At 48.3% G+C, this 57406-nt stretch carries 58 protein-coding genes, 2 tRNA genes and 2 pseudogenes (1 of these 62 cut by a window edge); 34 read left to right on the plus strand and 28 right to left on the minus strand.

The features are described 5' to 3' along the window. Together ACFPVS_RS04320 and ACFPVS_RS04325 are read left to right on the plus strand one after the other, a co-directional pair. Positions 1 to 85: pseudogene (locus ACFPVS_RS04320) on the plus strand (IS1595 family transposase); the annotation flags it as partial. A gap of 236 nt (positions 86 to 321) precedes the next feature. Next, positions 322 to 693: a Spy/CpxP family protein refolding chaperone gene (locus ACFPVS_RS04325; protein ID WP_096294999.1), complete on the plus strand. Its 372-nt coding sequence runs from the start codon at positions 322 to 324 to the stop codon at positions 691 to 693. 46 nt (positions 694 to 739) lie between these two features. On the opposite strand, the gene ACFPVS_RS04330 is transcribed toward ACFPVS_RS04325, so the two are convergent. From ACFPVS_RS04330 to lon, 4 genes are all read right to left on the minus strand, one after another. After that, the gene (locus tag ACFPVS_RS04330) at positions 740 to 1606 is read right to left on the minus strand and encodes an ATP-binding protein (protein ID WP_096294998.1); all 867 of its coding nucleotides are present in this window, start codon (positions 1604 to 1606) and stop codon (positions 740 to 742) included. A 25-nt stretch (positions 1607 to 1631) separates the two neighbouring features. Next, the gene (locus ACFPVS_RS04335; RefSeq protein WP_378595439.1) at positions 1632 to 2243 is read right to left on the minus strand and encodes a riboflavin synthase subunit alpha; all 612 of its coding nucleotides are present in this window, start codon (positions 2241 to 2243) and stop codon (positions 1632 to 1634) included. A 295-nt stretch (positions 2244 to 2538) separates the two neighbouring features. Continuing rightward, positions 2539 to 2808, minus strand: a complete 270-nt coding sequence (locus ACFPVS_RS04340; RefSeq protein WP_066078839.1) for an HU family DNA-binding protein — start codon at positions 2806 to 2808, stop codon at positions 2539 to 2541. 186 nt (positions 2809 to 2994) lie between these two features. After that, positions 2995 to 5448: an endopeptidase La gene (gene lon, locus ACFPVS_RS04345; RefSeq protein ID WP_378595440.1), complete on the minus strand. Its 2454-nt coding sequence runs from the start codon at positions 5446 to 5448 to the stop codon at positions 2995 to 2997. 234 nt (positions 5449 to 5682) lie between these two features. On the opposite strand from lon, the gene ACFPVS_RS04350 reads away from it, so the two are divergent. From ACFPVS_RS04350 to recA, 4 genes are all read left to right on the plus strand, one after another. Continuing rightward, positions 5683 to 5970: a YbeD family protein gene (locus tag ACFPVS_RS04350; RefSeq protein ID WP_123803896.1), complete on the plus strand. Its 288-nt coding sequence runs from the start codon at positions 5683 to 5685 to the stop codon at positions 5968 to 5970. Position 5971: 1 nt separating this feature from the next. After that, a complete protein-coding gene (gene lipB, locus ACFPVS_RS04355; RefSeq protein WP_096294997.1) occupies positions 5972 to 6586 on the plus strand; it encodes a lipoyl(octanoyl) transferase LipB in 615 nt (204 codons plus the stop codon). Beyond that, positions 6586 to 7569 carry a lipoyl synthase gene (gene lipA, locus ACFPVS_RS04360; protein WP_096294996.1) on the plus strand — a complete coding sequence of 328 codons (984 nt, stop codon included), beginning with the start codon at positions 6586 to 6588 and terminating at the stop codon, positions 7567 to 7569. Before lipB ends, lipA begins: the two co-directional genes overlap by 1 nt. A gap of 301 nt (positions 7570 to 7870) precedes the next feature. Next, complete coding sequence (gene recA / locus ACFPVS_RS04365) at positions 7871 to 8917, plus strand: recombinase RecA (protein WP_378595441.1); 1047 nt, start codon at positions 7871 to 7873, stop codon at positions 8915 to 8917. Between the two features lie 120 nt (positions 8918 to 9037). Here the strand turns inward: recA and ACFPVS_RS04370 are convergent. Further along, positions 9038 to 10255, minus strand: a pseudogene (locus ACFPVS_RS04370) (MFS transporter). Positions 10256 to 10329: 74 nt separating this feature from the next. Then, positions 10330 to 11370, minus strand: coding sequence for a Gfo/Idh/MocA family oxidoreductase (locus ACFPVS_RS04375; RefSeq protein ID WP_096294995.1), 1041 nt, complete (start codon positions 11368 to 11370; stop codon positions 10330 to 10332). A 130-nt stretch (positions 11371 to 11500) separates the two neighbouring features. Between ACFPVS_RS04375 and rbfA the strand changes: the two genes are divergently transcribed. Both rbfA and truB read left to right on the plus strand, forming a co-directional pair. Next, on the plus strand, positions 11501 to 11872 hold the full coding sequence (rbfA, locus tag ACFPVS_RS04380; RefSeq protein ID WP_096296097.1) for a 30S ribosome-binding factor RbfA: 372 nt from the start codon (positions 11501 to 11503) through the stop codon (positions 11870 to 11872). A 71-nt stretch (positions 11873 to 11943) separates the two neighbouring features. Further along, a complete protein-coding gene (truB, locus tag ACFPVS_RS04385; protein ID WP_096294994.1) occupies positions 11944 to 12864 on the plus strand; it encodes a tRNA pseudouridine(55) synthase TruB in 921 nt (306 codons plus the stop codon). 77 nt (positions 12865 to 12941) lie between these two features. On the opposite strand, the gene ACFPVS_RS04390 is transcribed toward truB, so the two are convergent. Both ACFPVS_RS04390 and ACFPVS_RS04395 read right to left on the minus strand, forming a co-directional pair. Next, positions 12942 to 13367, minus strand: coding sequence for a DUF4124 domain-containing protein (locus ACFPVS_RS04390; RefSeq protein ID WP_096294993.1), 426 nt, complete (start codon positions 13365 to 13367; stop codon positions 12942 to 12944). Positions 13368 to 13452: 85 nt separating this feature from the next. Continuing rightward, complete coding sequence (locus ACFPVS_RS04395) at positions 13453 to 13650, minus strand: hypothetical protein (RefSeq protein WP_096294992.1); 198 nt, start codon at positions 13648 to 13650, stop codon at positions 13453 to 13455. A gap of 85 nt (positions 13651 to 13735) precedes the next feature. Between ACFPVS_RS04395 and ACFPVS_RS04400 the strand changes: the two genes are divergently transcribed. Both ACFPVS_RS04400 and rep read left to right on the plus strand, forming a co-directional pair. Beyond that, positions 13736 to 15364 carry an ABC-F family ATPase gene (locus ACFPVS_RS04400; protein ID WP_123803901.1) on the plus strand — a complete coding sequence of 543 codons (1629 nt, stop codon included), beginning with the start codon at positions 13736 to 13738 and terminating at the stop codon, positions 15362 to 15364. 121 nt (positions 15365 to 15485) lie between these two features. Then, a complete protein-coding gene (rep, locus tag ACFPVS_RS04405) occupies positions 15486 to 17492 on the plus strand; it encodes a DNA helicase Rep (protein ID WP_123803902.1) in 2007 nt (668 codons plus the stop codon). A 282-nt stretch (positions 17493 to 17774) separates the two neighbouring features. Here rep and ACFPVS_RS04410 read toward each other — a convergent pair whose 3' ends face one another. Then, complete coding sequence (locus ACFPVS_RS04410; protein WP_096294991.1) at positions 17775 to 18158, minus strand: DUF2459 domain-containing protein; 384 nt, start codon at positions 18156 to 18158, stop codon at positions 17775 to 17777. A gap of 118 nt (positions 18159 to 18276) precedes the next feature. Next, positions 18277 to 20307 carry an excinuclease ABC subunit UvrB gene (uvrB, locus tag ACFPVS_RS04415; protein WP_123803940.1) on the minus strand — a complete coding sequence of 677 codons (2031 nt, stop codon included), beginning with the start codon at positions 20305 to 20307 and terminating at the stop codon, positions 18277 to 18279. Positions 20308 to 20666: 359 nt separating this feature from the next. Here uvrB and ACFPVS_RS04420 point away from each other — a divergent pair, with 359 nt between their 5' ends. Further along, positions 20667 to 21005, plus strand: a complete 339-nt coding sequence (locus ACFPVS_RS04420; RefSeq protein WP_096294989.1) for a general secretion pathway protein GspG — start codon at positions 20667 to 20669, stop codon at positions 21003 to 21005. Then, positions 21005 to 21430, plus strand: a complete 426-nt coding sequence (locus ACFPVS_RS04425; protein WP_198345342.1) for an NF038104 family lipoprotein — start codon at positions 21005 to 21007, stop codon at positions 21428 to 21430. The genes ACFPVS_RS04420 and ACFPVS_RS04425 overlap by 1 nt, the downstream gene beginning before the upstream one ends. Before the next feature lie 202 nt (positions 21431 to 21632). Here the strand turns inward: ACFPVS_RS04425 and ACFPVS_RS04430 are convergent, their stop codons facing one another. Beyond that, the gene (locus tag ACFPVS_RS04430; protein WP_096294988.1) at positions 21633 to 22214 is read right to left on the minus strand and encodes a superoxide dismutase; all 582 of its coding nucleotides are present in this window, start codon (positions 22212 to 22214) and stop codon (positions 21633 to 21635) included. A 169-nt stretch (positions 22215 to 22383) separates the two neighbouring features. On the opposite strand from ACFPVS_RS04430, the gene dnaB reads away from it, so the two are divergent. The 6 genes from dnaB to ACFPVS_RS04460 all read left to right on the plus strand — a co-directional run bounded on the left by dnaB (position 22384) and on the right by ACFPVS_RS04460 (position 27178). Beyond that, complete coding sequence (dnaB, locus tag ACFPVS_RS04435) at positions 22384 to 23790, plus strand: replicative DNA helicase (protein ID WP_096294987.1); 1407 nt, start codon at positions 22384 to 22386, stop codon at positions 23788 to 23790. 165 nt (positions 23791 to 23955) lie between these two features. Next, the gene (locus tag ACFPVS_RS04440) at positions 23956 to 24618 is read left to right on the plus strand and encodes a GspH/FimT family pseudopilin (RefSeq protein ID WP_096294986.1); all 663 of its coding nucleotides are present in this window, start codon (positions 23956 to 23958) and stop codon (positions 24616 to 24618) included. A 2-nt stretch (positions 24619 to 24620) separates the two neighbouring features. Further along, on the plus strand, positions 24621 to 25253 hold the full coding sequence (gene pilV / locus ACFPVS_RS04445; RefSeq protein WP_378595442.1) for a type IV pilus modification protein PilV: 633 nt from the start codon (positions 24621 to 24623) through the stop codon (positions 25251 to 25253). A gap of 2 nt (positions 25254 to 25255) precedes the next feature. After that, positions 25256 to 26170: a PilW family protein gene (locus tag ACFPVS_RS04450; RefSeq protein WP_198345341.1), complete on the plus strand. Its 915-nt coding sequence runs from the start codon at positions 25256 to 25258 to the stop codon at positions 26168 to 26170. Beyond that, the gene (locus tag ACFPVS_RS04455) at positions 26149 to 26739 is read left to right on the plus strand and encodes a pilus assembly PilX family protein (protein WP_096294985.1); all 591 of its coding nucleotides are present in this window, start codon (positions 26149 to 26151) and stop codon (positions 26737 to 26739) included. Before ACFPVS_RS04450 ends, ACFPVS_RS04455 begins: the two co-directional genes overlap by 22 nt. 1 nt (position 26740) lies before the next feature. Continuing rightward, the gene (locus tag ACFPVS_RS04460) at positions 26741 to 27178 is read left to right on the plus strand and encodes a type IV pilin protein (protein WP_158608754.1); all 438 of its coding nucleotides are present in this window, start codon (positions 26741 to 26743) and stop codon (positions 27176 to 27178) included. Positions 27179 to 27381: 203 nt separating this feature from the next. On the opposite strand, the gene ACFPVS_RS04465 is transcribed toward ACFPVS_RS04460, so the two are convergent. The 7 genes from ACFPVS_RS04465 to ACFPVS_RS04495 all read right to left on the minus strand — a co-directional run bounded on the left by ACFPVS_RS04465 (position 27382) and on the right by ACFPVS_RS04495 (position 32752). Then, positions 27382 to 27954 carry a 50S ribosomal protein L25/general stress protein Ctc gene (locus ACFPVS_RS04465; RefSeq protein ID WP_096294983.1) on the minus strand — a complete coding sequence of 191 codons (573 nt, stop codon included), beginning with the start codon at positions 27952 to 27954 and terminating at the stop codon, positions 27382 to 27384. A gap of 65 nt (positions 27955 to 28019) precedes the next feature. Further along, positions 28020 to 29009 carry a ribose-phosphate pyrophosphokinase gene (locus ACFPVS_RS04470; protein ID WP_096296094.1) on the minus strand — a complete coding sequence of 330 codons (990 nt, stop codon included), beginning with the start codon at positions 29007 to 29009 and terminating at the stop codon, positions 28020 to 28022. Between the two features lie 185 nt (positions 29010 to 29194). Continuing rightward, positions 29195 to 29270, minus strand: a tRNA-Gln gene (locus ACFPVS_RS04475). 12 nt (positions 29271 to 29282) lie between these two features. Continuing rightward, positions 29283 to 29358: transfer RNA gene (locus tag ACFPVS_RS04480), tRNA-Gln, on the minus strand. Next, the gene (gene ispE, locus ACFPVS_RS04485) at positions 29337 to 30215 is read right to left on the minus strand and encodes a 4-(cytidine 5'-diphospho)-2-C-methyl-D-erythritol kinase (protein ID WP_378595443.1); all 879 of its coding nucleotides are present in this window, start codon (positions 30213 to 30215) and stop codon (positions 29337 to 29339) included. The genes ACFPVS_RS04480 and ispE overlap by 22 nt, the downstream gene beginning before the upstream one ends. A 9-nt stretch (positions 30216 to 30224) precedes the next feature. Next, positions 30225 to 30809, minus strand: coding sequence for a lipoprotein insertase outer membrane protein LolB (lolB, locus tag ACFPVS_RS04490; protein WP_096294982.1), 585 nt, complete (start codon positions 30807 to 30809; stop codon positions 30225 to 30227). A 65-nt stretch (positions 30810 to 30874) separates the two neighbouring features. Further along, a complete protein-coding gene (locus ACFPVS_RS04495; RefSeq protein WP_096294981.1) occupies positions 30875 to 32752 on the minus strand; it encodes a tetratricopeptide repeat protein in 1878 nt (625 codons plus the stop codon). Between the two features lie 141 nt (positions 32753 to 32893). Here ACFPVS_RS04495 and ACFPVS_RS04500 point away from each other — a divergent pair, with 141 nt between their 5' ends. After that, positions 32894 to 33493 carry an NUDIX hydrolase gene (locus tag ACFPVS_RS04500; protein ID WP_096294980.1) on the plus strand — a complete coding sequence of 200 codons (600 nt, stop codon included), beginning with the start codon at positions 32894 to 32896 and terminating at the stop codon, positions 33491 to 33493. Positions 33494 to 33526: 33 nt separating this feature from the next. Here the strand turns inward: ACFPVS_RS04500 and ACFPVS_RS04505 are convergent, their stop codons facing one another. Then, positions 33527 to 34345, minus strand: a complete 819-nt coding sequence (locus ACFPVS_RS04505) for a GIY-YIG nuclease family protein (RefSeq protein ID WP_096294979.1) — start codon at positions 34343 to 34345, stop codon at positions 33527 to 33529. A 56-nt stretch (positions 34346 to 34401) separates the two neighbouring features. On the opposite strand from ACFPVS_RS04505, the gene ACFPVS_RS04510 reads away from it, so the two are divergent. Beyond that, positions 34402 to 34548, plus strand: coding sequence for a lipoprotein signal peptidase (locus tag ACFPVS_RS04510; protein ID WP_096294978.1), 147 nt, complete (start codon positions 34402 to 34404; stop codon positions 34546 to 34548). 53 nt (positions 34549 to 34601) lie between these two features. Here the strand turns inward: ACFPVS_RS04510 and gyrA are convergent, their stop codons facing one another. Beyond that, positions 34602 to 37388: a DNA gyrase subunit A gene (gyrA, locus tag ACFPVS_RS04515; RefSeq protein ID WP_096294977.1), complete on the minus strand. Its 2787-nt coding sequence runs from the start codon at positions 37386 to 37388 to the stop codon at positions 34602 to 34604. 345 nt (positions 37389 to 37733) lie between these two features. Between gyrA and leuC the strand changes: the two genes are divergently transcribed. From leuC to ACFPVS_RS04565, 10 genes are all read left to right on the plus strand, one after another. Continuing rightward, complete coding sequence (leuC, locus tag ACFPVS_RS04520; RefSeq protein ID WP_096294976.1) at positions 37734 to 39140, plus strand: 3-isopropylmalate dehydratase large subunit; 1407 nt, start codon at positions 37734 to 37736, stop codon at positions 39138 to 39140. A 143-nt stretch (positions 39141 to 39283) separates the two neighbouring features. Then, a complete protein-coding gene (locus ACFPVS_RS04525) occupies positions 39284 to 39421 on the plus strand; it encodes an entericidin A/B family lipoprotein (RefSeq protein ID WP_095503413.1) in 138 nt (45 codons plus the stop codon). 34 nt (positions 39422 to 39455) lie between these two features. Continuing rightward, positions 39456 to 39593 carry an entericidin A/B family lipoprotein gene (locus tag ACFPVS_RS04530; protein ID WP_095503412.1) on the plus strand — a complete coding sequence of 46 codons (138 nt, stop codon included), beginning with the start codon at positions 39456 to 39458 and terminating at the stop codon, positions 39591 to 39593. 75 nt (positions 39594 to 39668) lie between these two features. Then, a complete protein-coding gene (gene leuD, locus ACFPVS_RS04535; protein WP_096294975.1) occupies positions 39669 to 40307 on the plus strand; it encodes a 3-isopropylmalate dehydratase small subunit in 639 nt (212 codons plus the stop codon). Between the two features lie 136 nt (positions 40308 to 40443). Then, complete coding sequence (locus tag ACFPVS_RS04540; protein WP_096294974.1) at positions 40444 to 41244, plus strand: cation efflux transmembrane domain-containing protein; 801 nt, start codon at positions 40444 to 40446, stop codon at positions 41242 to 41244. A 49-nt stretch (positions 41245 to 41293) separates the two neighbouring features. Continuing rightward, on the plus strand, positions 41294 to 41758 hold the full coding sequence (locus tag ACFPVS_RS04545; RefSeq protein ID WP_096294973.1) for a NanQ anomerase/TabA/YiaL family protein: 465 nt from the start codon (positions 41294 to 41296) through the stop codon (positions 41756 to 41758). Positions 41759 to 41795: 37 nt separating this feature from the next. Then, the gene (locus ACFPVS_RS04550) at positions 41796 to 42101 is read left to right on the plus strand and encodes a hypothetical protein (protein ID WP_096294972.1); all 306 of its coding nucleotides are present in this window, start codon (positions 41796 to 41798) and stop codon (positions 42099 to 42101) included. Between the two features lie 63 nt (positions 42102 to 42164). Continuing rightward, the gene (leuB, locus tag ACFPVS_RS04555) at positions 42165 to 43235 is read left to right on the plus strand and encodes a 3-isopropylmalate dehydrogenase (protein ID WP_096294971.1); all 1071 of its coding nucleotides are present in this window, start codon (positions 42165 to 42167) and stop codon (positions 43233 to 43235) included. 349 nt (positions 43236 to 43584) lie between these two features. Next, positions 43585 to 44148 (plus strand): YceI family protein, encoded by a 564-nt coding sequence (locus ACFPVS_RS04560; protein WP_096294970.1) that lies wholly within the window; start codon positions 43585 to 43587, stop codon positions 44146 to 44148. A 148-nt stretch (positions 44149 to 44296) separates the two neighbouring features. Beyond that, a complete protein-coding gene (locus ACFPVS_RS04565) occupies positions 44297 to 44863 on the plus strand; it encodes a peptidylprolyl isomerase (RefSeq protein WP_096294969.1) in 567 nt (188 codons plus the stop codon). 50 nt (positions 44864 to 44913) lie between these two features. Here ACFPVS_RS04565 and ACFPVS_RS04570 read toward each other — a convergent pair whose 3' ends face one another. Genes ACFPVS_RS04570 through ACFPVS_RS04585 form a run of 4 tightly spaced genes read right to left on the minus strand, consistent with a single transcriptional unit; the run spans position 44914 to position 47402 of the window. Then, positions 44914 to 46113, minus strand: coding sequence for a molybdopterin molybdotransferase MoeA (locus tag ACFPVS_RS04570; RefSeq protein ID WP_378595444.1), 1200 nt, complete (start codon positions 46111 to 46113; stop codon positions 44914 to 44916). Continuing rightward, entirely contained in the window at positions 46113 to 46691 is a 579-nt protein-coding gene (gene mobA / locus ACFPVS_RS04575) for a molybdenum cofactor guanylyltransferase MobA (RefSeq protein ID WP_096294968.1), read from the minus strand. Before mobA ends, ACFPVS_RS04570 begins: the two co-directional genes overlap by 1 nt. After that, complete coding sequence (locus ACFPVS_RS04580; protein WP_096294967.1) at positions 46688 to 47152, minus strand: molybdenum cofactor biosynthesis protein MoaE; 465 nt, start codon at positions 47150 to 47152, stop codon at positions 46688 to 46690. The genes mobA and ACFPVS_RS04580 overlap by 4 nt, the downstream gene beginning before the upstream one ends. A 1-nt stretch (position 47153) precedes the next feature. After that, the gene (locus ACFPVS_RS04585) at positions 47154 to 47402 is read right to left on the minus strand and encodes a MoaD/ThiS family protein (RefSeq protein ID WP_096294966.1); all 249 of its coding nucleotides are present in this window, start codon (positions 47400 to 47402) and stop codon (positions 47154 to 47156) included. 214 nt (positions 47403 to 47616) lie between these two features. Here ACFPVS_RS04585 and ACFPVS_RS04590 point away from each other — a divergent pair, with 214 nt between their 5' ends. Continuing rightward, complete coding sequence (locus ACFPVS_RS04590) at positions 47617 to 49503, plus strand: histidine kinase (protein ID WP_096294965.1); 1887 nt, start codon at positions 47617 to 47619, stop codon at positions 49501 to 49503. Beyond that, positions 49500 to 50156, plus strand: a complete 657-nt coding sequence (locus tag ACFPVS_RS04595) for a response regulator (RefSeq protein WP_096294964.1) — start codon at positions 49500 to 49502, stop codon at positions 50154 to 50156. The genes ACFPVS_RS04590 and ACFPVS_RS04595 overlap by 4 nt, the downstream gene beginning before the upstream one ends. A gap of 63 nt (positions 50157 to 50219) precedes the next feature. Here ACFPVS_RS04595 and pflA read toward each other — a convergent pair whose 3' ends face one another. The 4 genes from pflA to ACFPVS_RS04615 all read right to left on the minus strand — a co-directional run bounded on the left by pflA (position 50220) and on the right by ACFPVS_RS04615 (position 56198). Continuing rightward, positions 50220 to 51062: a pyruvate formate lyase 1-activating protein gene (gene pflA / locus ACFPVS_RS04600; protein WP_378595454.1), complete on the minus strand. Its 843-nt coding sequence runs from the start codon at positions 51060 to 51062 to the stop codon at positions 50220 to 50222. Positions 51063 to 51168: 106 nt separating this feature from the next. Further along, complete coding sequence (gene pflB / locus ACFPVS_RS04605) at positions 51169 to 53454, minus strand: formate C-acetyltransferase (protein ID WP_096294962.1); 2286 nt, start codon at positions 53452 to 53454, stop codon at positions 51169 to 51171. A 267-nt stretch (positions 53455 to 53721) separates the two neighbouring features. Further along, on the minus strand, positions 53722 to 55020 hold the full coding sequence (locus tag ACFPVS_RS04610; RefSeq protein ID WP_096294961.1) for an adenylosuccinate synthase: 1299 nt from the start codon (positions 55018 to 55020) through the stop codon (positions 53722 to 53724). A 23-nt stretch (positions 55021 to 55043) separates the two neighbouring features. After that, on the minus strand, positions 55044 to 56198 hold the full coding sequence (locus ACFPVS_RS04615; RefSeq protein WP_096296093.1) for an ATP phosphoribosyltransferase regulatory subunit: 1155 nt from the start codon (positions 56196 to 56198) through the stop codon (positions 55044 to 55046). A gap of 359 nt (positions 56199 to 56557) precedes the next feature. Here ACFPVS_RS04615 and iscR point away from each other — a divergent pair, with 359 nt between their 5' ends. Together iscR and ACFPVS_RS04625 are read left to right on the plus strand one after the other, a co-directional pair. Beyond that, on the plus strand, positions 56558 to 57004 hold the full coding sequence (iscR, locus tag ACFPVS_RS04620) for a Fe-S cluster assembly transcriptional regulator IscR (protein ID WP_378595445.1): 447 nt from the start codon (positions 56558 to 56560) through the stop codon (positions 57002 to 57004). A gap of 96 nt (positions 57005 to 57100) precedes the next feature. Then, on the plus strand, positions 57101 to 57406 hold the 5' end (the start) of the coding sequence (locus ACFPVS_RS04625; RefSeq protein WP_096294959.1) for an IscS subfamily cysteine desulfurase. 909 nt of this gene lie beyond the right edge of the window; only the first 306 of its 1215 coding nucleotides appear in the window; the start codon lies at positions 57101 to 57103; its stop codon lies off the right edge, out of view.

The following is a 57406-nucleotide window of genomic DNA, read 5'->3' on the forward strand; positions in this document are numbered from 1 at the left end:
AGGAATGTGAATGGCGTTTTAACCACAGTGAGATAAAGTCTCTTGTTCTATTTTAAAACAATTAGTAAAGCAGAATTTATTCTAGTTATCTAGTACAGCCCCAAAAATAATTACATGATTTATAACTTACTGAAAATAAAGCATACATTGATGTTTGTTAATTTATAATTAGCCATAATCCAACCAAAATTAACATGTATAAACCGCCTTTGACATGCATCTCCGTTATATTGCATATGTATTCAAAATTAGGAAAATGCTGTGTGTGTTGTGTTGAAATCCTCTCTTGTATTTCAGGTTTTATCGTTTGCAGCCTTATTAATGTGGAGCAATGTCATTTATGCCGCACCCCATTCTTCACAATTGGATGATTTCCATCCCAATTGCAATTTCCGCCAATTAAATCTGACCCAAGAGCAACACTCTGCGCTGCGCCGTATTCGTTCCGATTATAAAGTCGCTGCCGACAAAGCCTATAAAAAAGAACAGCGTACCGACCGCACACGCCGCCGTAATATTATGAAGATTTTGATCAATCCTAATTTTGATCAAAATAATGCACGTGATTATGTTGAAAGCCGCTATCTGTCGCGTATGGATTTTGCTGTTGACGAATTGGCAATCCAACACCGAATTTATCATCTGCTAAGTCCGGTCCAACGTGAAGTTTGGATGAATACCTGTTTACGTTAATATTGTTTCGCACCCAATCAAAAGGTACTTTTTCAAGTGTCTTTTGTTAATCGATTACACGCTGTTCAGGCAAGCGCCCTGCCCAATCGCAGGCAAACTGCCATGCCGATCGGCCTGAGCGGTTGCTGCGCATTTGCGCCCACAATAAAGCGGCTTTTCTAGCTGTTTCATCGTATGGCACGCCAAAGTTGCCCAACCAATTTTCCACCGCCTGCAAATAATCATTTTGGTCAAACGGATAAAAGCTCAACCACAAACCGAAGCGATCCGATAAAGAGACTTTTTCTTCTACAGCTTCTTTTTGATGGATTTCACCGCGAATGCCGGTGGTACCGCCGTTTTCATCCATGTATTCGGGCATTAAATGGCGACGGTTAGACGTGGCGTATACCAACACATTACTACAACGTTGCGACAAGCCACCGTCTAAGGTGGTTTTTAATGCTTTGTAGGTTTCATCACCAGTTTCAAACGACAAATCGTCACAGAAAATAATGAATTTTTCATCATGTCCGGCCAAAAGCGGCAACAATGCCGGCAACGTTATCAAATCACTTTTATCCACCTCAACCAAACGTAAGCCTTGATCGGCGTATTCATGCAGCAACGCCTTTACCAACGATGATTTACCCGTGCCACGCGAACCGGTCAGCAACACATTATTCGCCGGACGGCCTGCTAAAAACTGTTCGGTATTGCGAATCAAACGCTCGGTTTGCGAGCCGACTGCTGCCAAGCGACTAAGCGGGAAAGTGTGCGGATTGGGCAGACTTTCCAAAACACCTTTGCGCCCCACACTTTGCCAACGATAAGCCAATGCGTTCCAATCAATAGCAGCTTGCTCTGACGGTAAAATCAAATCCAATCGGCTTAATACCGCATCGGCTTTTTTTAAAAATTCAGCTAGTTCCATAGTGTTTTTCTTTTCAGACGGCCTGTCATTTATTTTGCGCCATCACACGTAAAACGGTATCGACAATGGCTTGTGTTTGCGGATCGATTTCAATATTGATTTCATCACCGACTTGGCGGGCACCGAATAAAGTGCGCTGTAAGGTTTCGGGAATCAGGTGTACATTGAATTCATCATCGGTCACTTCACCAATGGTGAGGCTGCAACCATCCAAGCCGACAAAGCCTTTAGTTAGGATGTAAGGCTTCAAATCCGCAGGAAGGCGAAACCAAAGCGTGCGGTTGAATTCGTTTTCTTCAATACGCGTAATCGTGGTGGTGGCCATCACATGGCCACTCATCACATGACCGCCTATCTCGTCGCCAAATTTAGCAGCCCGCTCCAAATTGACCCAATCCCCTGCTTCCAGACGGTCTAAATTGGTTTTGGCTAAGGTTTCGTTCATCAAATCAAAGCTGACTTGATTGGTATCAATTCCGCTAATGGTCAAGCAGCAGCCATTGTTGGCAACGGATGCGCCGATTTGCAGATTATCAGCCATACCGGGCGGCAGCTCGACAATATGGGTACGGAAATCGGGCGATAGTTGGTTCACGGCAACAATGCGCCCCATGCCTTGTACAATACCTGTAAACATTTTAATGCCTTGTCTTTTTGATTAATAGAATTGTAACGCAAAATTCAATAGGCCGTCTGAAAGCATGTGTATTTTTCAGACGGCCTGAGACCTCTGCAAAACCTCTTTAAAAGCCCACGCATACAAAATCAACGTTATTCCCGCGCAGACGGGAATGACGGCCTGTAGGGTTTATTGGTGTTCATGAGTTTTGCGAAGGTCTCTATTTTTCAGACGGCTCGTGACTGGATCATATTTATCCAAACAAAAAACCGAATCATCTGATTCGGTTTTTATCACTAGGCCGGGTGAAGGATTACAGTGCGTCTTTCAATGCTTTACCGGCACGGAATTTAGGAGTTTTAGCAGCAGCAATGGTCAAAGGCTCACCAGTTTTAGGGTTGCGGCCTTGACGCTCGGCACGTTCGCCAACGTAGAAAGTACCAAAACCTACTAAAGTGACAGTGTCACCTTTTTTCAGCGCTTCGGTTACGGCATTAGTAGTCGCATCCAATGCTTTTTGGGCAGCCGCTTTTGAAATACCAGCTTCTTGAGCAATCGCTTCGATTAATTCAGACTTGTTCACAATCAGTCCCTTCCTATCGTTGAAAATAATGGAGAACCCGATGATTCGGGCTTTTCGTACTTTTGAGTACCTGTGTGCTTTATAGCAATTCTGAAATTACCATGTCAAGCGAAAAGATACGGAATTGCTTTATTTTTCAGGCTTTGCAAGCAAACCCGTATCCTTTTACAACACATTTACACCAAATCAGTGTTTTGTCGCTTTGGCTCTTGACGGCTTGATTTTCGGGCTTTCGGCCAAGGTTTCCACGCTTTCCAACGGTGCTTGCCAAGGCTGCGGCTGATATTCCAAACCTAAAGCCAATACTTCGTCAATCCATTTCACAGGATGGATTTCCAAACCGGTTTTCACATTTTCCGGAATTTCTTCCAAGCCTTTAACGTTGTCTTTCGGAATCAACACATGCTTGATACCGCCGCGCAATGCCGCCAGCAGTTTCTCTTTCAAACCGCCAATCGGCAATACTTCGCCGCGCAAGGTAATCTCGCCCGTCATCGCCACATCAGCGCGCACCGGAATGCCGGTAAACGCAGAAACCATCGCCAAAGTCATGGCAATACCTGCGCTCGGGCCGTCTTTCGGCGTAGCACCTTCCGGTACATGCACGTGCATATCTTGCTTCTCGTAGAAGTTCGGCGCCAAACCGACTGATTCGGCACGTGAACGCAATACCGACCAAGCCGCAGTCACCGACTCCTTCATCACATCGCCCAATTGGCCGGTCGATTGAATGTTGCCTTTACCCGGCAAAGCCACGGCTTCTACGGTCAATAATTCGCCGCCAACTTCCGTCCACGCCAAACCGGTTACCTGACCCACACGGTTTTCATTCTCAGCCACACCGAAATCAAAGCGACGCACACCCAGATAATCATGCAGATTATCGGCATTTACCACAATCGCTTTCAGTTTGGTTTTGCGGGTTTTGGCTTTTTGTGCATCTTCTTTCAGTTGCACCGCCATCACCACTTTGCGGCAGATTTTAGCAATTTCGCGGTCAAGCGAGCGCACACCGGCCTCACGTGTGTAATAACGCACGATATCGCGTACGGCAGATTCTTCAATCACCATTTCACCATCACGCACGCCGTTGCGTTCCATTTGCTTCGGCACCAAATACTGCATTGCGATGCTGACTTTTTCATCTTCGGTGTAACCTGACAGGCGGATGATTTCCATGCGGTCGAGCAAGGCCGGTGGAATATTCATGCTGTTGGAGGTGGCGATAAACAGAACATCGCTCAAATCGTAATCCACTTCGACGAAGTGATCAGAAAACGCGTTGTTTTGCTCCGGATCGAGTACTTCCAACAAAGCCGAAGCCGGATCACCGCGGAAATCATTGCCCAATTTGTCGATTTCATCAAGCAAGAACAACGGATTTTTCACTTCTGCTTTAATCATGCTTTGAATGATTTTTCCCGGCATCGAACCGATATAGGTACGGCGGTGGCCACGGATTTCGCTTTCATCTTTCACGCCACCCAAAGCCATGCGCACATATTTGCGGCCTGTGGCTTTGGCAATCGATTGGCCCAACGAAGTTTTACCTACGCCCGGCGGACCGACCAAACACAGAATCGGCCCCTTCAGTTTGTCGCTGCGTTTTTGCACCGCTAAGTATTCCAAAATACGCTCTTTAACTTTTTCCAAACCGAAATGGTCGGCATTCAATACCAAATCTGCTTTGGCAATATCTTTGATTACGCGCGTTTTTTTCTTCCACGGCAAATCCAGCAACGTATCGATGTAATTGCGTACCACAGTCGATTCGGCCGACATTGGCGGCATCATTTTCAGCTTTTTCAATTCGCTCAAAGCTTTTTCTTGCGCTTCTTTGCTCATGCCGGCTGCTTTGATTTTGGCTTCCAGCGCATCCAGTTCGCCGCGCTCGTCTTCTTCACCCAATTCTTTCTGAATGGCTTTGACTTGCTCATTCAGATAATACTCACGCTGCGATTTTTCCATTTGGCGCTTCACACGGCCACGGATACGCTTCTCAACCTGCATGATGTCGAGTTCGGCTTCTAATTGACCCAGCAAAAATTCCATGCGGCCAACAATGCTGGCAGTTTCCAAGATTTCTTGACGTTGCTCCAGCTTCAATTGCAAATGCGCGGCAATGGTGTCTACCAAGCGGCTGTTTTCACTGATGCCGTTAATGGTATTCACCACTTCGGCCGGAATTTTTTTGTTCAATTTGGCGTATTGCTCAAATTGTGACAATAAAGTACGGCGCAGCGCTTCCATATCAGGATTGGCTTCGTCTTCATTTTCATTCACGGCTTCAACGTGCGACAAGAATAAATCGCCTTTGTCTTCCACGGTCAGGGCACGGGTACGGCGCACGCCCTCTACCAATACTTTGACCGTGCCATCCGGCAGTTTCAATACCTGCAACACTTGGGCAACCGTACCCATGCGGTGCAAATCTTTGGCAGAGGGCTCTTCGATATTCGGATCCAATTGCGCCAGCAAAAACACCGGATCATCGTTGCTCATCGCCATTTCCAGCGCAGCAATCGATTTGGGGCGGCCGACAAACAGCGGCAGCACCATATGCGGATAAACCACGACATCACGCAGCGGCAAAGTGGCCAGCGTGCTGTATTCCTCAAAATATTTGTTGTCTTCTGACATATGTGTATCTCTTGCGGTTTTGAATCAAGTTGTCTCATAAGTTGGGCTGAAAGATTGGATTTCAAGACTTGAAAATCGGCTTAATGCGCATATTTGCCCGATAACTATTTTAAATGCAAGGACAAGTCAGGTTAACAAGGCTTGGCGTTTGCATTAAAATATGCCTGAACACAAAATCAGGCCGTCTGAACAGCATTGATCGGCTTTCAGACGGCCTTAACTAAGGAATACCTCATGTCTGATCAAACCCATACCCCCGAGCAAGCCGAAACCCTGCTTGAGTTTCCGTGTATCTTCCCGTTAAAAGTGATGGGCATTACCCATCCTGAATTTGTCAGCTCTATTTTGACTGCGATTCAGGAACATGCTCCAAATACCACCGAAGCGCATGTAACCACCCGCCCAAGCAGCAAAGGCAACTACACCGGCGCCACTATAAAAATTGAAGCCACCAGCAAAGCGCAGCTTGACAATATCTACCGCATCCTGACTTCGCACGAAATGGTGAAAGTGGTTTACTAAGATGAAAATCGTGCAGAAAGGCTTGGTAGAATATCAGCCGACATTCGAAGCGATGAAAGCCTTCAATGCCAATCGCGACGAACATACTGAAGACGAATTATGGGTGGTGGAGCATCCTCCGGTGTTTACCCAAGGTTTGGCCGGCAAGCCCGAGCATTTGCTGATTCGCGACAATATTCCCGTAGTTCAAATCGACCGCGGCGGCCAAATCACTTATCACGGCCCCGGCCAATTGGTGATTTACACCATGATTGACTTCAAGCGCCGCAAAACCAGCGTGCGCCGCATCATTTCTGCACTCGAAAACAGCATCATCGCCACATTGGCCGAATACAGCATTGAAGCCGCTGCCGACCCGAAACGCCCCGGCGTATATGTTGGCACACGTAAAATCGCCTCGCTCGGCCTGCGCATCAAAAACGGATCGGTGTATCACGGCTTGGCTTTGAATGTAAATATGGACTTAAGCCCGTTTAGCCACATCAATCCTTGCGGCTATGCCGGTATGGAAATGACCCAAATCGCGGATTTCATCAATCCGTGTCCAACGCTTGCGCAAGTGGCCGATAAGCTGACCGGCCATCTGAATACGCAACTGAACTCGAAAGAATCATGATGAGCGAAATTAAAATTGACCACCCCAAACGCGGCGTAAAATTGCGCGGTGCCGACAAAACCGCCCGCATTCCGATTAAAGTGGTACCGCTACAGGAAAAATTGAAAAAGCCGGAATGGATTCGTGCCAAATTACCTTCTAAAAAATTCTTTGAAATCAAAGATATTTTGCGTGAACAAAAAATGCACACGGTGTGTGAGGAAGCATCTTGCCCGAACATCGGCGAATGCTTCAGCAAAGGCACGGCCACCTTCATGATTATGGGGGATATTTGTACCCGCCGCTGCCCGTTTTGCGACGTGGGTCACGGCCGTCCCAACATGTTAGATCCAGATGAACCGCAAAATCTCGCCGAATCTGTTGCCGCGATGAACTTACGTTATGTGGTGATTACTTCCGTTGACCGCGATGATCTGCGTGACGGCGGTGCGCAACACTTTGCCGATTGTATTAAAGCCATCCGCGAGCGCAGCCCGAACACCAAAATCGAAATCCTTGTGCCTGACTTCCGCGGCCGCTTGGACATTGCCCTAAAAATTTTGGCTGAAACCCCTCCGGATGTGATGAACCACAATTTGGAAACCCATCCGAGCCTGTATAAAAAAGCCCGCCCGGGCGCCAACTACCAACACTCATTGGATTTATTGCGCCGTTATAAAGAAATGATGCCGCACATTCCGACCAAATCCGGCATCATGGTCGGCTTAGGCGAAACCGATGAAGACGTGCGCGAAATCATGCGCGATATGCGTGCCCACAACATCGAGATGATTACCATCGGCCAATATCTGCAACCTTCAGACGGCCATTTGCCGGTATTACGCTATGTCACGCCTGAACAATTCAAAATCTTTGAAAAAGAAGCGTATGAATTGGGCTTTAGCAACGCTGCTATCGGCGCGATGGTTCGCTCCAGCTACCATGCCGACGAACAAGCTGCCGAAGCGCTACGCGAAAGCCACGGAAGTGGTTGCAGCCACTAAGTCAAACACTTTTGTCATGCCGTCTGAACTTTTCAGACGGCATGATTTTTCATTTTCTATTATTGGTCGATAAAGCTTTAAAAAGCTTTTATGCTATACTTCAAGCAAAATATGCATAAAAGTGCCATATACTTTATTTTCCTAACAACCTGTTTTAATAGGAAGTAATGGCACATTTCAAACATCATTCAGACCTTTTGAAAATTAAAACAAAATAAAACTATACTTTTTCTTAATTTATGCGATAATAGCTAAATAAATTCTTAGAAAATCCGTGACAACACTTACAGAAAGCACCATTATGTCAGATGAAAAAAGCAAAGCCCTTGCCGCTGCCTTAGCCCAAATCGAAAAAAACTTCGGTAAGGGCTCCATCATGAAGATGGACGGCAGTCATCAGGAAGAAAACTTAGAAGTAATCTCAACCGGCTCGCTCGGCTTGGACTTGGCTTTGGGGGTAGGCGGTTTGCCGCGCGGGCGCGTGGTCGAAATCTTCGGCCCGGAATCATCAGGTAAAACCACTTTATGTTTGGAAGCAATTGCGCAATGCCAAAAATCAGGTGGTGTGTGCGCGTTCATCGATGCCGAGCATGCATTCGACCCGATTTATGCGCGCAAATTGGGAGTGAAAGTAGAAGAGTTGTACCTTTCCCAACCGGATACCGGCGAACAGGCCTTGGAAATCTGTGACACCTTGGTACGCTCCGGCGGTGTGGACATGGTAGTGGTTGACTCGGTAGCCGCATTGGTGCCGAAAGCCGAAATCGAAGGCGAAATGGGCGACAGCCATGTTGGTTTACAAGCGCGCTTAATGAGCCAAGCTTTGCGTAAACTGACCGGCCACATCAAACGCACCAACACTTTAGTGGTATTCATTAACCAAATCCGCATGAAAATCGGCGTGATGTTCGGCAGCCCGGAAACCACCACCGGCGGTAACGCACTGAAATTCTATGCTTCCGTCCGCTTGGATATCCGCCGTACCGGCCAAATCAAAAAAGGCGACGATGTGATTGGTAACGAAACCAAAGTCAAAGTGATTAAAAACAAAGTGGCCCCCCCATTCCGTCAAGCCGAATTTGATATTCTGTATGGCGAAGGCGTGAGCTGGGAAGGTGAATTGATCGATATCGGCGTGAAATACGACATCGTTGAAAAATCCGGCGCATGGTACAGCTACAACGGTGCGAAAATCGGCCAAGGCAAAGACAACGTACGCCTGTGGCTGAAAGAAAATCTGGAGGTCGCCAACGAAATCGATGCCAAAATCCGCGCAGCAGTCGGCATCAACATCGACATCACCGAAGGTAAAATCGACGATACCGATGGCGAACGCCCTGAAGAGTAAAACCGTAACAACAACGTAGGCTTAATGCCTCATTAAAAAAAGAGCAGGTTTGACACCTGCTCTTTTTATTTTGGTTGGCTTTTGGATACCAATGCCATCTCAAAATAAATATCCTCCAGCTTAAAGCTTGGGCATTTTCTCCTCACGAATTGGTAAATTCAACAGAGCAGCCACAGCGGCAAACGCCACATCAGCGTACCACATCCAGCTGTAATCACCCAAAGCCGTAAACGCAACCCCACCCAAATACACGCCCAGAAAACCACCAATTTGATGGGACAACAAAGTTAAACCGAATAAAGTAGCCAAATAACGCAAACCGAACAATTTACCGGTAATCGCGGCAGTCGGCGGCACAGTGGCTAACCGCGTCAAACCCAGTCCGAAGGCGAATAGGTAAAACGTCCAGTCGGTGCGCGGCAGCATCAAGTAAACCAAAATCAGCAATGCACGCGAACCATACATCCAAAATAAAATATATTTACTGCGGAATTTGCCCACACACCAGCCTGCTGCCAAGCAAATTGGCGAGGCCGATAATCGCCAGCGACCACGAAGCCACCGTCGGCGGCAAACCACAAAGCCACTTCAGTCGGCAAATGCATCACAAAAAAAGCAATGTGAAAGCCGCAGGTAAAAAAGCCCAGATGCAACAAAATATAGCTGCGGTCTTTAAATGCCTGGGAAACGGCTTGTTTTAAAGTCTGTTCAGATGGCACATTCGAGGCCGTCTGAACAGCCACCACTCCCGATTCCCTGCGTGTCAGCCAACGTGCAATCGGAATAATTAGCAAACTCACCAGCGCCGAAACATACATGGCACCGCGCCAACCGATGGCAGGTAAAAAAATCAGTCCTTGCAACACCGGCGAAAACAAAAATTAGCCGAACGAACCGCCTGCATTGACCACGCCCGAAGCCGTACCGCGCATTGATGGCGGCAGCTTATTGGAAACTTGGCTCATCAAAATCGAATGGCTGCCCGCACCGGCACCCATCGCCAACATTATGCCCATGTTTAAAGGTCAAACCCCAAGTGGTGGTAAGCGACGGTATTAGCACACAGCCAATAGCCAGAATAACCGTCCCCCGCAACAACACCGGCCACGCACCGAAACGATCCGCCAATACGCCCGACAGCGGCTGCATCACGCCCCACATCAATTGGCACATCGCCATCGCAAAACTGATACCGGCAATACTCAACGTCGTGGAATTTACCATCGGCTGCACAAACAAACCGAGCGACATCCTGATGCCCATGGTAATCATCAGCACCGCCGCCGCTGCAAACGCAATCAGCCACAATAATTTCGTTTGATGAGTCTCTGTCTGCATATTTTCTTTTAATGGGTAGTAATACATAAACAAAGCCGTCTGAAACCAATATTCAGACGGTATTCATGACTTCATTAAACCTTAATCCGTCTGCCTGTCTGAGCGCTTTCATAAGCTTTTTCAATCAAGCCCAACACCTGCGCCACTTGCCGTACATTGACTGCCAAAGGCCCGCCTTCAGTGAAGGCAGCATAAAGATTCCGATAAAACGCACCATAATCGCCGCGTTCGCCCGGTATGGTTTGGCGCATGACTTGGCCGTCAATTTCCGTGTGCAACACGCCCCATTCTTGCGGTGTTTCCACATTCCAATCACCCTCAGGCAACATACCGCTGACCAGCAAGGCTTCCTGATTGTCCGCATCCTGTTTGATGTACGAACCTTTTTTACCGTGCAGCGTCATAAACGGCAACGGCTCGCGGGCATATTTGGTGCCGATAAGCGAAACTTTCAGGCCGTCTGAATAATACAGCGCGATGTCGAAATTATCGTCGCTCAACGCGCCCTCGTGCTGATGGCGGATATCTGCATAAATTTCAGACGGCATACCCAATAAATCCACCGCCATATCCAATAAATGCGAGCCCAAATCATACACCAAGCCCACGCCTGCGCCGCCCGTTTCCTTCCAGCGTTTTTTATTTAAACCTACCGCATAACGTTCAAAACGAAATTCCGCATCGACAATCTCGCCCAACAGGCCGTCTGAAAGCAGCTTTTTCGCCGTAAGCGGCGCACTGTCCCAACGCCGGTTTTGATAAACCGTCAACAACACGCCCTGCTTATCAGCCAAATCGGCCAAGATTAACGCTTCTTCCGCCGTGGCACACAGCGGCTTTTCCACCACCACATGCTTACCCGCCGATAAGGCTGCTTTGCCCAACTCAAAATGCGTTTGGTTTGGCGTGGTAATCACGATTAAATCCACGTCGTCAGTAAGCAAACTATCAAAACTGCGCACAATTTCCGCTTCCGGCAACACACTTTTCGCCTTGTCGCTGCTGCGTTCAAATACCTTCACCACCTCAAAACGACCGTCCGCACGCCAAAACGGCAGATGAAACACTTGTGCCGACATACCGAATCCGGCCAAGCCGATGTTGATTTTTTTCATTCGATTTCCTTTTCAGACGGCCTAATCACAGAATATCCGCTATAATAGCGCATTAATGAAACAGGCTATATGCTTGATTGACAAGATCCATGCCCAAGCCAGCTCAGACGGCCATCAGAAAGGACACATTATGCGAAAACCACAACGCGGCTATGCCCGCCAAGACCGGGTTCGTGAACAAATCATGCGCGAACTGGCCGAACTCGTCCGCACCGATTTGAAAGACCCGCGCGCCGGTTTCATCACCATCAACGAAGTCGAAGTCACCCGCGATTACAGCCACGCTACCGTGTTTTACACCGTATTGGACGACAGCACCCGCGAAATCACCGAAGAAGCGCTCGAGCATGCCAAAGGCCATTTGCGCAGCGAATTGGCCAAGCGCATCAAGCTCTTCAAAATTCCCGAGCTGCATTTCAAATACGACGAATCTTTAGAACGCGGCATGAGCATTTCCAGCCTGATTGACCAAGTGGCGGCGGAAAAGCCGGTAGAAGATTAAACCATCCATAATAAAGGCCGTCTGAAAAGCATTTAACCGGCTTTCAGACGGTCTTTTACAGTTAAAATCCCATGAATACCAAACCCAGCAAACGCCCTGTTAACGGCGTTTTATTACTCGACAAACCCGAAGGCTTGAGCAGCAACACCGCCCTGCAAAAAGCGCGCCGTCTATACCGCGCCGAAAAAGCCGGCCACACCGGTGTGCTCGACCCCTTAGCCACCGGCCTTTTGCCCGTGTGCTTCGGCGAAGCGGCCAAGTTCGCGCAATATCTGCTTGATGCCGATAAAGCCTACACCGCCACCCTGAAACTGGGCGAAGCCAGCACCACCGGCGATGCCGAAGGCGAAATCATCGACACCGCCCGCGCTGATATTTCCCTACAAGAATTTCAGACGGCCTGTACCGCGCTGACCGGCCCTATCCGCCAAGTACCGCCGATGTTTTCCGCTTTGAAACACGAAGGCAAACCGCTTTACGAATACGCGCGCAAAGGCATTGTGATTGAGCGCAAACCGCGCGACATCACCATTTACTCGATTGACATTCAAGAATTTGCCGCACCCAAAGCCGTGATTGACGTACGTTGCAGCAAAGGCACTTACATCCGTACCCTCAGCGAAGACATCGCCAAACACATCGGCACTTTCGCCCACCTGACCGCCCTGCGCCGCACCGAAACCGCCGGTTTCACCATCGCACAAAGCCACACGCTGGAACAATTGGCAGACTTAAGCGAAGCCGAACGCGACGCGCTCTTACTGCCTTGCGATGTGCTGGTGCAGCATTTGCCGAAGATCACACTCAATGACCACGCCGTAGAAATGTTGAAATTCGGCCAACGCCCGCAGTTCACCGAAAACATTGCGCATGAACAACCGATTCGTGTGTACAGCCAACAAGGCGAATTTATCGGTTTGGTTGAGTATCAACAAGACATAGGCCGTCTGAAAGCCTTGCGTTTGATGAATACGGCGAATACAAGCGAATAAAAACACAAAAGGCCGTCTGAAAAAATTTTTTCAGACGGCCTTTTTTCTATTCAATCAAATTTTCTATTCAATCAAAATCAACGCAATAATTGTTGCGATTCCCCACGCTCGGCGGCGTGAACCTTGTCTTGCGCGGCTTTGACATTGTTTTCCAAGCCCTGCACGCGCTCTAAATATTTGGCGTAATTGCGTTCATTGCCCAAGCGCACTTTCTTGCCTTCTTCCAAAGCGTGCTGCGCCTGCTGCAATTCGCGTTGCGCCGCTTCCAAATCGGCAGATGTGTTTGCTTGCGGCGTGCTTTCGCTGATGGCGACCGGCGCCGCAGTTTGATAAACGGGTGCCGAAGTATACACCGATGGGCGGCCGATATTGCTGGCTTTGCAGTTTTTGCCGCCGTCTTGGCTATAGACCTTGCGGCCTGAGCGGTCGGAGCATTCGTAAATGGTTGCGGCTTGGGCGGTCGAAACGAGCAAGGCCAAGGCGAGTAAAACGGTTTTTTTCATGTGATTCATCCGGTTTCAATCAATTCAAGCTATTGTAATGGATTCGCGTCAGGGTAAAACGCCGGTTTGCGTAAAAATAACTTGGCTAAAACCACTTCCACCAAATAAACACCAGCGCGGCAATCATGATCAGATTGGCGATGATAATCGGCGTCCAGCGTTGCGGCTGCTGGCGCACTTCGGTGGCATTGCGCGTGCGGCGGATATAGAAAAACGGGCTGAGCAGCATCGATGCCGCGCAAATCAGAATAATCACGGCGTAATAGATTTTTTCGGTTTCCAACGCGCTTCCTTTTCAGACGGCCTCTATAAAATATGCTACAATTTCGCCCGATTATAACACTCTATTTATAAAGGTTTTACAAAGAATGATTTCTACCAACGGCATTACCATGCAGTTTGGCGCAAAGCCGCTGTTTGAAAACGTGTCTGTCAAATTCGGCGAAGGCAACCGCTACGGTTTGATCGGCGCCAACGGCTCGGGCAAATCCACGTTTATGAAAATTCTGGGCGGCGATTTGGAGCAGACTGCCGGTGAAGTGGCGATTGAAAACGGCGTGCGCTTGGGTAAGCTGAAACAAGACCAGTTTGCTTACGAAGATATGCGCGTGTTGGATGTGGTGTTGATGGGACACACCGAAATGTGGGCGGCCATGACCGAACGCGACTTGATTTACGCCAACATGGATGCCACCGAAGACGATTACATGCGCGCGGCCGATTTGGAAGCCAAGTTTGCCGAATACGACGGCTACACCGCCGAAGCACGCGCCGCCGAATTGTTGAGCGGCGTGGGCATTTCTGAAGATTTGCACAATGCGCAAATGAGCGAAGTTGCTCCGGGCTTCAAATTGCGCGTGTTGCTGGCGCAGGCATTGTTTTCCAAGCCCGACGTGTTGCTGCTTGACGAGCCGACCAACAACTTGGACATCAACACCATCCGCTGGTTGGAAGGCGTATTGAACGAATACGATTCGACCATGATCATCATCTCGCATGACCGTCACTTTTTGAACGAAGTGTGCACCCACATGGCCGACTTGGACTACAACACCATCACCATCTATCCGGGCAACTACGACGATTACATGCTCGCTTCGGCACAATCCCGCGAGCGCGCGCTGAAAGACAACGCCAAAGCCAAAGAAAAACTGCAGGAACTGCAAGAATTCGTGGCGCGTTTCTCGGCCAACAAATCCAAAGCCCGCCAAGCCACCAGCCGCTTGAAACAGGCCGACAAAATCAAATCGGAAATGGTCGAAGTCAAACCTTCTACCCGCCAAAACCCGTATATCCGTTTTGAAGCCGACGAAAAAGCCAAGCTGCACCGTCAGGCCGTGGAAGTGGAAAAACTGGCCAAGCGCTTTGAAACCCAGTTGTTCAAAAACCTCAACTTCATCTTGGAGGCCGGCCAGCGCCTGGCGATTATCGGCCCGAACGGTGCCGGTAAATCCACTTTGCTGAAATTATTGGCCGGTGCCTACAATGCTGAATATTCAGACGGCCTCACACCGGATGAAGGCACCATCAAATGGGCGGAAAAAGCCCACGTCGGCTACTATCCGCAAGACCATGAAAACGACTTCGGCGTCGATATGGACTTGAGCGAATGGATGCGGCAATGGGGTCAGGAAGGCGACGACGAGCAAGTCATCCGCGGCACCCTCGGCCGCCTGCTCTTCGGCAGCAACGATGTGGTGAAAAAAGTCAAAGTATTGTCCGGCGGAGAGAAAGGCCGCATGTTCTACGGCAAATTATTGCTGTTGAAACCGAACGTGCTGGTGATGGACGAACCGACCAACCACATGGACATGGAAAGCATTGAATCGCTCAACATGGCGCTGGAAAAATACAACGGCACGCTGATTTTCGTTTCGCACGACCGTCAGTTTGTTTCGTCGCTCGCCACCCAAATCATCGAGCTCGACGGCAAAGGCGGCTACGAACATTACTTGGGCGACTACGAAAGCTATTTGGAGAAAAAAGGCTTGGTTTGATTTTCCATTAAATGAAGCTGAAACTGAAACAGGCCGTCTGAAAAGTGAATCTGCTTTTCAGACGGCCTTACCCTTTGCCGAATGTTATAATCCTGTTCCAACACATTTCCCCTATCGCCTTATGAAACTCAATCCCCAACAACAAGCCGCTGTAAATTATTTGGGCGGGCCGCTTTTGGTTCTGGCCGGTGCAGGCAGCGGCAAAACCGGTGTGATTACGCAAAAAATCAAGCACTTGCTGGTTAACATCGGTTATGCCGGCCACCAGGTGGCAGCGATTACCTTTACCAACAAGGCGGCGAAGGAAATGCAGGAACGCGTGGCGAAAATGCTGCCCAAATCGAAAACGCGCGGGCTGACGATTTGTACCTTTCACTCTTTAGGCATGCGGATTTTGCGTGAAGAAGCGGCGCAAATCGGTTACAAGAAAAACTTTTCCATCTTGGACGGTACCGACAGTGCCAAAATCATCGGGGAGCTTTTGGGCGGAACGGGCAAAGAAGCCGTATTCAAAGCGCAACACCAAATCTCGCTGTGGAAAAACAACCTGCAAACGCCTGAAATCGCTTTTCAGACGGCCTCAAACGAATGGGAAAAGCAGACCGCGCAAATTTATGCCGGTTATCAAGCCACTTTTGAAAGCTATCAGGCCGTGGATTTTGACGACCTGATCCGCCTGCCCGCGCTTTTATTGCAGCAAAACAGCGAAGTGCGCCAAAAATGGCAGCTGCGTTTGCGTTATTTGTTGGTCGATGAATGCCAAGACACCAACACCTGCCAATTCACGCTGATGAAGCTGCTCACCGGCGCGGAAGGCATGTTCACCGCCGTGGGCGACGACGACCAGTCGATTTACGCCTGGCGCGGCGCCAACATGGAAAACCTGCGCCAAATGCAGCAGGATTATCCGCAAATGAAGGTGATCAAGCTTGAGCAAAATTACCGCTCCACCGCACGGATTTTGAAAATCGCCAACAAAGTGATTGAAAACAATCCGAAATTGTTCCAAAAAACCTTATGGTCGCAATTCGGCATGGGCGAAGTGGTGAAAGTGGTGGCGTGTCAAAACGAGCAGCATGAAGCCGAATGGGTGGTCAGCCAAATCGTGAAGCAAAAAGTGGTGGCGGGCGACAAAGCCAAATATGCCGATTTTGCCGTGCTTTATCGCGGCAACCATCAGGCACGTGTGTTTGAAGAAGCCCTACGCAGCGCGCGCGTGCCCTACCAGCTTTCCGGCGGACAAAGCTTTTTCGACAAAGCCGAGATTAAAGACGTATTGGCCTACATCCGCCTGATTGCCAATCCGGCCGACGACCCTGCATTTTTACGCGCCGTAACCACGCCCAAACGCGGCATCGGTGACGTGACGCTGGGCAAACTCAATACCTACGCTCACGAACACGAGTGCAGCCTATACGAAGCCGCCCAAACCGAAGCAGCCTTAGCCCTGCTCAACACCGCCAACCGCGAGCATTTGCAAGCATTTATGCACATGATGGAAGCCTACCGCAACCGTGCCGAAGTAGCCGAAGCCGGCGAACTCATCACCAGCCTGCTGGAAGAAATCGGCTATGAAAACCATCTGCTGCTTAGCGAAGAAGGCAAAGCCGGTGAAATCAAATGGCGCAACGTTAACGATTTGACTTCATGGCTGCAGCGCAAAGGCGATGAAGACGGCAAAAACATCATCGAAATCGCGCAAACCATCACGCTGATGACGCTTTTGGAAGGTAAAGGCGAAGAAGAAAACGACACAGTCAAACTCTCTACCCTGCACGCTTCCAAAGGCTTGGAATATCCTTATGTATTTTTGGTCGGATGCGAAGAGGGTATTTTGCCACACGCCGACAGCATCGAAGAAAGCAATGTCGAAGAAGAACGCCGCCTGATGTATGTCGGCATCACCCGCGCCAAACGCCAACTGACCCTAACCCACTGCATCAAGCGTAAACGGCAAGGCACATGGCAATTTCCCGAGCCGAGCCGGTTTATCGGCGAAATGCCGCAGGAAGATTTGAAAATTTTAGGCCGTCAAGGCGGCGAACCGATTGTCAGTAAAGAAGAAGGCAAAAGCCATTTGGCCAATTTGCGTGCGATGATTGCCGCAAAAAATAAGGGCGAACTTTGAGGCCGTCTGAAAATCTATTTTCAGAAGGCCTGAGACCTTTGCAAAACTCCCTGAAAAGCCACTGTACAAAGAACCGACGTCATTCCTGCGCAGGCGGGAATCCATCTTAAAATTTTAGAAACTTATTTTATTCAATAGCTTACCATGATCGAAAATGGACTCCCGCTTATGCGGAAATGACGGTTGTTTTGGTTTTTATGGGTGATTTATGAGGTTTTGCAAAGGTCTCGGCCTTTAAATATAAGGGTGTGTGGCGATAGCCGCGCACGCGGTAGCAAAAATTCAAATAACGCGTGCGTGCCCAAGGGCACACACATCTTTAAAATCCTTCTGAATATTATTAACCAATTGGATATATTGCCACCTATTGATTTTTAGTCGAATTAGGTCTTTTCTCTCTTCAACTTCTCCTATAGATAAAATTTTTACATTTAAGAAAGAAGTTTCATGCCAAAGAGAAGGGCGAGAAATAAGCCTATGTCTATAATCTCCCCAACCAATACTCAAATAAGAGTCTAAACTATAGTTTTGGCAATAGCTTTTATATTCTAAAAATCCATTCCAATCATATACATAATTTTTTATTGGAACCAATATATCTGAATGCCAACCATCACTTGAAATAATAATTTCATTATTTTGATTATTATGCTGTTCAGCTTCAATTTTTTATTATCAAATATAGTAATAAGATTTTCATAACTACCGGAAAATGGCCTGAACATAAACCAAGACAAAATTACCAACATTATCAATACTATTTTTTGTTTACGTTTTCTTAAACTCACTCCGCCCCAAACAACAACCCTTCCTTAATCCCCCGAATCTTATCCCTTAACACCGCCGCTTCTTCAAACTGCAAATCCCTCGCCGCCTGCTGCATTTGTTTCTCCAACCGCGCGATTTCTTTAATTGCGTCTTCTTCGGTGTGGATTTCGCCCACTTTCACTTTGCCCTTGCCTTTCAGACGGCCTTTGCCGCTGCCTGCGTCGTCGTGGTACACGCCGTCGATAATGTCTTTTACTTTTTTATTGATCTGCTGCGGCACGATGCCGTGTTCTTGGTTGAATTTCATCTGTTTTTCGCGGCGGCGTTCGGTTTCGTCGATGGCGGCTTTCATCGAATCGGTGATTTTGTCGGCGTAGAGTATGGCGACGCCGTTTACGTTGCGGGCGGCGCGGCCTATGGTTTGGATCAGGCTTCGGTGGCTGCGCAGAAAGCCTTCTTTGTCGGCATCGAGTATGGCCACCAGCGATACTTCGGGGATATCCAAACCTTCGCGCAGAAGGTTGATGCCGACGAGTACGTCAAAGAGGCCGAGGCGCAAATCGCGGATGATTTCGACGCGCTCGACGGTGTCGATGTCGCTGTGCAGATAGCGTACTTTTACGCCCAGTTCGCTGTAATAATCGGTGAGCTGTTCAGCCATGTGTTTGGTGAGCGTGGTAACGAGCACGCGCTCGCCTTTGCCGATGCGCTCGTTGATTTCGCTTAATAAATCGTCCACTTGGGTGGCGACGGGGCGGATGATGATTTGCGGGTCGACCAAGCCGGTGGGGCGGACGACTTGCTCGACCACTTGGCCGGCGTGCTCTTCTTCGTATTTGGCGGGGGTGGCGGAAACGAAGATGGTTTGCGGCATGATTTTTTCAAATTCGTGGAATTTGAGCGGGCGGTTGTCGCGCGCGGAAGGCAGGCGGAAGCCGTAGTCGACCAGGTTTTGTTTGCGGCTGGCGTCGCCTTTATACATACCGCCGATTTGGGTAACGGTAACGTGGCTTTCGTCGATAAACATGATGGCGTTATCGGGCAGGTAATCCATCAGGGTAGGCGGCGGTTCGCCTTCTTTTTTGCCGGAAAAGTGGCGCGAGTAGTTTTCGATGCCTTTGCAGAAGCCCATTTCATAAAGCATTTCGAGGTCGAAGCGGGTGCGCTGCTCGATGCGTTGGGTTTCTACGGGGCGGTTTTCTTGGGTGAAAAAAGCGATACGTTCGCGCAGTTCTTCTTTAATCGATTCGCAGGCGCGCAAAACGGTGTCGCGCGGGGTAACGTAGTGGCTGCTGGGGAACACGGTGTAGCGGCCGACGCGTTGCAGGCTGCCGCCGGTGAGCGGGTCGAAGAGGTCGAGGCGGTCGATTTCGTCGTCAAACAGGCTGATGCGCAGGGCGTTGTCGGAGCTTTCAGCGGGGTAAACGTCGATTACGTCGCCGCGCACGCGGAACGAGCCGCGCTTGAAATCCATTTCGCCGCGCTCGTATTGCATGGAAACGAGGGTGGAAATGATGTCGCGCTGGCTAAGCGTGTCGCCTTCTTTTACCGACAGCACCATTTGTTGGTATTCGGTGGGGTCGCCGATGCCGTAAATGGCGGAAACGGTGGCAACGATAATCACGTCGTTGCGCGTCATCAGGTTTTTGGTGGCGGAAAGCCGCATCTGCTCGATGTGTTCGTTAATCGCCGAATCTTTTTCGATAAACAGATCGCGGCTGGGCACATAGGCCTCGGGCTGGTAGTAGTCGTAGTAAGACACGAAATATTCCACCGCGTTTTCGGGGAAAAACTCGCGCATCTCGGCATAAAGCTGCGCCGCCAGCGTTTTGTTGTGCGCCATGATGATGGCGGGTCGGCCGCTCTGCGCAATCACGTTGGCCATGGTATAGGTTTTGCCGGAGCCGGTTACGCCAAGCAGGGTTTGGTAAGATAAGCCGTCTTCCAAACCTTCGAGCAGGGCGGCGATGGCGGTGGGCTGGTCGCCGGCGGGCGGGAAGGGCTGGTGCAGTTTGAAAGGGGAATTTTCGTATTGGATGACTTGCATTTCAGACGGCCTCGGCATATTTTGAGAACGCATCATTATAGCAAAAAGGCCGTCTGAATAATGCTCGAAATTAAGGACAAAAGGCAACGGATATTAATCAATTAACCATAAAATTCCCTTATTGTTTGCCAAGTGATTGGCGCGGTTGCAGCAGCCGGCGTATTGTATTGCATCGCTTCAGGCAAAGCAGGTTTTGACGCGGCGGCTTCAGGCTTCGTATTATCGAACGACGAAGAATAATTTTAACGGGGCGATGCCCGTGGTTATCACCCATACAGCCGCATGAAAGTGCGGCTGTATTTTTTTCAGACGGCCTATTACAATAGCGGCTGATATTCTCCGATAAACAGAAAGCAGATATGCAAACCTTATCCTTCCAAGCAAACATCGCCGAGCGCATGCTCATCGGCACTGAAAACGAAACCATCCACCCTGATGCGCAATTTATCGAAACGGCCAACGGCTATTGGATTGCTTGGCACGAAGGCCTCGCCGCCCTCTTAGCGCCCGATACCCCGCCCGATATTCCGTGTTTCTGGGTAGAAGGTGCCGACAGCTTGGACGAACTGGTGGCTTTGGTCGAAAACGGTGAATTTAACGAAGTGGAAGAATTTGACGGCGACGACGATGCTTGGCACGAGGCAGTGGTCGGTTACGGCAGCCATGACCACGATGACCATTGCGGGTGCCCAAAGTGATGAAACTCAATACCCTGATTTTGCCGCTCATCGTATCGTTTGCCTTGAGCGGTTGCGTAGTAGGTGCGGCTGCCGATTTAGCAGCCACTACTGTTCTGACAGCTGGAAAATTGGCAGTCAAAGGCACTGGCGCATTGATTGACGCGGCCATCCCCGATGGTGATGACGACGATAAAAAAGAACAGAAAAAATCGCGCAAAGAAAAGCGGAAAGAAAAAGTTGCCGAGCAGCCGGCTTATCGCCAGCCGCAAAGCAGCCCTTATCCTTATCAGTCGAATACACCGACTGTTTACCAAACAAACCATCCGGCACAAACCGCACCACAGCCACGCTACATCACCATTGATGAATACGGCAATACCCGCGAAACAACGGCACCTTATGCTATTCAGCAGCCAAGCTATACGGTTGAGCAGGAATATTAATTCGCGATAATTGAGATAGGCAAGCTTTCGAGCAGCGCACAGCAAAGAAATGTGCCCCAAATAGGGATTTTGCAAAGGCCTCAGCCTTTTGATTTTATAGATAAACGCGTTCCATCTTATAACATAATATTCTGATTATCATATAAAAAAGCCGCCTGAAATCAGTTTCAGACAGCCTTGGTTGATCATCTATCAATCAGCATTAAGCGGCAAAGCGTTTCGCCACTTCATCCCAATTTACGATTTCCCAGAAACCTTTCAGGTAGTTAGGACGGCTGTTGCGGTAGTCGATGTAGTAAGCATGTTCCCAAACGTCGCAAGTCAGTAATGGGGTGTTTTCAGTGGTCAGCGGCGTAGCTGCGTTAGAAGTCGATACCAAATCCAACTCACCCGCAGGGGTTTTCACCAACCAAGCCCAGCCCGAACCAAACGTACCGGCTGCGCAAGCGTTGAATGCCTCTTGGAATGCTTCAAAGCTGCCCCACTTGGCATCAATGGCCGCAGCCAATTCGCCTACAGGCTTTTGTCGGCCTTTAGGTGTGAAGCCCAGCCAGTAGAAAGTGTGGTTCCAAGTTTGGGCTGCGTTGTTAAACACGCCGCCTGAAGATTTTTTCACGATTTCTTCCAAAGGCATTTCTTCAAATTCAGTGCCTTTGATTTGGTTGTTCAGATTGGTGATGTAGGTTTGATGGTGTTTGCCGTAGTGGTATTCCAGCGTTTCTTTAGACAAATGTGGCTCCAGAGCGTCCAAAGCGTATGGCAATTCAGGCAGTTTGTGTTCCATATTGATACTCCTATTTATTGATATATGAATTATCTTTTGGTCGTGTGTATTACCCTTTACAAGGTAACGTCCCTTATTCTACCCGTCTCGGCTTTAAAAAACCAATTAAACTTATACTACGATATAATAGCAGTCTCTTATTCAAAGCACTTTTTGGGGATAAAACGCCATGAACGATTATCTTGACATGCCGTCTGAAGACCGCGAAGTCACGGCTTTGGCCTTGCCGCCGCATTCGATGGAAGCCGAGCAATCGGTTTTGGGCGGCCTGCTGTTGGAAAACGCAGCATGGGACAGAATCGCAGATGTTGTCACCGGCGAAGACTTCTATCGTCACGAGCACCGCCTGATTTTCCGCGCCATCGCCATGCTGGTGAACGAAAGCCGCCCGGCCGACGTCATTACCGTGCAGGAAGCCTTAGAACGCAATGACGAACTGGAAGCAGCAGGCGGCTTCAATTACCTGATTACTTTGGCGCAAAACACCCCTTCTGCCGCCAATATCCGCCGCTACGCCGAAATCGTGCGCGAACGCTCCATCATGCGCCAATTGGCCGAAGTAGGTACCGAAATCGCCCGCAGCGCTTATAATCCCCAAGGCCGTACCGCCGACCAGCTTTTAGACGAAGCTGAAAACAAAGTGTTCCAAATCGCTGAAAGCACCGCCAAATCCAAGCAAGGCTTTTTAAGTATGCCTGATGTGTTGGACGAAGTGGTTGCCAAAATCGACATGCTCTATTCGCGTGAGAATCCCGAAGAAGTTACCGGCATTTCCACCGGTTTTATCGATTTGGACAAAAAAACTTCCGGCCTGCAACCGGGCGATCTGATTATCGTCGCCGGCCGCCCGTCTATGGGTAAAACCGCATTTTCCATCAATATTGCCGAACACGTTGCCGTGGAAGCACAATTACCCGTTGCCGTCTTTTCGATGGAAATGGGCGCCGCGCAATTGGTGATGCGCGTATTAAGCTCCGTCGGCCGCGTCGATCAACAGGTTTTAAAAACCGGCAACCTGCAAGACCAGCATTGGCTTAATTTCAACGAAGCTGTGATTAAGCTTACCAACGCGCCGATGTATATCGACGAAACGCCTGGTTTGACCGCACTTGAGCTGCGCGCCCGCGCCCGCCGCTTAGCGCGCCAGTTTAACGGCAAACTGGGCTTGATTGTGATCGACTACCTGCAATTGATGTCCGGCTCCGGCCGATCCGACAACCGCGCATCCGAATTGGGCGAAATCTCCCGCTCGCTCAAAGCCTTGGCCAAAGAATTGCAAGTGCCTGTGATTGCACTGTCGCAGCTGAGCCGTACCGTCGAGCAACGCACCGACAAACGCCCGATGATGTCCGACTTGCGTGAATCCGGTGCCATCGAGCAGGATGCCGACTTGATTATGTTTATGTATCGCGACGAATACTACAACCCTGAATCGCCACTTAAAGGCTTGGCAGAATGTATTATCGGCAAACACCGTAATGGTCCGACAGGCAAAGTCCACCTGACTTGGATGGGGCAATTCACCAAATTTGACAACGCTGCCTATGTTCCCGAATCCGCATTGATGGAAGATTGAGACAGATTCTCCCGCCAAACTAAGCGTTTTTCATATTTTATTAGGCAATGCTTGGCAATATCGTTTAGAATGAAATACGCGTAACACGCATATAAACAAATATAAAATATAAAACCAAGCATTACCAACATTACCGATAAACTTCCGCCAAACTTACCGATACTCATGCACGCCAAACAAAAAGGTTTTACCCTTATCGAACTGCTGGTCGTGATTGCCATCATCGCAATCATGGCCGTCATCGCCCTTCCCAATATGAGCCAATGGATCGCATCGCGCCGCGTAGCCAGCAATGCGGAACAAATCGCCAATCTACTGCGCTTCGCCCGCAGCGAAGCCGTTCGCCTGAATCTTCCGGTTTATGTTTGTCCGGTTCAAATTAAAAAAGACGGCAAATCTAATGGTAGCTGTAACACAAGTTTCGGCAATCAAGGTTTGATGGCTTTTGCCGATTCGGATAAAAACAACCAATATGAACGCGCCAACGATATTCAATTGCGTGCCATCATCTTAAACAGCAAAGACAACGATCGCGTAAACCATAACTATTATGTCTACCCTTTTAGCGGCAGCAAAACGACCGATAGCACCGCGCGCTGGACTTTCCTACCTAACGGTAACTTTGTGCGTTGGAATAATTCACCTTCTGCGACAGATACTTTTCCTACACCTAGTGGTTACACTCAAATTATCTTAACCGATGCCCGCGCAAAGAGTGACGATGATAAAAAAAACCGCTCCAAAGTAGTGTTTATCGACGGCAGCGGGCGTGTAGAAATCTGCGCCAAATCCGACTCGCGTGATATTTGCCAATATTCCGAAAAATAACAATGATGAAAACAACGACATTACTCTTTTCTTCTCAGCAGCAAGGCCGTCTGAAAGTCAATCAACAAGGTATGACTTTGATTGAAGTCTTGATTTCCATGTTTGTTTTGGCCATCGGCATTCTTGCCTTACTCTCTGTACAGTTGCGTGCCGTTTCCAGCGTTCGTGAGGGCGAAACGCAAACCATCGTTTCTCAAATTACACAGAATTTAATTGAAGGCATGTTAATTAATCCGGTTTTATCGGCAGAAACAGATAGTTCAGGCGCAGAAACTGGACGAACGCTGAAATCTTATGACCATTACCTTACCAGCCCTAGTAAAAAAGTAAATGGAACATACAAAAGTAATGAGAAAATGACTAAGCAAGAGCTTGCAAATGCACAAATTGCATCATTTTCAACTGCTATATCGAATGCGCTTCCAGATGCACAACTTCACTTTGCCATTTGTCGAGATAATTCCGGTAATGAACCTACTTATGAAAGCTCATTCGATGCGAAATGTAGCGGTAATGGTGATACCGTCGTTAAAGTACTATGGCTAATCGATGCTGAAGAAGAACAAAACAACAGTGAGCTAAAAAGCTCAGGAAACTTTATTGTTTATACTCATCAGTCACGCGTTACGGAATAACAATGAAAAATAAACGCCCTACTTTTACTCACCCACCTAAAATGCAAGGCTTCAGCCTGATTGAATTTTTAGTCGCCAGCGCATTAAGCATGATTGTTCTAATGGCAGTTACTTCAACTTATTTTACTGCTCGCAATCTGAATAATGCAGCGACTTCACGTTTAAGCATTCAGCAAGACTTACGTAGCGCCGCTACTTTACTGAGCCGTGATGCGCGCATGGCGGGCAGCTTTGGTTGTTTCAATATGGCTAACTATGCAGATAGCACAGTCGTAGCTGATGATTCCAATGCATCTTTTTCCTTAAGCAACAATATCGTCAACGATAAAATGGTTCCGATTTCACAAGCTGAGGTGAATTATTCAGGTTTTTCTCCTGCCACTGCTAATAATGCATTAATCTTCCAATACGGAATAGATGCAACTGGCAGCAATGCCAATATCGCCAGTAGCTGTAACAGCATAGCTAAAAATAGCAGTATTACCGACTTAACGACTGCAAAATCAGCTTTAAAAATTACCAATAATGAAACGAATGGCGCTATTTCAACATTGCAACATGTCGTTTCTGCTTATGCTGTGGGTTCTTTTAATAATCAAACAGGCCTCTATCGTTTCCAACTGAATCATGAAACTGGCAACTGGGGTGATCCACAGCTTTTAATGAAAGATGTTCAATCAATGAATATCAATTATTTTTATATAGATAATACCGACAATTGCCGTAATCTGGCTGCTTCTACCACCAGCCAAGAAACCTTTACACGTGAAGATACCTTACGGACAAATACAACTTCCTCTACGGATGGAACTACCCCCGCATTGATTCAAATACAATTGGGTACCGACAATGCCACTGCCTATAATATTGAAGCTTCAGTAAGAGGAGGCAACGTATGCGAAAATCACGCCATTTAAATAATTTTGCACCCCAGCCTTCCCAGCATGGTTATGCTCTTTTCATCGTATTGATGATTATGATCGTTATTGCTCTTCTGGTAGTAACGGCTGTGCAATCATACAATACTGAACAACGAATCAGCACAAATGAGGCCGATAGAAAGTTAGCGCTTAGTTTAGCTGAAGCAGCTTTACAAAAAGGCGAAAATAAAATTTTAGAGTTTGATGATAAAAAAGTTACTTTTAAAGCTAATTGTCTCGGTATGATTGGTGACGAAGAAACACAAGGGCTCTGTGCAACACCCGATGCTGTGGTTCCAACAGAAAGCAGCAATGCGATAGAAGTAGAAAGCTCGACAGGCAATGCATGGGAACGCATGGCCGACAAAAAACTGTATATTGACGAAAACGGCCAACCCGTCGATGATATTCAAGCTGAAAATGTCAGCAAAACACCTGTGTATATCATAGAATACATCAGCACTAATCCTTCTCAAGGCAGCACCATTTACCGTGTTACTGCCAAAGCATGGGGTAAAAACAATAATACTGTCGTTATGCTTCAGTCTTACGTAGCGAATGAATAATATGAGAAATAATCAAGGCTTTACCTTAATTGAATTGATGATTGCCGTTGCCATTATCGGTATTTTGGCAACCATTGCCCTGCCTTCTTACAATCGTTATATTGAAAGAGGGTATTTAACTCAAGCCCATACAGATTTGATCGGTGTAAATAACCAAATTAAAACCAAACTGGTTAAAAACCCGTCATTGGATCTCTCAGCAGAACTAGCGGCTTTTAAAGACGACCCCAAAAGTTATGGCGTTGATGATGAATTAGTTAAGCGATATGAATTTGATGGAAGCTTGGAAGATAAAGGTAAAAGCCGCCGTTACAATCTTTCAGCCAGCCCTACATATAGTGGCTATACATTATCAGTTCGAATGGATAGCTTAGGTAATGCTGAAAAATGTAAGCAGCCTGACTTTTCTGATTGCGAGGCTATTTCAAATAAAAAATAATAAATAAACACTAAAGGCCGTCTGAAATAATTTCAGACGGCCTAATTTCACAATTTTCACTTCTCAAACTCCCTATTTAGCTAACTTATCCATTGAATTACCTTTGTTTGAAAAGCTCAATAAATCCTATCAAAATCAAAGAATAAAACCAGTAAACAATAAAAAGCCCGCAAATCAATGCGGGCTTTTTTTATTTTAAAATCTTAGCGTTTTTTACCGGTCACGGCAGCAACAGCCAAGTTTTCATCACGTTTCAGAGAAACGCTTTCAACGCCTTCTGGGAATTTGATGTCTGACAAGTGCAAAATGTCACCAGCCACAACAGAAGCGCAATCCAACTCCAAGAATGCAGGAATATCTTTAGGCAAAGCGTAAACTTCTACTGAAGTGTTCAACAAAGAAACACGGCCACCTTGCAATTTGATTGCTTGAGAGTTTTCAGCGTTAACCACGTGCAATGGTACACGGATGCGGATTTTTTGATCAGCTTTAACAGCTTGGAAGTCGATGTGTTGAACTTGTTGACGGAATGGGTGCATTTGGAAATCACGAACGATAACGTCTTGGGTTTTACCGTCCAAGGTCAATTTAATCAAAGCGGTGTGGAAAGATTCTTTTTCCAACGCGTAGTACATGGTTTTGTGGTCTACTGCAATTGCCACAGCATCTTGGCCTTCACCGTACAAGATAGCAGGAATCTGACCTTCGCGACGCAGGCGGCGGCTCGCACCAGTGCCTTGATCTTCACGAACAGTAGCTTGAATTTCGTATGACATAATAAAATACTCCAATTAGATTAAAAATATCGTCATCGGCCGCGACCAGCTTAAGACGATTGAGCTTATGGCAGCAAAATGCCGCCAAAGGTTGTGGTCACTTCTTCATTGAAAAGATAGGACACAGATTCTTCATTGCTGATACGGCGAACCGTTTCAGCCAACAAGCCGGCAATAGTTACTTGACGGATGCGATCGCAATTTTTCGCTGCTTCCGACAAAGGAATAGTATCGGTTACCACCACCTGATCAATATCAGATGATGAAATACGCTCTACGGCAGCGCCGGAGAATACTGGATGCGTTGCATAAGCCAACACACGCTCAGCACCGCGCTCTTTCAACGCAGAGGCTGCTTTACATAAGGTATTGGCGGTATCAATCATATCGTCAATAATCAAACAAGTACGGCCTTGGATATCACCAATAATGTTCATTACTTCGGCAACATTGGCTTTGGGGCGGCGTTTATCGATAATCGCCAAGTCCACATTCAACGCTTTGGCTACTGCACGGGCACGCACCACACCACCGATATCAGGGCTGACAACAGTCAGGTTTTCGATGCGTTGCTGAGCAATATCATTCAGCAAAACCGGCGTAGCATAAATATTGTCAACTGGAATATCAAAAAAGCCCTGAATTTGGTCGGCATGTAAATCGACGGTCAACACACGGTCGATCCCGGCTGAATACAGCATATTGGCAACCAATTTAGCCGAAATCGGCACACGGACCGAACGCGGACGGCGGTCTTGGCGTGCATAGCCGAAATAAGGAATGGCGGCAGTAATACGACCGGCAGATGCACGTTTCAAAGCATCAGCCATGGTTAGAATTTCCATCAGATTGTCATTGGTTGGCGCACAAGTAGGCTGCAAAATGAAGACATCGCGACCGCGTACATTTTCCAATAATTCAATGGCAACTTCACCATCAGAGAATTTGCTTACATTCGCCTCGCCCAAGGAAATATCCAGGTGATTCACAACACGTTGGGCTAAATCGGGATTGGCATTACCGGTAAATACCATCAAACTATCATATGCGGCCATATCATTTTCACCTGATTTTGTATTCAAACATTGCTCAGAAAACATCTTGCTTTCCTCTGCGTCTGCACCTTGACGTTAAGGTTAATATTATACGCACAATAGCGCGTAAACCCAAGAATTCAGCAGATAAATTCGTCAATTTACAACATAAAAAAAGCGTGTAAGAAAACTTACACGCTTTTATTTGGCTGGGGAGGAAGGATTCGAACCTTCGCATGCTGGAATCAAAATCCAGTGTCTTAACCGCTTGACGACTCCCCAACAAAGTGTGGGTGGCTGGGGAGGAAGGATTCGAACCTTCGCATGCTGGAATCAAAATCCAGTGTCTTAACCGCTTGACGACTCCCCAACTGGCTCACTTAATACATGAAATAAAGGATGAACAGCTAAGCCTTCAACACAATATGCTTCATATATTTTAGAAACTTGTCGGTATATGTTTTCTGCTTCTTGCTGATGCCGACAGGGTACAAACACACACGCACCGGAACCGGTCATTAATGCCTTACCATGCTTCGACATCACAAGATAAGCTTCCCAAACTTCAGGATATTCCTGAAACACCACCGCCTGCATATCATTGCGAAACGGCTCTAATGCTTGGAAAGCAGGGATTATGCTTGGTTTGGAATCGCGTGTCAAGTGCGGATGGGAAAAAATTTTGCCGGTCGCCACATGCACATCAGGCTTCACAATAACATACCATTGTTTTGGCACATCTATTTCGATTAATTTCTCACCGACACCGTGCGCAAATGCACTGCGCCCGAAGATAAAAAACGGCACATCCGCACCCAATGTGACGCCCAAATCAATCAGCTCTTGTTCGCTTAGCCCGCATTGCCATAATCGGTTCAAAGCCAGCAGAACTGTTGCCGCATCTGAGCTGCCGCCGCCCAATCCACCACCCATCGGAATCTTTTTTTCCAACCAAATATCCACACCACCGACAGATTGGGTATATTTTTTTAAGGCAGCAGCAGCACGATAGGCCAAATCCTGCTCTTGCGTCACCCCTTCGACAGGCGTATGCAGCACAATCCGGCCATCATCGCGCAAGGCCAGATAAACGGTATCATACAAACTAATGAGACAAAAAATACTTTCCAATTCGTGATAACCGTCTGCTCGGCGACCAGTAATGCGCAAATCCAAGTTTAATTTAGCCGGCGCCAAAAATGCTTGCGCATGCTGCGGAATATTCATACGGCCTCCTTAGCCACGGGCGGAGCATTGTTGCTGCTCAGTCGGCTCCGGCTGGGTATTCATTTCATCAAACACCAGCCGCACGCTTAATTTTGTGCTTTCCAATAACAATACGCGCGCTTGGCCGGCCTGATTGAGCGTTCGGCTGATGGTCCAATCGAATTGCTGCAAACGGCCGTCTGAAAGCAATTGATATGGCGCATCGGCGACACGTTTACCATTCGCCCAAATGTGCAGATATTGCACCGGCAGTTCATAACCCAACAGCTGCCGGCTTAATTGTGCGGCAGTTTGCGCGTGATAGATCTGCCCTTTATTGTCAACTGCCAATACCCCTTGCTTATCTTGACACAATTGGCCGACCGTATTGCCCAACGGCGTATTCACGTTGATGGTTTGCACTTGATTCTGATACGCCCAATCAAAATTGGCATATGAGCCTTTGCCGTCCATTTTTACCGCCAAACGGCCTTCTGCGGTAAAGTCGCTTGTATTATCCGCTTGCAGCCAACCGTTTTGCTGCGGCATATTGGGTTGGGCACACGCTGCCAATACTAAGGCTGCCAAAGTAGAAACATATAATTTGAACTTCATTATTACTCCGAATTGCTTCAGTCAGGCCGTCTGAAAACGAATTACATTTTTCAGACGGCCTCGTATTATTTTGCTTTAGGTTTTGCTTTGTGCACAGGCTGCGCATTCGGTACCGCCACACCAAAGCGTTTCATGGTTGCTTTTAACAAGGCTTGGTCACCCTCTTGTTGCAAACCGTCCTGCCAAATTTGTTTGGCTTGCTCTTGCTGCCCCAGTTGCCACAACACTTCGCCCAAGTGCGATGCCACTTCCGCATCAGGATGCTCGCGATAAGCGTATTCCAAATACGGCAATGCCGCTGGCGCATCACCCTTCAGGTAATAAGCCCAGCCCAAGCTATCGTTAATCGCAGCAGATTCCGGCTCTAAATGATAGGCCGTCTGAATCAGTTTAAACGCCTCATCGAAATATTGTTTACCGTTAGGCATAATCAATAAAGTGTAACCCAATGCATTCATGCCGCTGGCGCTATTGGGATTCAAATCGTTATAGCGGCGCAAATCGGTAATGGCTTTTTCATGCTGGCCTAATTTTTCGTAAACCATCGCCCGCTGATACAGAACATCCGACAAACGCTCGGCGGCTTCCGGCTGTCTGGCGGCTTTGGCCATCATCTGATTTAGTTCTACCAACGCGGTTTGCGGTTTATCGCTTTGCACTAAGGCAAACAGATAAACACGCTGCAATTCCGCCGCACCAAAAAATCTGCCTTGCTGCTCAGGCAGCTTTTCTGCGCGGCGGGCTTCGGTTAAAGCCGCGGCCATATTGCCTTCTTCTGCTGCAATCGAAGCTTTCAACACCGCCTTATCAAACGCATATTCCGGCGCGCTGATTTTATTCACCCATTTTTTGGCATCGGCGTAATTTTTTACATCAGCATAACGCATGGCACCGATAATCCCCGCACGCCCTTGTTGCTCGCGCGTGCCGGTGTTGTAGGCTTTTTCCAAATAATTTTCGGTAACCGAAATGTCTTCTTTACGACTGGCCGACAATAAGGCCGCCTGAATATACAAATCCGCGTTCGGATTGACTGCCAATAATTGCTGCAGACGCGCATAGGCTTTATCCGGCTGCTGCGACGCAATCAAGCTGCTGATTTCCAGCTCCTGCCACACCGGCGACAATTCGGCGGTATTGGTTTCTTCAAAAAATCGGTTGAGCATTTTCGGCTGACGTTGTGCCACCAGACGCATGGTCAATAAAGTCGGTGGCAGAATTTCTGCGTCCAAATTAGCCAAACGCTGCATGGCTTCTACCGCATGGCGTTCATCACCTTCTTGCGCACTGAAAATCACATCCGCAATCGCCGCCTCCGGCATATCGGGATATTTTTTCGCCGCTTTATGCACTTCGCTGCCCACTTTTTCCGCCAAGCCTTGCTGCTGCACCGCCGCTTGCGCCAAGAGTAGGAAAATGCGCTGTGTTTGTTCTTCAGATGCATTTTGCAGCACATCACCCAAGCCGCTTAATTTTTGGTCGGCATTACCCATAAGCAAGTTACGTACCCAAGCCATTCGTTTTTGCGCGGCACTTGGCACCGGCTCAATTTCACGCCACTTCTGATAAATCATTTCAGCTTGCTCAAACGCATTGAGCGACACCGCCATTTCCAAGGCGCGCTCGGCGACTTCCGGAGATTTGGTACGGTTGAGCGACGCCATATACGTCGCCAGCGCTACACCGGCCTCACCTTTTTGCAGCGCCATCTCACCGCTTAATAAGGTAAACACGGTATTGGTCCGATCAATTACGGCCATGTGGCGCTGGCGCTCCAACTCACGCCCTTCAGGCGTGTAGCGGCTTTTTTTCTGAATCAGTTCTTTTATTTCTTTGGCCGCTTTCGGCTGGATTTTGATTTCGTTGGCGGCATAACTTTCGGCCGCAAACAACATCATTACCGCAGCAGCAACGGCGCGGAGACTGGAAGGGGCAAAAAACATAATCATTCCTTTACATCGCCGACTGTGTTCAGACGGCCTTCAGTTCAGGCATAACTTTATCACAAGCCGTCTGATTTGTAGATTTAAGCAACGGTAAACCTAATGTAATATAATCGTGTAAACACTTTACGGACACCTCCCATGACCCAACTGCTTTCCGATTTCCTGCTGCACGCACACGAATTCGACAGCCGCGCGCAAAACCTGCGCAACTGTTTTCTCAATCCGGTCGAATGCAAAGTGGCGGCGGTTTTGTTGGCAGTGGTCAAAAAAGACCACCAATGGCAGATATTGTTTACCCGTCGCTCCGGCTCTCTGAGTCACCATACCGGACAAATTGCTCTGGCCGGCGGCCGCTACGAGCCGCAAGATCTCAACTTAACCCAAACCGCCTTGCGCGAAACACACGAAGAAGTTGGCATTCTGCCGCAAGCTTGGCAAACTTTCCCGGCTCTGCCGCCTTATTACACGCCATCGGGTTATGAAGTACATCCCATTCCGGCTCTTTCCACCGGCGATCTGTGCATTCAAACCAATCCGGACGAAGTGGCTGAAGTGTTTTATGTGCCTTTTGATTTTGTGATGAATCTTCAATATTACGAAATGCGGCCGCTGCAATATCAAGGCCAAACCATTGCCACGCCCACCCTGCCTTTTCAGCATTACGACATCTGGGGCTTAACCGCCATGATTCTTTACGGCTTAGCCGAACGCTATCAGCAATATTGCGAAGCCGTCTGAAAACATACTTTCAGACGGCCTGAGATTTCATTATCAAAACAACGAATCAAATAAAGAATCCGAGCGTTTAGACAGCTTGGCATTTTGTCCGGCCAAATTATTGGCATAGACCCAGCCTTCGACAATATTGTTCTGCGCCCATGAACGGCAGCCTTGGCCACGCTCGTAATGCTCCGGATAACACACATCGCCTTGAAATTCGGCATATACCCAATTTTTCGCCGTGCGCGTGTTCGGCTTAATTTGGATATTTTGATTGGCTGGCAAGGCGGAAATCACGCCGCATTCGGTTGATGAACAAGCACGCATATTAATGTCTTCGTTGCCGATTTTACCGGCGACATAACCCATTACTTGTTGCGCTTCGCTTAACTCGACGGCTTCTTCTGCGCGACGAAAGCCCAACCAGGCAAGCCAAACAATAACCAAGAATAAGCCACCGCCAATCAAATAATGCCGAATCCGCCAATGAGGCGAGGCCGTCTGAATACTTGTTTGTTCAGACAGCTTATTAACCGTTTTATTTTGCCAAACTTCACCTGTGCGCAAATCTTGTGCCGAAATCAGATTTTTCCCGACGCATTGGCGGATAACTTGCGCCGCTTCTTCAACCGAGCAGGCGAAAAATTCACGGCCGCCGTTGACCCTCATACCACTTAATTGCGCATGCACTTCGTGCTCGACTTGCGGATAGTGATGGCAGCATACCTGATACGCCACTTCAAACGGATAAGCCACTCCGGTACCATACAACTCACGCGCCCGCTCTTGCGGCAGGTTTTTGGTAAAGCCGATTTTAATCAGCCCGGGCATACCCTGATTGGTTAACACATACACCCAACCTTGTTTCAAAACTGTGTCCTTCTTATTCTTATTGCGATAATGTTTATTAAAAGGCGCTAAGACCTTTGCAAAACCGCTATCTGCGGCGCATTTCTGCGTTGTGCGCTGCTCGCTCGCTTGCCTATTTATTTGATATGTCCGCACCCGCTGCGCTGCTACGCCTTGAACTGCATCCACATCCGACGGTTTTGCAAAGGTCTGAGGCCGTCTGAAAAGAATACAAACCTTTTCAGACGGCCTCGAAAAGACATTATTGCGTCTTCTATCATTCTTCACTTGAAGCGTTTTCGCCTTCAATTGGTGCAGCAACGTTATCCAGCGCTTCACCTTCTTCAGCCGCTTCCACTTCCGGCTCTTCCGCCACACGTTCCAAGCTGACCAAAGTTTCGCCTTCGTCCAGATTAATCAGGCGTACACCGGCAGCCGCGCGGCCGGTTTCACGGATTTGCTCAACTTTGGTGCGGATGAGCACGCCACCGCTGGTAATCAGCATCAAATCATCGCACTCTTCCACCAAGGTTGCGGCCACCAAATCGCCGTTGCGCTCACCGGTATTGATGGCGATATTGCCTTGGCCGCCTTTGTTTTTACGGCTGTAATCGGCGATCGGCGTGCGTTTGCCGTAGCCATTGGCGGTGGCGGTCAATACTTGCAGCGCGCTTTGTTCGCATTCCGGCGAGAAGGTAATCAGACTGACAATTTTACCGTCCGCCGGCAAACGCATACCACGCAAACCGCCACTGCCGCGCCCGGAAGGGCGCACACCGTGTTTGCCGCTTGGTAAGGCGTTTTCATTGTCACTTTCTGCGGCTTCGTCATCGAGGCCGTCTGAAACGTCGTTTTCATTATCAATATCGGCATCTTCGCCTTCATCACCGCCGATACGTTCCCAATATTCGTTAAAGCGGATAGCTTTACCCAAATTAGAAAACAGCATGATGTCGTCCGCACCGCTGGTTTGCGCTGCGCCGACCAAGTAATCGCCTTCTTTCAAAGCAATTGCTTTAATACCTTGGCTGCGCACGTTTTTAAACGCCGACAACTGCACTTTTTTCACCATGCCTTGCGCAGTGGCGAAGAATACATATTGGTCTTCAGGGAATTCGCGTACTGCCAAAATCGCGCTGACTTTTTCGCCTTCTTCCAACTGAATCACATTGTTAATCGGGCGGCCACGGCTGTTGCGTCCACCTTCCGGTAGTTTGTACACTTTAATCCAGTGGCATTTACCGAGGTTGGTGAAACACATCAAATAATCGTGGGTATTGGCAACAAATAAAGATTCGATAAAATCTTCTTCTTTGGTGGCTGCTGCCTGTTTGCCGCGCCCGCCGCGGCGTTGCGCCTGATAATCGGTGGTGGGCTGGGTTTTGATGTAGCCGCCGTGGGTGAGCGTCACCACCATTTCACGCTGCGGAATCAAATCTTCATCGGCAATGTCGCCACCAAACGGATTGATTTCACTGCGTCGCTCATCACCGAAATTGGCACGGGTATCTTCCAATTCTTCGCGGATAATTTGTGTGATACGCTCAGGCTTGGCCAAAATATCCAAGAAATCAATAATTTTTGCCATAATCGCTTTATAGTCGGCCACGATTTCTTCTTGATCCAGACCGGTCAGGTTACGCAAACTCATACGCAAAATGGCATCGGCCTGCAACTCGCTCAAATAATAGCCTTGACCTTGCAAACCTAAATTTTCCGGCAAACCTTCGGGACGCGCAATGCGCAAATCCAAATCGGTGCGGCCGAGCATGTCTTCTACCAAACCACTGCGCCAAGCGCGTGCCAACAATTTTTCTTTGGCTTCCGGCGCATCAGCCGATTCTTTAATCAACTGAATCATCTCGTCGATATTTGACAAAGCCACCGCTTTACCTTCGGCGATGTGGCCTTCGTGACGCGCTTTTTTCAGGCGGAACAGGGTGCGGCGCGTAACCACTTCGCGGCGATGGCGGATAAACTCGCTCAAAATTTGCTTAAGGTTCAGCAAACGTGGCTGGCCATCCACCAAAGCTACCATATTGATACCGAAGCTGTCTTGCAACTGGGTGAGCTTATACAGCTGATTTAAAACGACTTCTGAATTTTCATTGCGTTTTAACTCAATCACCACGCGCATACCGGATTTATCCGATTCGTCACGCAGGTCGGAAATGCCTTCCAAGGTTTTTTCGCGCACCAAATCACCGATTTTCTCAACCAATTTGGCTTTGTTGACTTGATACGGAATCTCGTCAATCACAATCGCTTCGCGTTCGCCGTTTTTACCGATCGGCTCGATGTGCGTTTTACCGCGCATCACCACACGGCCGCGGCCGGTTTTATAGCCTTCACGCACACCGCTGATACCGTAAATAGTCGCACCGGTAGGGAAATCGGGGGCTTTAATGATGTCGATTAAAGTATCGATGTCGGTGTCAGGTTCATCCAATAAGTGCAGACAGGCGTTAATCGTATCCGTCAGGTTATGCGGCGGAATATTGGTCGCCATACCCACGGCAATACCCGAAGAGCCGTTCACCAGCAAAGCCGGGAAACGGGTCGGCAACACCAGCGGCTCATGCTCGCTGCCATCATAGTTGGGACCGAAATCAACCGTTTCTTCTTCAATATCGGCCAGCATTTCATGGGCAATTTTCGCCATACGGATTTCAGTATAACGCATGGCCGCCGCACCGTCGCCGTCTACCGAGCCAAAGTTACCCTGGCCGTCAACCAACATATAGCGCATAGAGAAATCCTGCGCCATACGCACGATGGTGTCGTAAACCGCACTGTCGCCGTGTGGATGGTATTTACCGATGACGTCGCCAACGATACGGGCGGATTTCTTATAGGAAGCATTCCAATTGTTTTTTAATTCGTGCATAGCATAAAGCACACGGCGGTGAACCGGCTTCAGGCCGTCGCGTACATCTGGCAGCGCGCGCCCTACAATCACGCTCATGGCATAATCGAGGTAGCTTTTGCGCATTTCGTCTTCAAGGCTTACCGGGATGGTTTCGAGTGCAAACTTATGGTCGTTGCGGACTGTTGCGTCTGTCATGATTCCTAGCATTTCTTATAGCAATAATTACGCCTGATTTTACCACAAAACTGCGTCACCGCCCAAAAACAAGTAATCATTTTGACAACAGGTCTCCTGAACCTGAAAATGCATTCAAACGGCTGTTGATTCAAGACAAAAGCAAGAGCATACAATACAGTAAAAGGCTGCGTCCAAGAATAAAGTTATACAAATTGTCTAAAAATTTACGAAAAATCCGAAAACTGTTAATTCAAACACAAAAATTAGACAAAATTGGTTGCTTTTCCAAGTTAATAAGTCTAAGATTCCCCACATTCCACTCACTACCACCCATTCATATCATATATCATTAAAGAACACACCATGAGCGCACAAACTCTCTACGACAAACTTTGGAACAGTCACATCGTACGCGAAGAAGAAGACGGCACTGTTCTGCTTTACATCGACCGCCATTTGGTACACGAAGTTACCAGCCCGCAAGCTTTTGAAGGCTTAAAAATGGCCGGCCGCAAATTGTGGCGCATCGACAGCGTGGTTTCCACCGCCGACCACAACACCCCGACAGGCGATTGGGACAAAGGCATTCAAGATCCGATTTCCAAATTGCAAGTCGATACCTTAGACAAAAACATCAAAGAATTTGGTGCATTGGCTTACTTTCCGTTTATGGATAAAGGCCAAGGCATTGTCCATGTGATGGGACCCGAACAAGGCGCTACCCTGCCTGGTATGACTGTGGTGTGTGGCGATTCGCACACTTCTACCCACGGTGCATTCGGCGCATTAGCACACGGTATCGGTACGTCTGAAGTCGAACACACCATGGCAACCCAGTGCATTACCGCCAAAAAATCCAAATCGATGCTGATTGAAGTATCAGGCCGTCTGAAACCGGGCGTGACCGCCAAAGATGTGGCTTTATATATCATCGGCCAAATTGGCACTGCCGGTGGCACAGGCTATGCAATTGAATTCAACGGTGAAGCCATTCACAGCCTTTCAATGGAAGGCCGCATGACATTGTGCAACATGGCCATTGAAGCCGGTGCTCGCTCAGGCATGGTATCGGTTGACCAAACCACCATCGATTACGTCAAAGACAAACCATTCGCACCAAAAGGCGAAGCATGGGATAAAGCCGTCGAATACTGGCGCACATTGGTTTCCGATGAAGGCGCAGAATTCGATAAAGTATTCCGTTTTAAAGCCGAAGACATCGAACCGCAAGTCACCTGGGGTACCTCACCGGAAATGGTATCGGACATCAACGGCAAAGTACCGAATCCTGCCAACGAGGCCGACCCGGTGAAACGCAGCGGCATGGAACGCGCTTTGGAATACATGGGTTTGGAAGCCGATACGCCATTAAATGAAATTCCGGTTGACATCGTATTCATCGGTTCTTGCACCAACAGCCGCATCGAAGACTTGCGCGAAGCCGCTGCCGTGGCCAAAGGCCGCAAAAAAGCCGATAACGTTCAGCGCGTGTTGATTGTGCCGGGTTCAGGCTTGGTAAAAGCGCAAGCCGAAGAAGAAGGTTTGGACAAAATTTTTATTGATGCCGGTTTTGAATGGCGCGAACCGGGTTGCTCGATGTGCTTGGCCATGAATGCCGACCGTTTAGAGCCGCAACAGCGCTGCGCTTCCACTTCCAACCGTAACTTTGAAGGCCGACAAGGCAACGGCGGTCGTACACATTTGGTCAGCCCGGCTATGGCCGCCGCAGCTGCGGTGAACGGCCGATTTGTGGATGTGCGCAGCTTATAAAATGCTTTTGTAATAGTACCTTAATATTTAAAGATATTTAAATATTCATATGTTCGCATTAGCTATTGCCATTTATAAAGATGGTGGATATTATAGAAGTACAGCAAAACAGGCTGTACTTTTCAAACCATAAGGAGCTTCATATGAAAAAATTTGCCCTGATCGCTTTGACCGCCATGACACTTTTGTCTGCTTGTAACACTATTTCAGGTGCAGGCAAAGATGTAAAAGCAGCCGGTAATGCAGTCAGCAATTCTGCTGAATCTGTAAAAAGCTACTAATCATTAGCTCAACTTCTACAACAGGAAATTCAATATGAAAAAATTTGCATTGATCGCTTTAACTGCCATGACTTTGCTGTCTGCTTGTAACACTATTTCAGGCGCGGGCAAAGATGTGAAAGCTGCCGGTAACGCAGTCAGCAATACCGCAGAAGAAGTAAAAAGCTACTAATCACCAGCTTCATGAATAAGCGTAAATGCCCCGTGAGTCGGGGCATTTTATAATCTTAAATAAAAAGTACAGACCATGAAAGCATTTACCAAAATTACTGCCCTCGTTGCCCCGCTTGACCGCAGCAACGTCGATACCGATGCCATTATCCCGAAACAATTTTTAAAATCCATCAAACGCAGCGGCTTCGGCCCTAATGCCTTTGACGAATGGCGCTATCTTGACCACGGTGAACCGGGCATGGATAACAGCAAACGCCCGCTTAATCCTGATTTTTCACTCAACCAACCACGCTATCAAGGCGCACAAATTTTGCTTACCCGCAAAAACTTCGGTTGCGGTTCATCACGCGAACACGCGCCGTGGGCATTAGACGACTACGGTTTCCGCGCCGTCATCTCCCCCTCGTTTGCCGACATTTTCTTCAACAATTGTTACAAAAACGGCTTATTGCCGATCGTCTTGACTGAAGAGCAAGTCGACCAATTGTTTAAAGAAGTCGAAGCACAAGAAGGCTATTCGCTCGATATCGACTTGGAAGCGCAAACCGTTACCACGCCAAGCGGCGACGTGTTCACTTTCGACATCACCGAACACCGCAAACACTGCCTGCTCAACGGCTTAGACGAAATTGGCTTAACGCTGCAACACGCCGATGAAATCAAAGCCTTTGAAGAAAAACGCAAAGCCGCGCAACCTTGGTTATATCACTAAACACAAATAAATCGGGTAAACATGCATAAACTAGTGTTTACCCGACTTGCGGATTAGTGCGTATATACTATACCGTCTGAAATTCGTCTGCTTTCCTTATTCCATCAATATAGGCCGTCTGAAACGGGTTTGCCTTATGCAGAAAAGTGTTTTTCATATCAGTAAAATGGACTGCCCTTCAGAAGAGCAAATGATACGGATGAAGCTCAGCGCTATCGAAGGCATTCATGCACTAGAGTTTGACGTTCCCAACCGCCGCATGACCGCCTATCATCATGGCAGCGCTGATGAAATTCTGCAGGCGCTTGTGCCACTGAATTTCATCAGCTGCTTGGAAAGTAGCGAATTAAGCATCGGTCAATTGGCCGACAACGCTCAAGACCATAAAGAACGCAACCTGCTATGGCAAGTCTTAGCGATTAACCTGTTCTTTTTTGTGTTTGAATCCGTCAGCGGTTGGCTGGCCGGTTCGATGGGTTTATTGGCCGATAGTTTGGACATGCTAGCCGACAGTTTGGTATACGGCATGGCCTTACTTGCCGTCGGTACCACTGTCGCGCGTAAAAAACTTACCGCACGCGCTGCCGGCTATTTGCAGCTTGTCTTGGCCATTTGGGGATTCAGCGAAGTGGTTCTCCGCTTTTTCGGCTGGGAAGACATGCCGGATGCCGGCTTGATGATTGGCGTTTCGCTGCTGGCCTTAGCCGGAAACGCCCTATGCCTTTATCTGCTGCAAAAAAGCAAAAGCCGCGAAGCGCATATGCAGGCCAGCATGATTTTTACGTCTAACGATGTGATTGTGAATCTGGGCGTGATTGCGGCCGGTATCCTGACATTACTGACACATTCGGCCTATCCCAACCTGATTATCGGCCTGATTGTGTTTGGCTTAGTGGCACGCGGCGCAGTTAAAATTTTGCAGCTTGCCAAACAATAAGCAAAAGGCCGTCTGAAACCATCCATTCACCTTCAACATTCATGACATCATGATTACCGACACCATTGCCAACGCTCAACGCTATGCCGCACTGCACCCCGACTTTGCCGATGCCATTGCATTGCTGCAAACTCTGGATTTCAGCCGGCTACCGGACGGCCAATATCCCTGCGACAATCCCAATATCCGCCTGTTTGTCGGCAATGAAGCCGTGCGCACACGCGAAGCTGCGCGGCCGGAAGCCTACATCAAACACATCGACATTCAAGTACCCATCAGCGGCGTGGAAACTTACGGTTGGATAGACCGAGGCCGTCTGAAAAACGGTTGGGGTTATCAAGAAGAAAAAGACATTGAATTTTTTGATTGCACACCCGAAACATGGCTGGATATCGGGCCGGGTGAATTTGTGCTGTTTTTCCCGAGCGACGGCCATGCACCGCTGGTAGGGGATGCCCCCACCATTCGTAAAGCCGTGTTTAAAATCCGCACATTGGAAACACGCGTGCCTTGATCAACAGGCCGTCTGAAACTCACTTCTTATTAAAACCATGAAAACCAAAGAATATCTGTTTGAAGGTTTGGAAAACTTAATTGACGGCTTCGATGCCGAAAATATTATTTATGTTTCCGGGCAAGATTTTGAAACCGTGCTCAACCGCGCCGAAGCCAAAAACATCGCCATTTACGGCATTGAGCCTTGGTATGAACGCGATTTTTTTGATGTGCGCGTATATGATTTCACCGGTTACCAAGCCAATGACCCACGCTGGTATCGCCCGGTATTTGAAGAATTCAAAAGCAAACAATCCGGCTTGATGTATGCCATGACTTACGACAATTTCACCATCGAGTAAATCACGACAGCACACAGCAAGTCCCTTATTCCCCACTCTTTTCATCCACAAAGGAAATCAACAATGACCAAACAAATCGCCATTCTTCGCGGCGACGGCATCGGCCCTGAAATCATCGGCCAAGCCGTACGCGTATTGGACAAACTGATCGAGCAAGGTCTGAACGTGGCTTACGAATACGCACCTTTGGGCGGCGAAGCCTACGACCAATACGGCCAGCCTTACCCTGAATTCACGCAGAATCTGTGCCGCAAAGCCGATGCGGTGTTGCTGGGCTCGGTAGGCGGCCCGCAATACGACAATCTCGACCGTCCGCTGCGCCCGGAACGCGGCTTGTTGGCCATTCGTAAAGACCTGAATTTATTCGCCAACTTACGTCCTGCTATTTTGTATCCTGAATTGGCCAATGCCTCTACCTTGAAACCTGAAGTCGTAGCTGGCTTGGACATTCTGATTGTACGCGAACTCACCGGCGACATTTATTTCGGTGAACCGCGCGGCATCCGCACCTTAGAAAACGGCGAGCGCGAAGGTTTCAACACCATGCGCTATAGCGAAAGCGAAATCCGCCGCATCGCCCATGTCGCCTTCCAATCAGCGCAAAAGCGCAATAAAAAAGTCTGCTCTGTAGGCAAAGCCAACGTGTTGGAAACCACTGAATTATGGCGCGAAATTTTTGAAGAAATCGGCAAAGAATATCCCGATGTGGAATTGAGCCACATGTATGTCGACAACGCCGCCATGCAATTGGTACGCGCACCGAAACAATTCGACGTGATTGCCACCGGCAATATTTTCGGCGATATTTTGAGCGATGAAGCGTCTATGCTGACCGGTTCTATCGGTATGCTGCCATCAGCTTCCCTGAATGAAAACAACAAAGGTTTATATGAACCCTCTCACGGCTCCGCGCCGGACATCGCCGGCCAAAACAAAGCCAATCCGCTGGCTACCATTTTGTCGTTGGCCATGTTGGTGCGCTACAGCTTAAACGACGAAGCGCGGGCGCAACAAATCGAGCAAGCCGTGCAAACCGTGTTAAAACAAGGCCTCCGCACCGGCGATATTTTTGAAGAAGGCACCAAACTGGTTTCTTGTTCGGAAATGGGTGATGCCGTATTGGCTGCCTTGTAAGGCCGTCTGAAAAATGCGTGGGCAAATACCACGCATTTTTTTATGATTCCAATAATGTCAACGTGAGACCTTTGCAAAACCTTCAGATTTGAGTGCGGTTCAAAGTTGTAGCAGCACAGAAAGCGCAGACATATCATGAAGACAGGCAAGATTTCGAGCAGCGCAAACGAAGAAATGTGCCAAAGTTGAAGATTTTGCAAAGATCTCCGTTTCATATTCTCTACCATTATCAACGGCAATCAAATAGAGAATTAACCATCAGGAAATATTTATCTGCACTAACTGTGTCAAGATGTTTTTGTAATATTTGATGTATTCATTCCCATTCGCTCTCACAAAGGATATCGATATGAAGAAAATGATTTTTACCGTTCTGGCTGCTGCCGTAGCCGCTTCTGCTTCTGCTGCGACTTACAAAGTTGACGAAGCCCACACTAATGCCCGCTTTGCCATCGACCATTTCAATACCAGCACCAACGTAGGCGGCTTCTACGGTTTGAGTGGCACTGTTGATTTTGACAAAACCAAACGCCAAGGTAAAATCGATATCACCATTCCGGTGAGCACCTTACAAACCGGTTCGCAACATTTCACCGATCACCTGAAAGCGCCTGATCTGTTCAATGCCGAAAAATTCCCGGAAATGCGCTTTGTTTCGACTAAATTCAACTACGTCGGCAAAAAGCTGACTTCTGTTGACGGCAACCTGACTCTGTTGGGTCAAACCCATCCCGTGAAACTGAAAGCCGAAAAATTTAACTGTTACAACAGCCCGATGGCTAAAGCCGAAGTGTGCGGCGGCGACTTCTCCACCACCATCGACCGCACCCAGTGGGGTATGAATTATCTGGTTGACAGCGGCGTAACCAAAAAAGTGAAATTGGATATCCAAATTGAAGCCGTAAAACAATAATCCGCTTCAACTCTATAAAAGGCCGTCTGAAAGATAAACTTTCAGACGGCCTTTTACGTTTTCTTGTGCGTTTTTCACAAAGAAAGAGACGATAATGGCGAATTCAAATTTTACCCTGAACGCATGCTGATTAAAATAGGAAACGCACATGAACACCACAACAAAAATCATATTAGGCGCACTGATGCTGAGCTCTGCTTTTGCCGCCCAAGCCGAAACCCGCGCCGTCATTGAAACCAATATGGGCAAAATCGAATTGTCATTAGACGAAACCAAAGCACCGAAAACGGTTGCCAACTTCGTCAGCTATGCCGAAAAAGGCTTTTACAACAATACCATTTTCCACCGTGTGATCGATAATTTCATGATTCAAGGAGGTGGTTTTACTGAAAACATGGCACAAAAAAATACCGGTAAAGCCATTACCAACGAAGCCAACAACGGCCTGAAAAACACCGTAGGCACCATTGCCATGGCGCGTACCGCCAACCCGAATTCGGCCACCAGCCAATTTTTCATCAACACCGCCAACAATGATTTTCTCAACTTTAAAAGCGCAACGCCTCAAGGTTACGGCTATGCGGTTTTCGGCAAAGTCACTTCGGGAATGGATGTTGTGAACAAAATCAGCAAAGTGCAAACCGCTACCCACGGTTTCTATCAAAATGTGCCGGTAAAACCGGTGGTGATTCAAAAAGTGAGCATTATCAAATAAATCACAAAAAGGCCGTCTGAATTCAGACGGCCTTTTTTTTATCATTACCCTCAATGCAGCAACAAATAAACACTGACACAATCGCCCTCGCTCACCGTTTGTCCGGGCGGCACTTCACACAAAGCATCGGCGGCGGTGCAGGTACCCAACATCGCGCTGCCTTGGTTGGGCAGTAATTTAACTACAGTTTCGCCCGTTTCGCCATTTTCTAACGCCACGCGTAAAAACTCACGGCGCTTGATGGCTTTTTTGGTTTGAAACGCGGCTTTAGCCGTTATTTTCGGCAAGTGCCAATGTTTGGCCTGCTTGCCGGCCAGTTTGTTCAATACCGGCAGTAACAACATATTGGATGTGGCAAAGGTTGCCACGGGATTGCCCGGCAAGATAAAAATTTTGCATTTGCCGATGTGCCCCCAAGCAAACGGTTTGCCCGGTTTAACGGCCAAAGTGTGCATGGCCAGTGAACCGATATGCTCAATCGCTTGTTTTAAGTAATCCGCTTCGCCCACTGAGGCGCCGCCGCTGGTAATCACCACATCGAATTGCTCGGCAGCAGCAGCCAAGGCAGCTTCGGTTTGTGCCAAATCATCAGGTAAAATGCCGCCGTCGCTCACCTGCAAGCCCAATTGCTGCAACCATGCCAGTAATTGATAGCGGTTGGCATCGTAGATTTGGCCGTCTGAAAGCGTTTGGCCGGGTTCGACCAACTCGTTGCCGGTGGAAAACACCTGCACTTTCAAAGGTTGATACACGCTCAATTCGACATAGCCTTGCGAAGCGGCCAAGCCTAAAGCAGCCATATTTAATAATGAGCCTTGAGCCAGCAATTCTTGGCCGATTTCGATTTCTTCTGCTTTCAGGCGCATATTTTGTCCAGCATGAATGTCGGCATTTACCCTCAAATGATCGCCATCGCTTTCAGTTTGTTCCTGCATCACCACGGCGGTCGTATTCGGCGGCAATGGGGCGCCGGTAAAAATGCGCACGGCTTCGCCTTGAGCCAACGGATTTTCTGCCGTTTCACCGGCTTGAATGCGGTCGGTAATGCGAAATTCGCGCAAGCTGCCTTCTGCATCGCATACCGCATAGCCATCCATCGCGCTGTTGTCAAACATCGGGCTTGGGTATTTGGCGTGCAGGCTTTGTGCTAAAACCCGGTTGGCCGCTTGCGCCAAGGGCAGCGTCACGGTTTTCAGACGGCATGAGTGCTGTTCCAACAAAGCCGCGCGGGCCACTTCAAAATCAATCATTATGCTTCTTTCAAATCTTCAAGCGTGTTGTAATTCACGAAACATTTATCCGAATCAAAGCTCACTGCACGGGCGCGTTGCTGTTGCAGCCAGCCGCGTATCGTGCGCATACCTGCATAAAGATAGGGCACGGTGCTTTGCAGAATCTGCGGGCGGATAAACATAATGCTGTATTGCTGGCGCTCGGGCGTTTCCACATAAAACGCATTGCACAGGGGCGTGCGCTTGGCCACCGATAAAAAACGCATCACCAAATCTTCGGGCAGCTTGGGCATATCGCACGACACGATCAGCAACCAATCGGCTTTGGCCAGCTGCAAATCATTGGCCGCCGTACACAAAGCCGCCAACGGGCCCAAATGATGCCATTGGCGCGCATCGGCAAACACATGCGGGCTGCGGCGGGCGTATTCTTCTAAATTGCGGTTGGCGCTGATAGCGATGTGATCAACCTGCGGCCCAATCCGCCCGATGACATGGTCAATCAGAGGCTTGCCCTGCCATTCGACCAAGCCTTTATCCACACCGCCCATGCGGCTGCCCTGCCCGCCTGCAAGAATAAGTGCGTAAGTTTTCATGGAGTGTTCCATTGCTGTGCGGCCGCTTGGTCGCTTTGTTTGGCTTCTACCCAATGCTCAAAGCCGTCTGAAAAGGTTTCTTTTTTCCAAAACGGCGCTTCGGTTTTCAAATAATCCATGATGAATTCGGCGGCGGCAAAGGCCGCTTTTCGATGTTCGGAAGCCACCAACACCAGCACGATTTGTTCATCGGCACGCAGTTCGCCCACGCGGTGTATGATGGTGCAGGCGGTCAGCAGCCAGCGTTCGGAGGCCGTCTGAACAATACGGGCGATTTCATTTTCCGTTACTTCGGGGAAATGCTCGAGAAACAGACTGGCCAAAGGGGTGTCGGTATCACGGTCGCGCACCAAACCGGCAAAACCGACCACCGCACCGATGTTACGGCCTTGTGTGAGCAATAAGTCGTATTCCTGCTGCAACTGAAAATCCTGCGTTTGAATACGGATATCGGCCTGCATATCAGCCCCCTGTAACCGGCGGCAGCAAACCGACTTCGGCACCATCAGGAATATCGGTTTCCCATGTGCTGACTTTTTTATCCACCACCAAACGGAAAATGTTGCCGACAGCCAAAGCTTGCGCCCAATCACCGCCACGCGCGTGCAGCAAGGCCAGCAAATCACGGCCATTGCCGCCCCGCCATTCGATCTGCTCTTGGGAGGTTTGCAATTTTTGTTTTAAAACACCGAAATATAAAATGGTAATCATGCGAGGTTTTCAAGAGTGGTTTTGCAAAGGTCTTTAGGCCGTCTGAAAACCCTACACCTTCAGACCTGCAAAATGTTCATATAAATTGAATTTTATCATAACTGGATTTTACACGAATCCAAATGAAATTCTAGCCGATAAATACATTTCTTTGCATTATTGTGATTTAGACCAAACAATGCTATTTTTAGGACATCATTCGATTGCCATCATCATGAACAGATTAGCCCAATTTTCAGACGGCCCCAGCCTTTCGGCGCGGCTCAAATTTCTGACCGTATTATGGGGCAGCTCAGCCTTGTTTTCAGTCGTATTCACCTTGATTTTGTCATGGCGGCTGGAAGGTGCCGGCACCGCCATCAACCATGCCGGCAGCCTGCGCATGCAGACCTACCGTCTGACGCATTTGGTGCACGAAAAAGAATCTGCAGAGCATGTTCGCCAACAAGTTCAGGCGTTCGAACTCACTTTGATAAAGGTCAGTAAAAACGATGTTATCAAGCCGCTGCTGCCTTCGCGCTCCGGCAATGCCATGAATTCCACCCTCATTCAAACCAGCCTGATGGACGATTGGCGGCATAAAATCCGCCCGTCTTTAGAAACCAACCAATTACCCGATAATAAGGATTTATACCGCTTTGCCGGCAATCTGGACTCGTTCGTACAGGCTTTGGAAAATGCCAACGAAGAAAATACCCAATGGCTGCGCCGTTTTCAGATGGCCTTGATTCTGATGATTTTTGTTGCGGCCGGTTTCATGATTAGTTTGCACTATGCGTGGATTATCCGTCCTCTGGAAGCCTTGAGCGCGGGCGTGCGCGCCATCGGGCGCGGCGAATTCGGCACGGAAATCAACACTGACTATATCCGCGAGTTTGCCCAAGTAAATAAAGGCTTCAATCAGATGAGCACCAGCCTGAAGACGCTTTATACCGACTTGGAAGGCCAAGTGGCGCGTCAAACGGAAGATCTCGAACGGCAAAACCGCGATTTGGCACTGCTCTACCAAACCACGCGCGATTTACACCAAATCCACCAACCCAAAACCGCCGCCACCGAATTTTTAGGCCGCACCCTGCCTGCTGTGGCCGCCATTGCCGGTAGTGTGCATTTATTTGATGCCGAACACAAACGTTCTGATTTGGTTGCCAGTTTAGGTTTGCCGGAAGATTCGCAAGCGGAGCCTTACACCGATTTGGACAGTGGTTTTTCCGATTCAATCGAAAACCTGCCGCTTCATTATCTTAACAACGAATACAAAGACCGCCTGATTGCCATTGAGCATCCGCGTTTCGAGCAGATGGCTGTGTTCCCAATTACCTATAAAGGAGAAGAGTTGGGCTTGTTTACGCTGTATTTTTCAGACGGCCATACCTTAAGCCAAAACGACCAAGAATTGCTGCAGACCTTAAGCAGCCAATTGGGGGTGTCGATTGCCAACAGCCGCTTTGCGCAAGAACGCCGCCTGCTGGCAGTTTTGCAAGAACGCAACTTAATTGCCCAAGGCTTGCACGATAGTATTGCGCAAACGCTGACCTTTTTAAATTTACAGGTACAAATGCTCGAAAGCGCGTACAATGCCGAACAGAAAGAACAGGTCGATGAAAACATCCGCTTCATTAAAGACGGTGTGCAGGAATGTTACGATGACGTGCGCGAATTGCTGCTGAATTTCCGCACCAAACTCAGTAACAAAGATTTCCCCGAAGCCGTATCGACGCTGTTGGCACGATTCCGACAGCAAACACAAATTGAAGTGAACACTGCCTGGATTGAAGAAGGCGGCTGGCTCAATCATGACGAGCAGCTGCAAATCATCTTTATTTTGCAGGAAAGCCTGTCGAATATCCGCAAACACGCGCAAGCCAATAAAGTGGATGTCAGCCTGATTAACCGCCAAGATTTCACTTTAAAAATCAGCGATGACGGCATAGGCTTCGATACCGACACCATTGACAGCTTGTCGGGCGAACACGTTGGACTCGGCATTATGCAGGAGCGCGCCCGCCGCATCGATGCCGTACTGGATGTCATCTCTCAACCCAACAAAGGAACCACCGTAACTTTAGTGTTACCGCAACATAAGAGAACTGCATCATGAGTATTCAAATTATCTTGATTGACGACCACACCCTGTTTCGCAGCGGCATCAAAGCACTGCTGTCCCGCCAAAACGATTTTGAAGTCATCGGCGAAGCTTCAGACGGCCTGTCGGGCGTGAAATTGACCGAGCAGCAAAAGCCAGACATTGTCCTGCTTGACTTGGATATGCCGGTCATGAACGGTCGCGAAGCCTTAGCGCAGATTTTGAGTGCCAACCCCGACCAAACCGTGATCATGCTGACCGTTTCCGAAGACAGCGACGATTTAACCGAATGCATGCGCATCGGAGCACGCGGTTTCTTGCTGAAAAACATCAATGCCGATTTCCTGCTCGACAGCATTCGCAAAGCAGTCGATGGAGACAATGTATTCTCACCGGAAATGACCTCGCGCTTGGTTCAGTCATTAATTTCCCCTGCCACACCGCGCACCGATGTGGCTTTGTCCGCACTCACCCCGCGTGAATTGGAAATCTTGGGCTATCTCGCTGCCGGCCACAGCAACAAAGTCATCGCCCGCCATTTGGATTTGGCCGAATCGACGATTAAGGTTCATGTGCAAAATATTTTACGCAAGCTTAATTTGAGCAGCCGCGTACAGGCTGCGGTTTATGCGGTGCAACATAAAGTACCGCAACCTGAAGGGATTTAAAATTGATGACTAAAGGCCGTCTGAAACGTTTCAGACGGCCTTTTATAAATAAGAAAACAAGCATCAGTAAATAATATTTTTACCGTAGCCTTCCAATATCTCCTTGATTTTCAATACGGTTTCCTTTGGTGGCGGATGCACGCCGGTTAACTTGTATTCATCCCCGCACAACACCCACTTATGCGCACCCAATTCGTGATAAGGCAAAAGCTCAACCGTTTCAATATTATCCATATCACCGATAAATTCACCCAACAGATTGGCCGAGCATTCGTCATCAGTATAGCCCGGCACAATCACATAACGCACACGCGTCGGCTGTTTTCGTTCGGTCAGATAACGGGCGAAGTTTAAGGTTTTGGTATTGGGAATACCGACCAATACTTTATGAATAGCGGGATCAATCTGTTTCAAATCCAGCATCACCAAATTGGTGTGATCCAACAAACCGTCCAAAATCGAATCGTAGTGCAAAGCATAGCCGTTGGTATCCAGGCAGGTATGGATTTCATGTTCGCGACAAGCGGTAAACCAATCGCGTACGAATTCATATTGCAGCAGCGGCTCGCCGCCGGTTGCCGTTACGCCGCCGCCGGTAGCGCGCAGATAATGACGGTAAGACATCACCTGTTTCATCACCTCTTCCACTGTTAATTCTTGCGCTTTGTCGGTATGCAAATCCCATGTATCACGGTTGTGGCAATACAGGCAGCGCATCAGGCAGCCTTGCAGGAACAACACATAACGCAAACCGGGACCGTCGACCGTGCCGCACGATTCGATAGAATGCACAATGCCTTTGCCCTGATAATGGCGATGGCCTGAGGCGCTACCGGCTTTGGCGCGGATGCGCGGTTTGATGCCTTTGGCTTGCTGTTCGGGGGTAATGGTGAATGTCTGCATAATGTTATCCGAATCAATGAAGACGGTGGCCGTCTGAAAATATACGGTTTAACGAATAAACACAATGCCGGATTTATCACCCGGCATTGTGTTCACAACCATTTTCAGATTACATGGTTTCCGTAAAGGTACGGGTAATCACGTCTTGCTGTTGCTCGCGGGTCAATGAATTGAAACGCACGGCATAGCCGGATACGCGGATGGTCAATTGCGGATATTTATCCGGATTCTCCATGGCATCTTGTAAGGTTTCACGATTCAGCACATTGACGTTCAAGTGTTGCCCGCCTTCCAATTCACCGGCTTCGTGGTGGAAATAACCATCCATCAAACCGGCCAAATTGCGTTCGCGTGAGCGTTCGTCTTTACCCAAAGCACCCGGCACAATCGAGAAGGTGTAGGAAATACCGTCTTTGGCGAATTCAAACGGCAGTTTCGCTACCGAAGTCAACGAGGCAACCGCACCGTTCACATCGCGTCCGTGCATAGGGTTGGCGCCCGGACCGAAAGGCGCACCTGCACGACGGCCGTCCGGGGTATTACCGGTTTTCTTACCGTAAACCACGTTGGAAGTAATGGTCAACACGGATTGGGTCGGAACCGCATCACGGTAGGTTTTGTGGGCAGCCACTTTACGCATAAAGCGTTCTACCAGATCGCAAGCGATTTCGTCGACACGGTCATCATTGTTACCGAATTGAGGATATTCACCTTCGATTTCAAAGTCAACCGCGATACCGTTTTCATCGCGAACCGGTTTCACTTTAGCATATTTGATGGCAGACAGCGAGTCGGCCGCCACAGACAAACCGGCAATACCGCAAGCCATGGTGCGGATGATGTCGCGGTCATGCAAGGCCATCAGTGCGGCTTCGTATGAGTATTTGTCGTGCATGTAGTGGATGATGTTCAGGGCAGTGACATATTGGGTTGCCAACCAATCCATGAATTGATCCATACGGGCAAATACAGTATTGAAATCCAATACTTCATCCAAAATCGGTTCGGATTTAGGACCGACCTGCTCTTTCGATTTTTCGTCTACACCACCGTTGATTGCGTAAAGCAAGGTTTTAGCCAAGTTGGCACGCGCACCGAAGAACTGCATTTGTTTACCGATCACCATCGGGCTCACACAGCAGGCAATCGCGTAGTCATCGCTGTTGAAATCAGGGCGCATCAAATCATCGTTTTCGTATTGCACGGATGAAGTGTCAATCGAAACTTTGGCGCAAAATTCTTTAAAGCCTTGCGGTAATTGCTCAGACCACAAAATGGTAATGTTCGGCTCTGGCGAAGGGCCCATATTGTAAAGGGTATGCAATACGCGGAAGTTGCTGCGGGTCACCAAGGTACGGCCATCCAAGCCCATGCCGCCGATGGATTCGGTTGCCCAAATGGGGTCGCCTGAGAATAATTGATCGTATTCAGGAGTACGCAGGAAGCGCACCATACGCAGTTTCATCACCAAATGGTCAATGAATTCTTGCGCTTGGCTTTCGGTAATCAAACCTTTTTGCAAATCACGCTCAATGTAGATATCCAAGAATGAGGATACGCGGCCAAACGACATGGCGGCACCGTTTTGCGATTTCACAGCAGCCAAGTAAGCGAAGTAAGTCCACTGAATCGCTTCTTGCGCATTGCTCGCCGGTTTAGAAATATCGTAGCCATAAGACGCTGCCATTTCTTTCATTTGCGCCAAGGCATTGTATTGGTCGTTGATTTCTTCGCGGCGGCGGATTACTTCCTCCAAATTCACGCCGTTTTCCAAATCTGCTTGCAACGAGTTGTATTGATTTAGCTTGTCTCTCATCAAGAAATCAATACCGTATAAAGCCACACGGCGGTAGTCGCCAATAATACGGCCGCGACCATAGGCATCAGGCAAACCGGTAATCACGCCTGATTTGCGGCAACGGCGGATATCAGGGGTATATACGTCAAACACACCTTGGTTGTGTGTTTTACGGTATTTGGTGAAGATTTCTTCGACTTCAGGATTCAAATCAACGTTATAGACCTTACACGCATCTTTCACCATTTTCAGACCGCCAAACGGCATGATGGCACGTTTCAAAGGCTCATCAGTTTGCAAGCCAACGATGGTCTCCAAATCTTTATCAATATAACCCGGCGCATGACTGGTGATGCCGGAAACCACTTGCGCATCGATTTTGTAAGGCTCATGGGTGCGGTTTTCGACTTTGATGCCTTCCATTACTTCTGCCCACAATTTAGTAGTGGCTTCAGTAGCTGGCGCTAAGAAGCCGGCATCACCCTCATAAGGCGTGTAGTTTTTTTGAATAAAATCACGGACATTTACATTGGTTTCCCAGTCACCGCTTATAAAGCCCTCCCAGCCTAATGGGCGTTCTTGTACATCAGCAGACATATCAAACTCCTGTTTTAAATAAAGTAAAATCTAAAGCAAACTAGATAATTTATATATGTAAGAATAGCACTTTTTAAGATGAAAAGGTAGGAACAAAAAATGAAATAAAACTACTTATCCAGTTCGATTTGATTTACATCAAGTCCGATTGCAGCTACTTAAAACTACATTTGGATTACCCTGAAATTTTCTAAAAATCAGCGTAGAATAAAACAATCCAGCCCTTAAAATCTTGTCGATTTTAAGGGCTGGATTTCAGACGGCCTGTTATGCAAACGGATGGTGCAACACAATAGTCTCTTCACGATCAGGGCCGGTCGAAACAATCGCTACCGGCGCACCGCAGATTTCCTCAATGCGCTTCAGATAGGCTTTGGCATTCTGCGGCAAAGCATCGTATTCTTTCATACCGAAAGTCGATTCCGTCCAACCCGGCATCGTTTCAAAAATCGGCTTGCACAATTCCACTGCATCCGAACCGCAAGGCAGGATGTCAGTTTTGCTGCCGTCCGGCAATTCATAGCCTACGCAGATATTGATTTCCTCGATACCGTCCATCACATCCAATTTCGTGATACACATACCGGAAATACCGTTTACCTGAATAGAGCGTTTCAAAGCCGCCGCATCAAACCAACCGCAGCGGCGTGCGCGACCGGTAACCGAGCCAAACTCATGACCGCGCTCGGCCAAACCTGCACCTACTTCGCAGAACAACTCTGTCGGGAACGGACCCGAACCCACGCGTGTGGTATACGCTTTCACGATGCCCAACACATAATCCAACATTTGTGGACCTACACCTGCACCGGCAGAAGCTGCACCGGCCAAGCAGTTAGATGAAGTCACAAACGGGTAAGTGCCGTAGTCGATGTCAAGCAAAGTACCTTGCGCACCTTCAAACAGCAATTTTTCACCGGCTTGTGATTTATCGTTCAACACGCGTGATACATCCGTAATCATTGGCACAATGCGCGGTGCTACTTGCTCAATCACCGCCATCACATCTTCCGCTTTTACCGGCTCTGCACCATGCAAATGCTGCAACTGCACATTGTAATAAGCCAAAATCGCTTCTAATTTTTCAGGGATTTTGTCCAGATTCAGCAGATCACCGACGCGAATCGCGCGGCGTGCCACTTTGTCTTCATAAGCAGGACCGATACCGCGACCGGTGGTGCCGATTTTCGCTTTGCCACGAGACGCTTCACGCGCTTGATCCAAAGCGATGTGATAAGGCAGAATCAAAGGTGAAGTCGGCGCAATTTTCAGACGGCCTTCTACATTTTTGACACCGGCGGCGTTCAATTCGTCGATTTCACCCAATAATGCTTCCGGCGAAACCACCACACCTGAGCCGATAAAGCAATCCAGTTGTTCATGCAAAATACCGCTTGGAATCAGGCGCAAAATGGTTTTTTTGCCACCCACCACCAGCGTGTGGCCTGCATTGTGCCCGCCCTGAAAACGCACTACACCAGTGGTTTCTTCCGCCAGCCAGTCAACAATCTTACCTTTACCTTCGTCGCCCCATTGCGCGCCGATTACGACAACATTCTTAGCCATAAATCAAAATCCTGATCTAAAAATTAATTAATTCCAATGATTTTCCACTCACCACCGACTTCTTTCAGACGGCCTGCAATATCTTTTGAGCCATTATGCTCCATGCCGTAGTCGACAATCACACACTGCCCTTGTTCACGCAAATTTTCAATGGCTTGTTTAGCCTTTTGCGCATCTTCCTGCGCCACCACCACTACTGATTGGCGGTCGATTTTGGGCAAGCGGCCGATAAAGCCGCGTAAGTCGAAACTGAATCCGGTTGCGGGACGCGAACGTCCGAAATATTCGCCCAAGCCGTCATAACGGCCGCCGCGCGCTACGGCATCATGGCCTTTCGAGCCATAAGCGGCATACAGCAAACCGGTATGGTAATTGTCAACACGCAACTCCGATAAATCGATGTGTACGTTTTGTTCAGGGAAAGCAGCGAAAATCGCTTGCAACTCATCCAACGCCTGACCGACGGCAAACAGATCCGGCAACTTAGCACGCGCTTCGTCCAACACTTCACGCCCGCCATATAAGGTTGGCAACAAAGTAAAGGCTTTTGCCCACATGCCGTCCAGTTTCCATGCTCTCACTTCACTGGTAACTGCTTGAGCATCTTTATCTTGCATTAAAGCCAGCAATTGCGCCGCTTGTTCTTCACTTAATTTCGCTGATTGCGCCAAAGCACGGAATACGCCGATATGCCCCAAAGACAATAGCAACTCGCCCAAGTCGGCAATTTTCATGCTCTTGAGCATCAAGTCGACCACTTCAATATCGGCAGCAATATCGGTAAAACCGTAAAGCTCCGCTCCTACCTGCAAAGGCTCACGCGTTTTCAAAAAACCGTCAGGGCGCGCATGCAATACCGAACCGGCATAACATAAACGGTTGATACCATTATTAGCAGAAAGCAGGTGCGCATCGATACGTGCCACTTGCGGGGTAATGTCCGCACGAATACCCAATTGACGGCCGCTGATTTGGTCGGCCACACGGATGGTTTTCAACGACAAGCCTGCATCGATGTGTGTGAGCAGCGAATTGCTGTATTCCATCAGCGGAGGCTGCACCAATTCATAACCGTGCACGCGGAATAAAGCCAACAATTGCTCGCGTGCGCTTTCCAATTGGCGGGCATTTGTCGGCAAAACATCAGCAACATGCTCGGGTAATTGCCAAGATTGCATGATTGTGTACCTTTTGTAAACATAAATAAGGCTGCTTAAACTTAAAATCAGACGGCCCATGCGGCCTTCCCGTATATCCTGATTTCAAATTTAAACAGCCCCTGATGATGGCGCAAACCATCAAGTTATTAAAATCAGACTTTAGCATAAAAATTACATTTGTGCAGTTGCTTTTCAATCTTATCATGCCGTCTGAAATGTTCAGACGGCGTGTTTATATTTCCAATATCTATTGCCATTTGAAAGAAATCAACGTCGCGATTAAAACAAACAATCGCCATACCGAGCCACATACTTGACTAAATTACTCAGATATTAGAAAATTAACCCATGATAAAAAGCCACACAAGGCACATACCATGAGACTAACCACCAAAGGGCGCTTTGCCGTGACTGCCATGATTGACTTGGCCATGAACGCACAAACCGGTGCCGTCAAACTCAGCGCCATCAGCGAACGGCAAAGCATTTCTCTCTCTTACCTCGAACAGCTTTTCAGCAAATTGCGTCGTGCGCAATTGGTGGAAAGCTTGCGCGGTCCGGGCGGCGGTTATATTCTGGCTTCCCCTGCCTCTGAAATCAATATCGCCCAAATTATCGAAGCGGCTGAAGACAAGCTCGACGCTACCCAGTGCAGCAGCAAAGCCAATTGCCACCACGGCGCTCCTTGCCTGACGCATGATTTATGGGAAAACCTCAATACGACCATCAACAATTACTTGAGCAGCGTTACCCTGCAAAGCATTATTGAGAAAAAGCATACTGAAAACGATGTCAAAACCGTTACCTTTACACACATTCATTAAACTACCTGATATATATATAAACATTAAACTACCTGATATATAAAAACTACCTGATATATAAAAACTACCTGATATATAAAATAGAAAGAACAAACCATGTCTGTTAAAACCCCTGTATATTTAGACTATGCAGCTACCACACCGGTTGACAAACGTGTTGCCGACAAAATAATTCCTTATTTAACCGAATTATTCGGCAATCCTGCGTCCAACAGCCACAGCTTTGGCTGGGTGGCAGAAGAAGCTGTTGAAGAAGCACGTGCCAACATTGCTGCCTTGATTCACGCAGACCCGAAAGAAATCGTGTTCACCAGCGGCGCCACCGAATCCAACAACCTAGCCATCAAAGGCGCCGCCCACTTCTACAAAAGCAAGGGCAAACACTTAATCACCGTAAAAACC

Origin of the sequence: Neisseria weixii (assembly GCF_042658245.1) — a bacterium.
GTDB classification, from domain to species: Bacteria; Pseudomonadota; Gammaproteobacteria; order Burkholderiales; family Neisseriaceae; genus Neisseria; species Neisseria weixii.

Coding starts and splice junctions, on each gene's coding strand:
- ACFPVS_RS04610 (WP_096294961.1), bottom strand. CDS start 55,020: ATGGCTAAGAATGTTGTCGTAATCGGCGCGCAATGGGGCGACGAAGGT.
- ACFPVS_RS04450 (WP_198345341.1), top strand. CDS start 25,256: ATGAAAAATAAACGCCCTACTTTTACTCACCCACCTAAAATGCAAGGC.
- ACFPVS_RS04565 (WP_096294969.1), top strand. CDS start 44,297: ATGAACACCACAACAAAAATCATATTAGGCGCACTGATGCTGAGCTCT.
- uvrB (WP_123803940.1), bottom strand. CDS start 20,307: ATGCAAGTCATCCAATACGAAAATTCCCCTTTCAAACTGCACCAGCCC.
- ispE (WP_378595443.1), bottom strand. CDS start 30,215: ATGAATATTCCGCAGCATGCGCAAGCATTTTTGGCGCCGGCTAAATTA.
- ACFPVS_RS04580 (WP_096294967.1), bottom strand. CDS start 47,152: ATGCAGGCCGATATCCGTATTCAAACGCAGGATTTTCAGTTGCAGCAG.
- ACFPVS_RS04465 (WP_096294983.1), bottom strand. CDS start 27,954: ATGTCATACGAAATTCAAGCTACTGTTCGTGAAGATCAAGGCACTGGT.
- ACFPVS_RS04540 (WP_096294974.1), top strand. CDS start 40,444: ATGCAGAAAAGTGTTTTTCATATCAGTAAAATGGACTGCCCTTCAGAA.
- ACFPVS_RS04560 (WP_096294970.1), top strand. CDS start 43,585: ATGAAGAAAATGATTTTTACCGTTCTGGCTGCTGCCGTAGCCGCTTCT.
- mobA (WP_096294968.1), bottom strand. CDS start 46,691: ATGAAAACTTACGCACTTATTCTTGCAGGCGGGCAGGGCAGCCGCATG.
- rep (WP_123803902.1), top strand. CDS start 15,486: ATGAAACTCAATCCCCAACAACAAGCCGCTGTAAATTATTTGGGCGGG.
- lolB (WP_096294982.1), bottom strand. CDS start 30,809: ATGAAGTTCAAATTATATGTTTCTACTTTGGCAGCCTTAGTATTGGCA.
- ACFPVS_RS04335 (WP_378595439.1), bottom strand. CDS start 2,243: ATGTTTACAGGTATTGTACAAGGCATGGGGCGCATTGTTGCCGTGAAC.
- rbfA (WP_096296097.1), top strand. CDS start 11,501: ATGCGAAAACCACAACGCGGCTATGCCCGCCAAGACCGGGTTCGTGAA.
- ACFPVS_RS04550 (WP_096294972.1), top strand. CDS start 41,796: ATGAAAACCAAAGAATATCTGTTTGAAGGTTTGGAAAACTTAATTGAC.
- ACFPVS_RS04595 (WP_096294964.1), top strand. CDS start 49,500: ATGAGTATTCAAATTATCTTGATTGACGACCACACCCTGTTTCGCAGC.
- ACFPVS_RS04375 (WP_096294995.1), bottom strand. CDS start 11,370: ATGAAAAAAATCAACATCGGCTTGGCCGGATTCGGTATGTCGGCACAA.
- ACFPVS_RS04440 (WP_096294986.1), top strand. CDS start 23,956: ATGCACGCCAAACAAAAAGGTTTTACCCTTATCGAACTGCTGGTCGTG.
- gyrA (WP_096294977.1), bottom strand. CDS start 37,388: ATGACAGACGCAACAGTCCGCAACGACCATAAGTTTGCACTCGAAACC.
- ACFPVS_RS04390 (WP_096294993.1), bottom strand. CDS start 13,367: ATGAAAAAAACCGTTTTACTCGCCTTGGCCTTGCTCGTTTCGACCGCC.
- ACFPVS_RS04500 (WP_096294980.1), top strand. CDS start 32,894: ATGACCCAACTGCTTTCCGATTTCCTGCTGCACGCACACGAATTCGAC.
- leuC (WP_096294976.1), top strand. CDS start 37,734: ATGAGCGCACAAACTCTCTACGACAAACTTTGGAACAGTCACATCGTA.
- dnaB (WP_096294987.1), top strand. CDS start 22,384: ATGAACGATTATCTTGACATGCCGTCTGAAGACCGCGAAGTCACGGCT.
- ACFPVS_RS04350 (WP_123803896.1), top strand. CDS start 5,683: ATGTCTGATCAAACCCATACCCCCGAGCAAGCCGAAACCCTGCTTGAG.
- ACFPVS_RS04525 (WP_095503413.1), top strand. CDS start 39,284: ATGAAAAAATTTGCCCTGATCGCTTTGACCGCCATGACACTTTTGTCT.
- pflB (WP_096294962.1), bottom strand. CDS start 53,454: ATGTCTGCTGATGTACAAGAACGCCCATTAGGCTGGGAGGGCTTTATA.
- lon (WP_378595440.1), bottom strand. CDS start 5,448: ATGTCAGAAGACAACAAATATTTTGAGGAATACAGCACGCTGGCCACT.
- truB (WP_096294994.1), top strand. CDS start 11,944: ATGAATACCAAACCCAGCAAACGCCCTGTTAACGGCGTTTTATTACTC.
- leuD (WP_096294975.1), top strand. CDS start 39,669: ATGAAAGCATTTACCAAAATTACTGCCCTCGTTGCCCCGCTTGACCGC.
- ACFPVS_RS04570 (WP_378595444.1), bottom strand. CDS start 46,113: ATGATTGATTTTGAAGTGGCCCGCGCGGCTTTGTTGGAACAGCACTCA.
- ACFPVS_RS04590 (WP_096294965.1), top strand. CDS start 47,617: ATGAACAGATTAGCCCAATTTTCAGACGGCCCCAGCCTTTCGGCGCGG.
- ACFPVS_RS04530 (WP_095503412.1), top strand. CDS start 39,456: ATGAAAAAATTTGCATTGATCGCTTTAACTGCCATGACTTTGCTGTCT.
- leuB (WP_096294971.1), top strand. CDS start 42,165: ATGACCAAACAAATCGCCATTCTTCGCGGCGACGGCATCGGCCCTGAA.
- ACFPVS_RS04330 (WP_096294998.1), bottom strand. CDS start 1,606: ATGGAACTAGCTGAATTTTTAAAAAAAGCCGATGCGGTATTAAGCCGA.
- ACFPVS_RS04495 (WP_096294981.1), bottom strand. CDS start 32,752: ATGTTTTTTGCCCCTTCCAGTCTCCGCGCCGTTGCTGCTGCGGTAATG.
- ACFPVS_RS04470 (WP_096296094.1), bottom strand. CDS start 29,009: ATGGCCGCATATGATAGTTTGATGGTATTTACCGGTAATGCCAATCCC.
- ACFPVS_RS04460 (WP_158608754.1), top strand. CDS start 26,741: ATGAGAAATAATCAAGGCTTTACCTTAATTGAATTGATGATTGCCGTT.
- ACFPVS_RS04400 (WP_123803901.1), top strand. CDS start 13,736: ATGATTTCTACCAACGGCATTACCATGCAGTTTGGCGCAAAGCCGCTG.
- ACFPVS_RS04615 (WP_096296093.1), bottom strand. CDS start 56,198: ATGCAATCTTGGCAATTACCCGAGCATGTTGCTGATGTTTTGCCGACA.
- pilV (WP_378595442.1), top strand. CDS start 24,621: ATGATGAAAACAACGACATTACTCTTTTCTTCTCAGCAGCAAGGCCGT.
- lipA (WP_096294996.1), top strand. CDS start 6,586: ATGAGCGAAATTAAAATTGACCACCCCAAACGCGGCGTAAAATTGCGC.
- ACFPVS_RS04425 (WP_198345342.1), top strand. CDS start 21,005: ATGAAACTCAATACCCTGATTTTGCCGCTCATCGTATCGTTTGCCTTG.
- ACFPVS_RS04420 (WP_096294989.1), top strand. CDS start 20,667: ATGCAAACCTTATCCTTCCAAGCAAACATCGCCGAGCGCATGCTCATC.
- lipB (WP_096294997.1), top strand. CDS start 5,972: ATGAAAATCGTGCAGAAAGGCTTGGTAGAATATCAGCCGACATTCGAA.
- recA (WP_378595441.1), top strand. CDS start 7,871: ATGTCAGATGAAAAAAGCAAAGCCCTTGCCGCTGCCTTAGCCCAAATC.
- ACFPVS_RS04325 (WP_096294999.1), top strand. CDS start 322: ATGTGGAGCAATGTCATTTATGCCGCACCCCATTCTTCACAATTGGAT.
- ACFPVS_RS04585 (WP_096294966.1), bottom strand. CDS start 47,402: ATGATTACCATTTTATATTTCGGTGTTTTAAAACAAAAATTGCAAACC.
- ACFPVS_RS04545 (WP_096294973.1), top strand. CDS start 41,294: ATGATTACCGACACCATTGCCAACGCTCAACGCTATGCCGCACTGCAC.
- iscR (WP_378595445.1), top strand. CDS start 56,558: ATGAGACTAACCACCAAAGGGCGCTTTGCCGTGACTGCCATGATTGAC.
- ACFPVS_RS04455 (WP_096294985.1), top strand. CDS start 26,149: ATGCGAAAATCACGCCATTTAAATAATTTTGCACCCCAGCCTTCCCAG.
- ACFPVS_RS04430 (WP_096294988.1), bottom strand. CDS start 22,214: ATGGAACACAAACTGCCTGAATTGCCATACGCTTTGGACGCTCTGGAG.